This is a genomic window from Candidatus Pelagibacter bacterium nBUS_25 (assembly GCF_051200975.1).
Lineage (GTDB): Bacteria > Pseudomonadota > Alphaproteobacteria > Pelagibacterales > Pelagibacteraceae > Pelagibacter.
Map to the genome: position 1 here is coordinate 1,092,885 of NZ_CP172846.1, position 57,426 is coordinate 1,150,310.

Annotated in this window: 62 protein-coding genes and 1 riboswitch (2 of these 63 running past the window's edge); of the genes, 34 read left to right on the top strand and 28 right to left on the bottom strand. The window is 28.6% G+C overall.

Annotated elements, in window-relative coordinates; translation table 11 throughout:
• The 15 genes in view from ACIJYH_RS05825 to rnhA are tightly spaced (at most 39 nt apart) and all read left to right on the top strand, a layout consistent with a single transcriptional unit that may run on beyond the window.
• Positions 1-93 carry the end of a DUF721 domain-containing protein gene (locus ACIJYH_RS05825; RefSeq protein WP_435162672.1) on the top strand. The gene continues 396 nt to the left of window position 1, outside the view, so the window shows 93 of its 489 coding nt (coding positions 397-489); its start codon lies beyond the left edge, outside the window; its stop codon occupies positions 91-93.
• On the top strand, positions 90-668 hold the full coding sequence (locus ACIJYH_RS05830; protein WP_435162673.1) for a thioredoxin domain-containing protein: 579 nt from the start codon (positions 90-92) through the stop codon (positions 666-668). The genes ACIJYH_RS05825 and ACIJYH_RS05830 overlap by 4 nt, the downstream gene beginning before the upstream one ends.
• A gap of 8 nt (positions 669-676) precedes the next feature.
• Positions 677-3,250, top strand: coding sequence for a chromosome segregation SMC family protein (locus ACIJYH_RS05835; RefSeq protein ID WP_435162674.1), 2,574 nt, complete (start codon positions 677-679; stop codon positions 3,248-3,250).
• 9 nt (positions 3,251-3,259) lie between these two features.
• Positions 3,260-3,535: an AtpZ/AtpI family protein gene (locus tag ACIJYH_RS05840; RefSeq protein WP_435087959.1), complete on the top strand. Its 276-nt coding sequence runs from the start codon at positions 3,260-3,262 to the stop codon at positions 3,533-3,535.
• A gap of 10 nt (positions 3,536-3,545) precedes the next feature.
• A complete protein-coding gene (locus ACIJYH_RS05845; protein WP_435087961.1) occupies positions 3,546-4,277 on the top strand; it encodes a F0F1 ATP synthase subunit A in 732 nt (243 codons plus the stop codon).
• An 18-nt stretch (positions 4,278-4,295) separates the two neighbouring features.
• On the top strand, positions 4,296-4,523 hold the full coding sequence (locus ACIJYH_RS05850; protein WP_006997791.1) for a F0F1 ATP synthase subunit C: 228 nt from the start codon (positions 4,296-4,298) through the stop codon (positions 4,521-4,523).
• 5 nt (positions 4,524-4,528) lie between these two features.
• Positions 4,529-5,119 carry a F0F1 ATP synthase subunit B family protein gene (locus ACIJYH_RS05855; RefSeq protein WP_435162675.1) on the top strand — a complete coding sequence of 197 codons (591 nt, stop codon included), beginning with the start codon at positions 4,529-4,531 and terminating at the stop codon, positions 5,117-5,119.
• The gene (locus ACIJYH_RS05860) at positions 5,076-5,606 is read left to right on the top strand and encodes a F0F1 ATP synthase subunit B family protein (protein ID WP_435162676.1); all 531 of its coding nucleotides are present in this window, start codon (positions 5,076-5,078) and stop codon (positions 5,604-5,606) included. Before ACIJYH_RS05855 ends, ACIJYH_RS05860 begins: the two co-directional genes overlap by 44 nt.
• 39 nt (positions 5,607-5,645) lie before the next feature.
• Positions 5,646-7,106 carry a phytoene desaturase family protein gene (gene crtI / locus ACIJYH_RS05865; RefSeq protein WP_435162677.1) on the top strand — a complete coding sequence of 487 codons (1,461 nt, stop codon included), beginning with the start codon at positions 5,646-5,648 and terminating at the stop codon, positions 7,104-7,106.
• On the top strand, positions 7,106-7,957 hold the full coding sequence (locus tag ACIJYH_RS05870; protein ID WP_435162678.1) for a phytoene/squalene synthase family protein: 852 nt from the start codon (positions 7,106-7,108) through the stop codon (positions 7,955-7,957). Before crtI ends, ACIJYH_RS05870 begins: the two co-directional genes overlap by 1 nt.
• Entirely contained in the window at positions 7,944-9,008 is a 1,065-nt protein-coding gene (locus ACIJYH_RS05875) for a lycopene cyclase family protein (RefSeq protein WP_435162679.1), read from the top strand. The genes ACIJYH_RS05870 and ACIJYH_RS05875 overlap by 14 nt, the downstream gene beginning before the upstream one ends.
• Before the next feature lies 1 nt (position 9,009).
• Positions 9,010-9,945 carry a Brp/Blh family beta-carotene 15,15'-dioxygenase gene (locus tag ACIJYH_RS05880; protein ID WP_435162680.1) on the top strand — a complete coding sequence of 312 codons (936 nt, stop codon included), beginning with the start codon at positions 9,010-9,012 and terminating at the stop codon, positions 9,943-9,945.
• On the top strand, positions 9,935-10,879 hold the full coding sequence (gene ispH, locus ACIJYH_RS05885; RefSeq protein ID WP_435162681.1) for a 4-hydroxy-3-methylbut-2-enyl diphosphate reductase: 945 nt from the start codon (positions 9,935-9,937) through the stop codon (positions 10,877-10,879). The genes ACIJYH_RS05880 and ispH overlap by 11 nt, the downstream gene beginning before the upstream one ends.
• A complete protein-coding gene (locus ACIJYH_RS05890) occupies positions 10,880-11,845 on the top strand; it encodes a homoserine kinase (protein ID WP_435162682.1) in 966 nt (321 codons plus the stop codon).
• A complete protein-coding gene (gene rnhA / locus ACIJYH_RS05895) occupies positions 11,845-12,270 on the top strand; it encodes a ribonuclease HI (protein WP_435162683.1) in 426 nt (141 codons plus the stop codon). The genes ACIJYH_RS05890 and rnhA overlap by 1 nt, the downstream gene beginning before the upstream one ends.
• On the opposite strand, the gene ACIJYH_RS05900 is transcribed toward rnhA, so the two are convergent.
• From ACIJYH_RS05900 to ACIJYH_RS05940, 9 genes are all read right to left on the bottom strand, one after another.
• Positions 12,262-12,747: a peroxiredoxin gene (locus ACIJYH_RS05900; protein ID WP_435087980.1), complete on the bottom strand. Its 486-nt coding sequence runs from the start codon at positions 12,745-12,747 to the stop codon at positions 12,262-12,264. The genes rnhA and ACIJYH_RS05900 overlap by 9 nt on opposite strands.
• Positions 12,747-14,117, bottom strand: a complete 1,371-nt coding sequence (gene thrC, locus ACIJYH_RS05905) for a threonine synthase (protein WP_435162684.1) — start codon at positions 14,115-14,117, stop codon at positions 12,747-12,749. Before thrC ends, ACIJYH_RS05900 begins: the two co-directional genes overlap by 1 nt.
• On the bottom strand, positions 14,118-14,771 hold the full coding sequence (locus ACIJYH_RS05910) for an SURF1 family protein (RefSeq protein ID WP_435162685.1): 654 nt from the start codon (positions 14,769-14,771) through the stop codon (positions 14,118-14,120).
• 10 nt (positions 14,772-14,781) lie between these two features.
• Positions 14,782-15,570, bottom strand: coding sequence for a cytochrome c oxidase subunit 3 (locus ACIJYH_RS05915; protein WP_435162686.1), 789 nt, complete (start codon positions 15,568-15,570; stop codon positions 14,782-14,784).
• Between the two features lie 9 nt (positions 15,571-15,579).
• The gene (locus tag ACIJYH_RS05920) at positions 15,580-16,110 is read right to left on the bottom strand and encodes a cytochrome c oxidase assembly protein (protein ID WP_435164265.1); all 531 of its coding nucleotides are present in this window, start codon (positions 16,108-16,110) and stop codon (positions 15,580-15,582) included.
• 121 nt (positions 16,111-16,231) lie between these two features.
• Positions 16,232-17,143: a heme o synthase gene (gene cyoE / locus ACIJYH_RS05925; RefSeq protein ID WP_435162687.1), complete on the bottom strand. Its 912-nt coding sequence runs from the start codon at positions 17,141-17,143 to the stop codon at positions 16,232-16,234.
• 31 nt (positions 17,144-17,174) lie between these two features.
• Positions 17,175-18,809, bottom strand: a complete 1,635-nt coding sequence (gene ctaD, locus ACIJYH_RS05930; RefSeq protein WP_435085535.1) for a cytochrome c oxidase subunit I — start codon at positions 18,807-18,809, stop codon at positions 17,175-17,177.
• Position 18,810: 1 nt separating this feature from the next.
• Positions 18,811-19,626 carry a cytochrome c oxidase subunit II gene (gene coxB / locus ACIJYH_RS05935; protein WP_435162688.1) on the bottom strand — a complete coding sequence of 272 codons (816 nt, stop codon included), beginning with the start codon at positions 19,624-19,626 and terminating at the stop codon, positions 18,811-18,813.
• Between the two features lie 60 nt (positions 19,627-19,686).
• Positions 19,687-20,388, bottom strand: a complete 702-nt coding sequence (locus ACIJYH_RS05940) for an RsmE family RNA methyltransferase (RefSeq protein ID WP_435162689.1) — start codon at positions 20,386-20,388, stop codon at positions 19,687-19,689.
• Positions 20,389-20,404: 16 nt separating this feature from the next.
• On the opposite strand from ACIJYH_RS05940, the gene ACIJYH_RS05945 reads away from it, so the two are divergent.
• Positions 20,405-21,076, top strand: coding sequence for a haloacid dehalogenase type II (locus tag ACIJYH_RS05945; RefSeq protein WP_435162690.1), 672 nt, complete (start codon positions 20,405-20,407; stop codon positions 21,074-21,076).
• Positions 21,077-21,078: 2 nt separating this feature from the next.
• Here ACIJYH_RS05945 and ACIJYH_RS05950 read toward each other — a convergent pair whose 3' ends face one another.
• The gene (locus ACIJYH_RS05950) at positions 21,079-22,140 is read right to left on the bottom strand and encodes a homocysteine S-methyltransferase family protein (RefSeq protein WP_435162691.1); all 1,062 of its coding nucleotides are present in this window, start codon (positions 22,138-22,140) and stop codon (positions 21,079-21,081) included.
• Positions 22,141-22,271: 131 nt separating this feature from the next.
• A riboswitch (SAM riboswitch) is annotated at positions 22,272-22,337 on the bottom strand.
• Positions 22,338-22,484: 147 nt separating this feature from the next.
• Positions 22,485-22,844: a winged helix-turn-helix transcriptional regulator gene (locus tag ACIJYH_RS05955; protein ID WP_435096232.1), complete on the bottom strand. Its 360-nt coding sequence runs from the start codon at positions 22,842-22,844 to the stop codon at positions 22,485-22,487.
• Positions 22,845-22,972: 128 nt separating this feature from the next.
• Between ACIJYH_RS05955 and ACIJYH_RS05960 the strand changes: the two genes are divergently transcribed.
• Genes ACIJYH_RS05960 through ACIJYH_RS05970 form a run of 3 tightly spaced genes read left to right on the top strand, consistent with a single transcriptional unit; the run spans position 22,973 to position 25,063 of the window.
• Positions 22,973-23,212: a CDGSH iron-sulfur domain-containing protein gene (locus ACIJYH_RS05960; RefSeq protein WP_435162692.1), complete on the top strand. Its 240-nt coding sequence runs from the start codon at positions 22,973-22,975 to the stop codon at positions 23,210-23,212.
• Positions 23,213-23,248: 36 nt separating this feature from the next.
• Positions 23,249-24,085: a pirin family protein gene (locus tag ACIJYH_RS05965; RefSeq protein WP_435162693.1), complete on the top strand. Its 837-nt coding sequence runs from the start codon at positions 23,249-23,251 to the stop codon at positions 24,083-24,085.
• A gap of 3 nt (positions 24,086-24,088) precedes the next feature.
• Positions 24,089-25,063, top strand: a complete 975-nt coding sequence (locus tag ACIJYH_RS05970) for a quinone oxidoreductase family protein (RefSeq protein ID WP_435162694.1) — start codon at positions 24,089-24,091, stop codon at positions 25,061-25,063.
• Here ACIJYH_RS05970 and ACIJYH_RS05975 read toward each other — a convergent pair.
• Positions 25,056-25,460 (bottom strand): DUF2721 domain-containing protein, encoded by a 405-nt coding sequence (locus tag ACIJYH_RS05975; protein ID WP_435096247.1) that lies wholly within the window; start codon positions 25,458-25,460, stop codon positions 25,056-25,058. The genes ACIJYH_RS05970 and ACIJYH_RS05975 overlap by 8 nt on opposite strands.
• A gap of 49 nt (positions 25,461-25,509) precedes the next feature.
• Between ACIJYH_RS05975 and ubiA the strand changes: the two genes are divergently transcribed.
• From ubiA to ACIJYH_RS06000, 5 genes are read left to right on the top strand one after another with little or no spacing between them, the layout of a single operon-like run.
• Positions 25,510-26,376, top strand: a complete 867-nt coding sequence (ubiA, locus tag ACIJYH_RS05980) for a 4-hydroxybenzoate octaprenyltransferase (protein ID WP_435162695.1) — start codon at positions 25,510-25,512, stop codon at positions 26,374-26,376.
• Positions 26,377-26,380: 4 nt separating this feature from the next.
• Positions 26,381-28,123: an ABC transporter ATP-binding protein gene (locus ACIJYH_RS05985; protein ID WP_435162696.1), complete on the top strand. Its 1,743-nt coding sequence runs from the start codon at positions 26,381-26,383 to the stop codon at positions 28,121-28,123.
• The gene (locus tag ACIJYH_RS05990; protein WP_435164268.1) at positions 28,123-29,361 is read left to right on the top strand and encodes a 3-deoxy-D-manno-octulosonic acid transferase; all 1,239 of its coding nucleotides are present in this window, start codon (positions 28,123-28,125) and stop codon (positions 29,359-29,361) included. The genes ACIJYH_RS05985 and ACIJYH_RS05990 overlap by 1 nt, the downstream gene beginning before the upstream one ends.
• On the top strand, positions 29,358-30,281 hold the full coding sequence (lpxK, locus tag ACIJYH_RS05995; protein ID WP_435162697.1) for a tetraacyldisaccharide 4'-kinase: 924 nt from the start codon (positions 29,358-29,360) through the stop codon (positions 30,279-30,281). The genes ACIJYH_RS05990 and lpxK overlap by 4 nt, the downstream gene beginning before the upstream one ends.
• On the top strand, positions 30,278-31,138 hold the full coding sequence (locus ACIJYH_RS06000; protein WP_435162698.1) for a lysophospholipid acyltransferase family protein: 861 nt from the start codon (positions 30,278-30,280) through the stop codon (positions 31,136-31,138). The genes lpxK and ACIJYH_RS06000 overlap by 4 nt, the downstream gene beginning before the upstream one ends.
• Here ACIJYH_RS06000 and ACIJYH_RS06005 read toward each other — a convergent pair.
• Positions 31,135-31,335, bottom strand: a complete 201-nt coding sequence (locus ACIJYH_RS06005; protein WP_435162699.1) for a DUF2093 domain-containing protein — start codon at positions 31,333-31,335, stop codon at positions 31,135-31,137. The genes ACIJYH_RS06000 and ACIJYH_RS06005 overlap by 4 nt on opposite strands.
• Before the next feature lie 23 nt (positions 31,336-31,358).
• Here ACIJYH_RS06005 and purD point away from each other — a divergent pair, with 23 nt between their 5' ends.
• Together purD and rsmD are read left to right on the top strand one after the other, a co-directional pair.
• Entirely contained in the window at positions 31,359-32,624 is a 1,266-nt protein-coding gene (purD, locus tag ACIJYH_RS06010) for a phosphoribosylamine--glycine ligase (protein ID WP_435162700.1), read from the top strand.
• Positions 32,621-33,184, top strand: coding sequence for a 16S rRNA (guanine(966)-N(2))-methyltransferase RsmD (gene rsmD / locus ACIJYH_RS06015; RefSeq protein ID WP_435162701.1), 564 nt, complete (start codon positions 32,621-32,623; stop codon positions 33,182-33,184). The genes purD and rsmD overlap by 4 nt, the downstream gene beginning before the upstream one ends.
• On the opposite strand, the gene ACIJYH_RS06020 is transcribed toward rsmD, so the two are convergent.
• The 6 genes from ACIJYH_RS06020 to ACIJYH_RS06045 are packed head-to-tail and all read right to left on the bottom strand — an operon-like array spanning position 33,181 to position 39,612.
• On the bottom strand, positions 33,181-34,335 hold the full coding sequence (locus tag ACIJYH_RS06020) for a glucose-6-phosphate isomerase (RefSeq protein ID WP_435162702.1): 1,155 nt from the start codon (positions 34,333-34,335) through the stop codon (positions 33,181-33,183). The two genes, rsmD and ACIJYH_RS06020, sit on opposite strands and share 4 nt — an antisense overlap.
• Positions 34,335-34,658: a DUF3035 domain-containing protein gene (locus tag ACIJYH_RS06025; RefSeq protein WP_435162703.1), complete on the bottom strand. Its 324-nt coding sequence runs from the start codon at positions 34,656-34,658 to the stop codon at positions 34,335-34,337. Before ACIJYH_RS06025 ends, ACIJYH_RS06020 begins: the two co-directional genes overlap by 1 nt.
• Positions 34,645-35,151: a signal peptidase II gene (gene lspA / locus ACIJYH_RS06030; protein WP_435162704.1), complete on the bottom strand. Its 507-nt coding sequence runs from the start codon at positions 35,149-35,151 to the stop codon at positions 34,645-34,647. The genes ACIJYH_RS06025 and lspA overlap by 14 nt, the downstream gene beginning before the upstream one ends.
• Complete coding sequence (gene ileS, locus ACIJYH_RS06035; RefSeq protein WP_435162705.1) at positions 35,148-37,880, bottom strand: isoleucine--tRNA ligase; 2,733 nt, start codon at positions 37,878-37,880, stop codon at positions 35,148-35,150. Before ileS ends, lspA begins: the two co-directional genes overlap by 4 nt.
• Entirely contained in the window at positions 37,880-38,800 is a 921-nt protein-coding gene (locus ACIJYH_RS06040; RefSeq protein ID WP_435162706.1) for a bifunctional riboflavin kinase/FAD synthetase, read from the bottom strand. Before ACIJYH_RS06040 ends, ileS begins: the two co-directional genes overlap by 1 nt.
• A complete protein-coding gene (locus tag ACIJYH_RS06045; protein ID WP_435162707.1) occupies positions 38,794-39,612 on the bottom strand; it encodes a TIGR01459 family HAD-type hydrolase in 819 nt (272 codons plus the stop codon). The genes ACIJYH_RS06040 and ACIJYH_RS06045 overlap by 7 nt, the downstream gene beginning before the upstream one ends.
• 122 nt (positions 39,613-39,734) lie before the next feature.
• Between ACIJYH_RS06045 and groES the strand changes: the two genes are divergently transcribed.
• The 3 genes from groES to ACIJYH_RS06060 all read left to right on the top strand — a co-directional run bounded on the left by groES (position 39,735) and on the right by ACIJYH_RS06060 (position 42,471).
• A complete protein-coding gene (groES, locus tag ACIJYH_RS06050) occupies positions 39,735-40,025 on the top strand; it encodes a co-chaperone GroES (RefSeq protein ID WP_435162708.1) in 291 nt (96 codons plus the stop codon).
• Positions 40,026-40,048: 23 nt separating this feature from the next.
• A complete protein-coding gene (gene groL, locus ACIJYH_RS06055; RefSeq protein ID WP_435162709.1) occupies positions 40,049-41,710 on the top strand; it encodes a chaperonin GroEL in 1,662 nt (553 codons plus the stop codon).
• 104 nt (positions 41,711-41,814) lie between these two features.
• Positions 41,815-42,471 (top strand): GNAT family N-acetyltransferase, encoded by a 657-nt coding sequence (locus ACIJYH_RS06060; RefSeq protein WP_435162710.1) that lies wholly within the window; start codon positions 41,815-41,817, stop codon positions 42,469-42,471.
• A 280-nt stretch (positions 42,472-42,751) separates the two neighbouring features.
• Here ACIJYH_RS06060 and ACIJYH_RS06065 read toward each other — a convergent pair whose 3' ends face one another.
• The gene (locus tag ACIJYH_RS06065) at positions 42,752-44,455 is read right to left on the bottom strand and encodes a DEAD/DEAH box helicase (protein ID WP_435162711.1); all 1,704 of its coding nucleotides are present in this window, start codon (positions 44,453-44,455) and stop codon (positions 42,752-42,754) included.
• 176 nt (positions 44,456-44,631) lie between these two features.
• Here ACIJYH_RS06065 and typA point away from each other — a divergent pair, with 176 nt between their 5' ends.
• The gene (typA, locus tag ACIJYH_RS06070; RefSeq protein WP_435162712.1) at positions 44,632-46,458 is read left to right on the top strand and encodes a translational GTPase TypA; all 1,827 of its coding nucleotides are present in this window, start codon (positions 44,632-44,634) and stop codon (positions 46,456-46,458) included.
• Here the strand turns inward: typA and ACIJYH_RS06075 are convergent.
• Positions 46,455-47,102, bottom strand: a complete 648-nt coding sequence (locus tag ACIJYH_RS06075; protein WP_435162713.1) for a YczE/YyaS/YitT family protein — start codon at positions 47,100-47,102, stop codon at positions 46,455-46,457. The two genes, typA and ACIJYH_RS06075, sit on opposite strands and share 4 nt — an antisense overlap.
• Positions 47,103-47,152: 50 nt before the next feature.
• Between ACIJYH_RS06075 and ACIJYH_RS06080 the strand changes: the two genes are divergently transcribed.
• The gene (locus ACIJYH_RS06080; protein ID WP_435096310.1) at positions 47,153-47,833 is read left to right on the top strand and encodes a DUF6134 family protein; all 681 of its coding nucleotides are present in this window, start codon (positions 47,153-47,155) and stop codon (positions 47,831-47,833) included.
• 2 nt (positions 47,834-47,835) lie between these two features.
• On the opposite strand, the gene ACIJYH_RS06085 is transcribed toward ACIJYH_RS06080, so the two are convergent.
• The 3 genes from ACIJYH_RS06085 to tldD are packed head-to-tail and all read right to left on the bottom strand — an operon-like array spanning position 47,836 to position 51,536.
• Positions 47,836-48,807 carry an NAD(P)-binding protein gene (locus ACIJYH_RS06085; RefSeq protein ID WP_435162714.1) on the bottom strand — a complete coding sequence of 324 codons (972 nt, stop codon included), beginning with the start codon at positions 48,805-48,807 and terminating at the stop codon, positions 47,836-47,838.
• Positions 48,804-50,120, bottom strand: a complete 1,317-nt coding sequence (locus tag ACIJYH_RS06090) for a TldD/PmbA family protein (RefSeq protein WP_435162715.1) — start codon at positions 50,118-50,120, stop codon at positions 48,804-48,806. The genes ACIJYH_RS06085 and ACIJYH_RS06090 overlap by 4 nt, the downstream gene beginning before the upstream one ends.
• 3 nt (positions 50,121-50,123) lie before the next feature.
• Positions 50,124-51,536 carry a metalloprotease TldD gene (tldD, locus tag ACIJYH_RS06095; protein WP_435088042.1) on the bottom strand — a complete coding sequence of 471 codons (1,413 nt, stop codon included), beginning with the start codon at positions 51,534-51,536 and terminating at the stop codon, positions 50,124-50,126.
• An 88-nt stretch (positions 51,537-51,624) separates the two neighbouring features.
• Here tldD and ACIJYH_RS06100 point away from each other — a divergent pair, with 88 nt between their 5' ends.
• Positions 51,625-51,972, top strand: a complete 348-nt coding sequence (locus ACIJYH_RS06100; RefSeq protein WP_435162716.1) for a DCC1-like thiol-disulfide oxidoreductase family protein — start codon at positions 51,625-51,627, stop codon at positions 51,970-51,972.
• Here ACIJYH_RS06100 and ACIJYH_RS06105 read toward each other — a convergent pair.
• Genes ACIJYH_RS06105 through ACIJYH_RS06120 form a run of 4 tightly spaced genes read right to left on the bottom strand, consistent with a single transcriptional unit; the run spans position 51,969 to position 55,576 of the window.
• Entirely contained in the window at positions 51,969-52,241 is a 273-nt protein-coding gene (locus ACIJYH_RS06105; RefSeq protein WP_435162717.1) for a hypothetical protein, read from the bottom strand. The genes ACIJYH_RS06100 and ACIJYH_RS06105 overlap by 4 nt on opposite strands.
• Before the next feature lie 51 nt (positions 52,242-52,292).
• On the bottom strand, positions 52,293-53,471 hold the full coding sequence (locus ACIJYH_RS06110) for a hypothetical protein (RefSeq protein WP_435162718.1): 1,179 nt from the start codon (positions 53,469-53,471) through the stop codon (positions 52,293-52,295).
• A 28-nt stretch (positions 53,472-53,499) separates the two neighbouring features.
• The gene (locus ACIJYH_RS06115; protein ID WP_435162719.1) at positions 53,500-54,690 is read right to left on the bottom strand and encodes a class I SAM-dependent methyltransferase; all 1,191 of its coding nucleotides are present in this window, start codon (positions 54,688-54,690) and stop codon (positions 53,500-53,502) included.
• A 1-nt stretch (position 54,691) separates the two neighbouring features.
• On the bottom strand, positions 54,692-55,576 hold the full coding sequence (locus ACIJYH_RS06120) for a dihydrodipicolinate synthase family protein (RefSeq protein ID WP_435162720.1): 885 nt from the start codon (positions 55,574-55,576) through the stop codon (positions 54,692-54,694).
• A gap of 32 nt (positions 55,577-55,608) precedes the next feature.
• Here ACIJYH_RS06120 and ACIJYH_RS06125 point away from each other — a divergent pair, with 32 nt between their 5' ends.
• Together ACIJYH_RS06125 and ACIJYH_RS06130 are read left to right on the top strand one after the other, a co-directional pair.
• Positions 55,609-56,544, top strand: a complete 936-nt coding sequence (locus ACIJYH_RS06125) for a GDP-mannose 4,6-dehydratase (protein ID WP_435162721.1) — start codon at positions 55,609-55,611, stop codon at positions 56,542-56,544.
• Positions 56,541-57,426, top strand: partial view of a glycosyltransferase family 9 protein gene (locus tag ACIJYH_RS06130; protein WP_435162722.1) — the 5' portion only. Its footprint extends 53 nt past the window's final position; the window shows 886 of its 939 coding nt (coding positions 1-886); its start codon is at positions 56,541-56,543; its stop codon lies off the right edge, out of view. Before ACIJYH_RS06125 ends, ACIJYH_RS06130 begins: the two co-directional genes overlap by 4 nt.

A 57,426-nucleotide genomic window follows, 5' to 3' on the forward strand; every position in this document is an offset into this window, starting at 1 on the left:
ATTAATAAATACCAAGATCAGATTAATAATGTTAAGAATGAAAAAATTAAAAAATCACTTATCGAACTAACTAAGGTCTTTAAAAAAAAATGAAAAAATTTTTAACTCTTATAATTATAATTTTTAGCACTACCTCGAGTATTAATGCAGAGGAAATAAAAAGAATATTTGTAGGCAATAAAGATGCAAAAATTACTATAATCGCGTTTGAGTCTTTGACTTGTAGTCATTGTGCAAGTTTTCACAAAGATGTATATCCCCAGCTTAAAAAAGAATATCTTGATACTGGTCTGGCTAAAATTGAATTCAGACACTTTCCATTAGATGTAGCTGCATTTAATGCCTCTAAAGTTTCACAATGTAAAAATGATGGTGATTCGGAAATTTTGAATAGTTTGTTTGCTAACCAGCAAAAATGGGTAAAGGGTAATTCTGTAGAGGAAGCAAATAAAAATCTTCAAAAATTTTTAATTAGCCAAAGTTTTGATATTAATTTTGAAAAATGCATAAATAACAAAGAAATAGAAGATTTTGTTTTAAATGATCGAATTGATGGAGTTAAAAAGTTTAAAGTAAATGCTACTCCTACGATAGTAATTAATAATAAAAAATTCGAAAAAACTCTTAATTATAAAAATTTAAAAAAAGCTCTAGAAAAACTGATATAAGTTAAGGCATGGAGTTTAAAAAAATCCAATTAAATGGATTTAAATCTTTTGCTGATAAAACGAATTTTCTAATTGAAGAGGGTTTAACTGGAATAGTGGGCCCTAATGGATGTGGAAAATCTAATATTGTTGAATCTTTAAGATGGGCTATGGGAGAAACGTCTGCAAAAAGTATGCGTGGCTCTGGCATGGAGGATGTAATATTTAATGGGACGTCGAACAAAGCTTCCAAAAACATTGCTGAAGTTTCTATTGATGTAGAAAATAAAAATAACGAAGGACCAGTTCAATACCGTGAACTTGATCAGATAAGTGTCAGAAGAAAAATAGAAAAAGACAAAGGTTCCAAGTTTTATATTAATGATAAAGAAGTAAGAGCAAGAGATGCTCAAATGTTTTTTGCTGATCTATCAACTGGCGCACACTCACCTTCAATGATTAGCCAAGGTCGTATAGGAGCCTTGGTAACTGCAAAACCAACAGATCGAAGAGCTATCTTAGAAGAAGCTGCGGGAATATCTGGGTTACATGTAAGAAGACACGAAGCTGAACTAAGGTTGGGAGCTGCAGAAAATAATCTTAAAAGAGCTGATGAACTTAGAAGACAACAGGAAAAACAATTAGCTAATCTTCAAAAACAAGCTGAGGAGGCAACAAAATATAAATTAATTACAGATGAAATTAAAAAAATAGAAGCAGGACTTTATTATTTAAAATTAATAGAAATAGACAAAGAAATACAAATAGAAAATGAAATTAATAGTGAGGCTGGAGGTGAAGTTGAGGGTTTTAATAGCAAAATATCTGAGCTGGAAAATTTAATTAAAACGGCAATAGATAAAGTTTCTCCACTTAGAGAAAAAAATATTGAAAATTTATCTAAAATTCAAAGATTAAACTTGGAACTACAAAGTTTAGATGAAGAAAATACGAGAACACAAGATGAAATTGAAGCTATTAAAAAATCTCTTCAAACCCTTGATGAAGATATCACACGAGAAAGAGGTATTATAATAGATGCAAATTCTAATGAAAAAAGACTTAAAGAAGAAAAAAGTGATTTAATAGAAGTAGATTCAAAGTATTTTGAAACTGAAAAACTATCCAATGACGAGTTAGAAGAAGCTAAAAACAAACTTAAAGAGGAACAAAAAGCTGTTGATGAAGTAGTTAACAATATTGCTGAAGGAACACTAAATATAAGCATTGGCCCAATAAAGAATGTTAAAAACTCTATTGATAGAGTTAAACAATTAATAGATAGTAATGAAATAAATCAGGCTGTTACTCTTTTAGATAGATGCAACATGGAACTTGATAACTTCTTAAATGACTTAAAAAATGAAAAATCAAGAGAAGAGTTATTAAGTGTAAATGAAAAATCACAAAATATTAAACAACTTCAAGAAAAGTACGCTGATGCATATAGTAAAAATCAATCAATCAAAAATGAGTCTATTAAACGTAATGAAAGAATTAAAACTATTGAAACTGAAATTGAAAGTTGGATAAATTTATTATCAAATTCAGAAAAAATGGTTGCAGAATTAACAGAGAGAAAAAATAAATTAACAAAACAATTAAAAGAATTAGATAATCAACCAAGTATTCAAGCTGAGAGAAAAGGTCAAATTTCTGAAAATCTAAGAATTTCTGATAAAGAAAAAATAGATAATGACAATATCATAGAAGAAACAGATCAAAAAATTGAAGCTTTAAGACTACAGCTAAATGAAATTCAAGAACAATCAATTCAAATTAGAGAACGTAAAGCAAGTTCTGGTGCAACTATTGAAGGATTACAAAAAAGAAAAAGTGATTTACTAGATAGAATTAATTCCGAACTTAGTTTAACAGAAGAAAATATTTTAGAAAATTCGAATTTAAATGGTGTTGAAGAATTACCAAATGCTGTTGATCAAGAAGATTCTTTAGATAAAAAAAAGCAAGAAAGAGAAAGTTTAGGATCAGTTAATTTAAAAGCTGACGAAGAAACAAGTAAGTATGAAGAAGAAATAAAAAAGATGGAGCAAGATCGTTCTGATCTAGTGACTGCAATCGATAAATTAAAAGATAGTATTAACGAACTTAATCAAAAAGGTAGAGAAAGATTAATAGAGGCCTTTGAAAAAGTTAATAGAAAATTTAATGAAGTGTATACTAAGCTTTTTAATGGTGGAAATGCAAAGCTTGAGTTGGTAAACTCTGACGACCCATTAGAAGCAGGCTTAGAAATGTTAGTAAGTCCTCCTGGAAAAAGACTCCAATCAATAACTTTATTATCTGGTGGAGAACAAGCTTTGACTGCTCTCTCTTTAATTTTTGCAGTTTTTTTAACTAACCCTTCTCCGATCTGCGTGTTAGATGAGGTGGATGCACCACTTGATGATGCTAACGTCACAAGATTTTGTAGCCTTCTAGAGGAGCTAATAAAGATTACAAACACAAAATTTATTATTGTAACGCACCACGCCTTGACAATGTCAAAAATGAACAGACTTTACGGGGTTACAATGCCAGAAAAAGGAATTAGCCAACTAGTAGCTGTTGATTTACAAAAAGCAGAGAGTATGGTTGCCTAAACTATACAAATGCCAAAAGATCCGTTAAAAACTCGCCTAGAGATTGCAAAAAGTAAGATTTTAAGGAAAAACTTATATAATAAAAAAGATAATCCATCATCTATTGGAACAGCCTTTAAATTAAGTACAGAATTAGTATCTGCCGTTGCCGTTGGGACAATTATTGGGTTTATTTTTGACAAGACCTTTGGTACTAAACCCTGGTTTATATTAATATTTTTTTTTGTGGGTGTCGTTGCTGGAATAACTAACGTAATTAGATCTGCAAAAAATATGCAAAAATAGATAAAATTTTATGGCAAATCCAATGACCCAATTCAATGTTCACAGAATTGGACCAGAAATTAAAGTTGGCACATTTGATATCTCATTTACAAATGCAAGTTTGTTTATGATTATTAGTTCAGTTGCTATTCTAGTTATTTTTAATCTTGGATCAAAAAAAAATTCATTGATACCAAATAAAATTCAACTTCTTGCAGAGCTTAGTTATACTTTTGTCTCTAAAATGATTAGCGATACAGCTGGTCTTAAAGCAAAACCATACTTTGCTTTTATATTTTCTCTTTTTATGTTTGTGCTCTTTTGTAACATGTTTGGAATGATACCTTACACTTTTACAGTTACAAGCCACATCATTGTTACGTTTATATTAGCTGCTTTTATATTTATTGGAGTGACAGTTATTGGATTTATGAAACATGGTTTTGGTTATTTAAAATTATTTGTACCTAGTGGAGTTCCTGCAGTACTGCTACCACTGATTGTTGTAATAGAAATAATTTCTTATTTAAGTAGACCAATTAGTTTATCAGTTAGATTGTTTGCCAACATGATGGCAGGTCATACTATGATGAAAGTTTTCGGAGGCTTTGTAATAAGTCTTGGAATAGTTGGTGGATGGCTTCCACTAAGTTTTTCGGTTGCGTTAACAGGTTTGGAGATCTTAGTTGCTTTTCTTCAGGCATATGTTTTTGCAATCTTAACCTGCATCTATTTGAATGATGCATTAAATTTACACCATTAATTAACATAGGAGGATATAATGGAATTAGAAGCAGCAAAAATGATCGGGGCAGGCTTAGCAGCAATAGCGTTGGCTGGTGCCGGTGTTGGTATTGGAATAATTTTTGGAAATTATTTGTCAGGTGCGATGAGAAATCCATCAGCAGCACAAAAACAATTTCCTAATTTGCTTTTAGGTTTTGCACTTGCAGAAGCAACAGGATTATTTGGATTAGTAGTTGCATTAATCATTCTATTTGCATTTTAAATTTGATGATTAAAAAAATATATTTTCAGTCGATATTTTTTAGCTTCCTCTTTTCTATGGAAGCTTTTGCAGCTGAAAGCGGGGGTATGCCTCAATTAAATCCTGAATTTTGGATTTCTCAGATTTTTTGGTTAACACTAACTTTTGGAATTTTGTATATAGTTTTATCAAAATTAATACTTCCTAAAATTAGTGAAAACTTAGAGTCTAGAAAATCCCAAATATTAGAAAATATTGAGGCTGCAGAGAAACAAAGAGAAAATAGTGAAGAAAAGCTGAAAGAATATGAAGAAATTGTTTCAAAAGGTAAATTTGAGGCCAAGAATATATTTAATCAAGCTAGAGAGAAAGCTTTAAAAGACATCAATGCAAAGAAAGAAGTGCTAAATAAACAGATTGATGACGAAATTGTTAAAGCAGAACAAGAAATCAAAGTACTACAAAGTGGTGCGGCTGAGAAGATCAACAAGATAGCAATAGAAACTTCATCAGAATTAATACAAAAACTTATAGGAGCTGAAGTGAACAACAGCAGTATTTCAGCAATTGTAGATGACCTATCTAAAAGAAGTGGAGACAAATATTATGGTAATTGATGCAACTTTTTGGGTAGCAGTTTCATTTGTTATTTTTTTTGGAGCCCTGATTTACCTAAAGATACCTCAAAAAATCACTGAGATGTTAGATAAAATGATATCAGATATTAAAAGTGAAATTGATGAAAGTGAAAAATTAAGAACTGAAGCAAAAACTTTACTTGATAATGCACAAAATAAATTAGATACAGCACCAAAAATTAGCAATGAAATTTTAGAAGAAGCTAAAAAAGATTCAGATAAGTTAATTATTGAATTAAATGATAAATTTCATAAATCATCCGAAATTAAAAAAAATTTAGCCAAAAATAAAATAAGTCAAATGAAGGAAGCAGCCATCAAAGAGATAAAAGATGCATCAATTAAAATTGCGGTAGACTCAGTTAAAAAAATTATTACTACCTCCATTGACAAATCTAAACTAGATACAGTATTTCAAAAAAATTTAGAAGAAACTAAAGAAGAGTTAAAAAAAATTAACTCATAATACCCTTACAATTTTTCAAAAAAACTATAAGTTGTTAAAATGAATTCTATAGTTATTGGTTCCGGATTTGGAGGAATTGCTGCAGCTCTTAGACTTAGAGCTAAAGGTCACGAGGTCACATTGGTAGAGAAACATTCTGACTTAGGAGGCAGAGCAAGGGTATTTAAAAGAAATGGTTTTACATTTGATGGTGGACCGACAGTAATTACAGCACCTTATTTAATTAATGAATTGTTTGAGCTTTTTAAAAAAGACCCTAAAGATTATATTAAAATTTCTCCGCTAAAAATTTGGTATCAATTTATTTTTGAAGACAAAATAAAATTTGATTATTCAGGAAATGAGACTGAAATGAAAAACCAAATTGAAAAGATTAGTAAAGAAGATGTGAAAGGCTATGAAAAATTAGTAAATTTTACAAAAAAAATTTTTGATAAGGGTTTTACTGAACTAGCAGATATTCCTTTTGACAAACCATTTGTAATGATGCGGCAATTACCTGCACTTTTAAAACTTAAAAGCTACAAATCTGTATATTCTTTAGTTTCGTCATATATTAAAAATGAAAGACTGAGAAGAATGCTTAGCATGCACCCTCTTTTAGTAGGAGGAAACCCTTTTACCACAACCTCTATTTATGGGCTTATTTTATATTTAGAAAAAAAATGGGGAATACATTACTCAATGGGTGGGACTGGAAATATCATTAAAGGTTATGAAAAACTAATGAGTGAAGTTGGAATAAATGTGATGAAAAAAAGTGAAGTTACTAAAATAATTTCAAAGAATGGTAAGATCTATGGAGTGCAGATAAATGGTCAATATAATTTAGAGGCTGACAATGTAATTTGTAATGCTGATCCTCCAGCTGTCTATGAAAAATTATTAAATGAAAACACTAACAATTCAATTTTATTTAATTGGAAAAAAAATAGGATGGAATATTCCATGGGATTATTTGTCTATTATTTTGGAACTAGAAAAATATATAATAACGTTGAACATCACACCATAAAGTTTGGTGACAAATATAAAGAACATCTTGACGATATATTTAATAAAAAAAAATTAAATAAGGATATTAGTTATTATTTACACAGACCAACTGCAACGGATAAATCAATGGCTCCTGAAGGTAATGATTGTTTCTATGTATTGGTCCCAGTACCTAACAATCAGTCGGGAATTGATTGGGATATAGAGGGTGAAAAAATGAAAAGTTTAATTATTGATAAGATGGAAAAAGATTTAATGCCAAATCTTCGAGAAAATATTATAGAAGATTTTTACTTAACACCAAATTACTTTGAAAAAGATTTAAATACTAAATTTGGTTCTGGTTTTTCCATTCAACCAAAATTTACTCAATCAGCCTACTTCAGATTTCATAATAAATCAGAGATATATAATGGTCTTTACTTTGTTGGAGCAGGTACACATCCAGGTGCGGGAGTACCAGGTGTCTTGTCTTCCGCAAAGGTATTAGATAAAATCTTATAATGTCTAGCCGAAGTTATTTATCGCTATATGCAAAATCTTTCAATTGGGCAGGTTTTTTTTTACCAAAACAAACTTATTTAAAATGCTCAGCTTTGTATGATTTTTGTAGAGTAGCTGATAATATTGCTGATAACAATGACCCAATTAGAGAGAAAAAAATAAAATTTTTAGAATTTAAAAATAACTTTTATAATAAGAAATTTGATGACCCTATTATAAAGAATATGTGGGGGCTTATAAGTGAATTTAATATACCCTTAAAGGTAGTTCATGATTTATTAGATGGGATTAACTCTGACATCCAAGAAAATATAAAGCTAGATAAAAAAAAAGATTTACTAATCTATTCCTACAGAGTTGCAGGAACAGTGGGTTTGATGATGGCTAAAATTCTAAAAGTAAATGAAAAAAACTCGTTAAAATCAGCTATTGACCTTGGCATAGCTATGCAATTAACAAACATATCCAGAGATGTTGTTGAAGATCTAAATAATGGAAGATCCTATATAAATTTAGATTTTGAAGAAATTAAATCTACAATACAACTTGCTGAAAATTATTATGAAAATTCGTTCTACTCAATTCAAAAAATTCCATTCAGCTTACGTTTTGCTATTTTAGTTGCGAGGAGAGTTTATAGAAAAATTGGATATAAAATTCTAAATAAAAAAAATTTAAATAATTATAAAAGATCAGGTAAAATTTATGTATCCAATCTTGAAAAAATAATTGAAACTCTTTATTCTTTACTGGATCTAATTAAATTATTTTTGATTAATAAAAGTGATGATGATATTCAACATAATCATTTTTTAATTAATGAAGAAATAAATTTAGATGAAAGAATTTGATTATATAATTATTGGGGGTGGTTGCGCAGGCTTATCGCTTGCCTATGAATTAAATTTGCACCAAAAATTAAAGAATAAAACTTTAGCAATTATTGAACCAAGAGATAATTATAAAAAAGACAAAACTTGGTCTTTTTGGAAAATTTTTTCCCATAATTTTGAAGATTGTATTAAAAAAAGTTGGAATAATTTTACTATCAATATTCCTAATCATACAAAATATATTGACTGTAACAATGCGCCCTATCAAACGATTGATAGTGGTTTATTTTATGAAAAAATAGTTAATTCTTTGAGGCAAAATAATAATATTCATTTTTTTAAAAATATGAATGAAATCAATAAAAATAATTCATTTATATTTAATAGTGTTGCGGATGTAACAGAAGATAAGGGTAATTTATGGCAACACTTTTCGGGTTTTGAAATAGAAACAAATAAAGAGTTCTTTGATGAAGAAATCTTTAACCTAATGGATTTTGATTGTGATCAAAAAAATAATGTGCATTTTTTTTATACACTTCCATATTCAAAAAAAAAAGCTCTTGTCGAAACTACCTGGATTTCAGATTTAAAAAATACATCTATTCAAGATTATGATGATCAACTAACCCATTATATTAAGAACAATTTAAAAATAAAAGATTACAAAATTAATTTTAAAGAATTGGGTGCTATACCTTTGTTTAATATGAATAATAATAAAAAAAACAATCAAATCAATATTGGAACTGCAGGAGGAATGACTAGATTAAGCACTGGATACACATTTCTTAATATTCAAGAGCACTCTAAATATATAAGAAATAATTTGGACAATATTCAAAGTGCCAATTTGTTTACGCTCAATAAGAAATATGAATTTTTAGATAATATTTTTCTTAAAGTTTTAAGAAATAACCCACAAGATATGGGTCAAATTTTTTTTAAAATGTTTAACTGCTCTCCTAGAACGGTAATCAATTTTTTATCAAATAAAAGTAGTGTTTTAGAAGATCTTTCAATTATCTCTAAAATGCCAAAATTAAAATTTTTAAAAGAAATGTTTTGATATGATTAATGAAATAAAAAAAATAAATTTAAATCATTCTTTTATTTTTTTTTTATTTTGTAACATTATTTCAATAATAGTTTTTAAAACTAATAATTTTTCTATCTCACCTATAGTATGCCTAATACTTATCTTAATTATTGGTGTTTCTCATGGGTCGCTTGATCACATTAAAGGAAGAAAGCTATTAAAAATTTTTGATATCAACAAAATGTCATTTTTTTATCTAGCATACATTTTATTCGTTATTTTTATAATTATTGCATGGGTATTGGTGCCAACGATTTCTTTATTAGTTTTCTTAATCTTTGCTTCTTATCATTTTGGTAAAGAAGATACCCAATTTCTAATGGAAAAAAATTCTATAAAAAATCAATTTTTGTATTTTCTTAAAGGATCTTTGGTCATTTTAGCTCCAATGTTTTTTCACTTTGACGAAACAGTTGCGATATACAAATTTTTATTTATTGAAAATGAGTCATTTTATTTAACATTGGATTATATAGAAAGTAATAATATATTATTGATTGGAATTATATTAAGCACTTTATCAAGTGTTTTTTTATTTATTAAAAAATTTGAAATAAAAAAATTTGCTATTTTTTTAGATTTCTTTTCAATCATAATAATAAATTATTATTTTTCACCATTAATAGCATTTACAATTTATTTTTGTTTTTTGCACTCAATCAGACATAGTATTTCTTTAATTCATGAAATAGATAATTTTAACTTTAATAATGGTCTAAAGATTTTTTTAAAAAAGGCTCTTCCACTAACAATTTTGACAGCTATTCTGTGCTTAATAAGTGTATTTTTTTTAAACAATAGTCACAGTTTAAACAGTTCAATTTATAAAGTAATATTTATAGGTTTGGCGTCCTTAACCTTTCCTCATATATTGCTTGAATATTTATTAGAAAAAAATGAAAAATAAAGAAATCAAAATATTACTATCAGCACCCCGAGGATTTTGTGCAGGAGTTGAAAGAGCTATTGAAATTGTTGAAAAATCAATTCAAAAATATGGAGCACCTGTTTATGTGCGTCATGAAATAGTTCATAATAAATTTGTTGTCGATGACTTAAAAAAAAGGGGCGCTATATTTGTTGAAGAACTCGAAGAAATTCAAGATAAATCAAGGCCAGTTATTTTTTCAGCCCATGGAGTGCCAAAGAAAATACCTGCGGATGCTAAAAATTATAATATGACTTATATAGATGCAACTTGTCCTTTAGTTTCAAAAGTTCATAGAGAGGCCGAAAATCTTAATAAAGCTGGTTACCATATAATTTTAATTGGTCATGAAAACCATCCAGAAGTCGTAGGAACAATGGGTCAATTACCTAGTGGCTCAATCGAACTTATACAAAATGAAATAGAAGCAAAAAATTATAATAATAAAAGTAATAAAAAGATAGCATTTGTTACTCAAACCACTTTATCTGTAGATGATACAAAAGATATAATTCAAATTTTAAAAAGTAGATTTAAAGATATACAGGAACCTAAAAAGGAAGATATTTGTTATGCCACAACCAATAGGCAAATGGCTGTTAAAAATATTGCAAAACAATGTGATATGTTTTTTATAATAGGCAGTAGAAATTCTTCAAACTCTGTAAGACTTGTGGAGGTTGCCAAAAAATCTGGTTGTGAAAATTCAAGGTTAATTCATTCAGAAAGTAAAATACCTTATAATGAAATACAAAATTCAAATACAATAGGTATTTCATCTGGTGCTTCTGCACCTGAAATATTGGTAAATAACTTTATCGATGATTTAAGAAATAGATTTACTATCAAAATAAATGAAATAGAAATAATTAAAGAAAACGTAGTATTTAAAATTCCAAAAAAATTAAATTAAATGGCTGTTTATACAAAGATTAATAAAAGAGATATTTCTTCAATAAATAATCAGTTTGAAATAGGAAAAATTATCAATTTCAATGGAATTACAAAAGGAATTGAAAATACAAATTACTTATTAAAAACTAAAAAAAATAAATTTATTTTAACAATTTTTGAAAAAAGAGTTTCAAATAAAGAAATACCATTCTTTATGAGATTAATGGAAATTTTGCATAGTTCGAATATTAACTGTCCAAAACCTCTTAAAAACAAAAATGGCTCATATTTGATTAAATTGAGAAATAAAACTGCATGTGTTGTTTCTTTTTTAAATGGTAAAGACAAAATTAAACTTAATTCGAAAAATTGCTTTGCAGTAGGCAAAATGATAGCAAAAATTCATCAAGCTACCAAGAACATTAAAATATCTAGAAAAAATTCTATGGGTATTAAAGAATTGGGACCATTATTAAAAAGTATAAAATTCAAATCAAAGAAATTTTCTAACTTAGAAAAATTTTTAACAAATAATTTGAATGACATTAAAAAAAATTGGCCTTTGGGACTTCCTAAAGGAATAATACATGGAGATTTATTTATAGATAATATTTTTTTTAAAAAAAATAAATTGTCTGGAGTAATTGATTTCTATTTTGCTGCAAATGATATTTTTATGTATGAAATTGCTATTTGCATCAACGCTTTATGCTTCGATCAAAAAAATTCAAAATTTAAGTTAAATAAAAAAAAAATTAGTGAATTAATAAAAGGTTATGAGAGTGTGAAAAAAATTTCATATAAAGAAAAAAAATCATTAAACATATTATGTAGAGGTGCTGCAATTAGATATCTTTTAACCCGGCTATTTGACTATTCTAATACTCCTAAAACAGCATTGATAAAAATTAAAGATCCTAACGAATATTATCAAAAACTTATTACACATAACAATTTAAATTCATACAAAGATTATTTAATTTAATGATTGAAATCTATACAGACGGTTCTTGCTTAACAAATCCTGGAAATGGTGGATGGGCTGCAATCATAATTGAAGATGGTAAAATTAAAAAAATTAGTGGTAATGAAAAAAAAACAACAAATAACAGAATGGAATTATTAGCTCCTATTAATGCATTAAAAGAAATGAATTCTGAGTCACAAATCTCTATTTATACAGACTCTCAGTATGTAAAGCTTGGGATAACTCAATGGATTAATAAATGGATAATTAATAATTGGCAAACATCTAAAAAAGAGGATGTAAAAAATAAAGATTTGTGGGTCGAATTATTTAATTTAAATAAATCTTTAAATGTTAAATGGAACTGGGTTAAAGCTCATGCTGGAAATACCATGAATGAAGAGGTTGACCTATTAGCCAAAAAAGCTGCAAATTTAGACTAGTTGAATAAAATTTTCAGCAGCAGAGACTTCGCAAGAACCAGCATCATCTTCTTCCTTTAATTTAACTACCTTTAAATTGTCTACTAACATCGTGTACCTATTAGATCTAATACCTAGCCCTCTTGCACTTTTATCAACATCTGCTCCAATTGCTTTGGTAAAATTCAAAAAAGGATCACCAATCATTAAGATTTTATCACCAACACTGTGCTCTTTACCCCATGCATTCATTACAAATGGGTCATTAACTGAAATACAAATTATATGGTCAATTCCTTTTTCTTTATATTTCTCAAACATCTTAACGTAACCTGGCAAATGTTTTGCCGAGCATACTGAAGTGTAAGCACCTGGTAGACCAAAAATAACCACTTTTTTATCTTTTAAAAATTCTTGTGTATTTTTCTTAACAGGATTTCCATTCTCCATAATAAAAATTTCAGAATTTGGAACTTGATCATTTTCTTTTATATTCATTAAATTCTTTCTTTTATGTGTTGTTTTACATATTCAACGTTATTTTCAATAATATCATAATTTTCTTTTTCATCCATAACAAACATTAATTCTTTAGGAAGCTCTGCTTTTAAATTTATAGCTTTTTTAATTGCATCTGGAAATTTACTGGGATGCGCTGTTGCTAAAACTATATTATTTCCATTTAAGTTTATTTTATCAAAAGCACCGTAGCCTATTGCAGTATGTGGATCTAATACAATATTGTATTTTTCATAAACTTCTTCAATAGTTTTTAGAACTTCTTCCTCACTCATTCGTGAAGATAAAAAATTAATACTAATTTTATCTAATTTATTTTGATCAATTATATATTTTCCTTTTTCTCTAATATTTTTCATAACGTCTATTGTTTGTGAATCATCACAATCATTTAAATCGTAGAGCAATCTCTCAAAATTACTTGCAACTTGTATATCCATACTAGGAGACAGTGTTTCAGAAACATTTTCCACTTCATAACTACCTTTTGAAATAGCTCTGTGTAAAATGTCATTTTGATTAGTTGCTACTATCAATTTATTAATTGGAAGTCCCATTTTTTTAGCAAGATATCCAGCATAAACATCACCAAAATTTCCTGTTGGAACTGAAAAATTTATTGGTTGTTTGTTATCTTCAATTAAAAAATAACTATAAAAGTAATATACACTTTGAGCTATTATACGTGCCCAGTTAATTGAATTTACACCTGACATTTTAATATCACTTGAAAAATTTTTATCAGCGAACATTGTTTTAACTAAATTTTGACAGTCATCAAAATTTCCTTTGATGGCGATGTTGAAAACATTTTTATCTTTTCCTGTAGTCATCAATTTTCTTTGAACGGGTGACACTTTATTATGTGGGTGAAGTACAAAAATATTCACGTTTTTTTTGCCTTTAATGGCATCTATAGCTGCAGCCCCTGTATCTCCTGAGGTTGCCACAACAATATTAAGTTTCTCGTTTTGATTATTTAAATAATATTCATAGAAATTACCTAAAAGTTGCATTGCAATATCTTTAAAGGCTAATGTAGGGCCATGAAATAATTCAAGAACAGATCGATCTCCAACTTTTACAAAATTAACAACATTTTTTTTTCTAAAAACTGAATAAGATTGATCTACAATTTTACCCAAATCATTTTCAGTCATAAAACTTCCAATAAATGGATAAATAAGTTTCTTTGCTAATTCATTGTACTCAAGGTTTTTAAGTTCATTAACATCAACTTTATGGAGAGATCTAGGCACAAATAAACCCCCATCATCAGCAAGCCCTTTTACAAAAACATCCCTGAATTCAAAGACTTTTTTACTGTTTCTTGTGCTTATATATTCCATCTAATAATTTTTTTTTCTAAAATATAGATATATTAAAAGAATTGAAATCGCCATTGAAAACCAGGTAATCGCATACTTTTTATGATTGTTCGAAATATTAGCTGTAATCACTTTCGGTTTCGGTAGCTGATAGTCACCATTTAAATAGATAATATATTTTGAAAATTTTTTACCTGTATATTTAAAAATATCATCTCTATCTAATGTGAACCAATAATTTTTTCCAATATCATTTTTAGGTTTAAAAAAATTTGCTTTAGTTTGGTTCTTTAATGTTCCAATAATGTTGTTTTGATTAATTAAATTAATCTCAGGTTTTTCTTTTTTATCAAAAGGTATCCAGCCTCTATTAATTAAATAATCTTTATTATCAATTATAATGGGATTAATTACTTCAAACCCAGGTTTACCACTTTCATTTAAATTATATAAATAAATTTGTTTTTCAAAATTTATATTCCCAGATGTTTTTATTCTTAGATAATTTTTTTTCTCACCACTTGATAGTTTAACTGGTTTATTTTTTAATGAGCCTTCAATTTGTTTTATTAAATCTAATTTCCAAGTTAATCTATATAGCTGCCATGACCCTAGTGACAAAAGAACCAGGATTATAAAATAAACAAATACTGAAAATAATAACTTATTCTTCAAGGACTAAATATTAACTTCCCCAAATATATATAGCTGCAAATAAAAATAACCAAACCACGTCAACAAAATGCCAGTACCAAGCTGCTGCCTCAAATCCAAAATGATGATCTTTATTAAAATGGCCAAGTTTACCTCTCCACAAACATACTGCTAAAAATATTGTGCCTATTACAACATGAAAACCATGAAAACCTGTTGCCATATAGAAAACTGCTCCATAAATATGCCCTGAATAATCAAAGGTAGCATGATGATATTCGTATGCCTGAAGTAAAGTAAAACAGAAACCTAAAATGACTGTCAATGTAAGACCTTGAATAAAACTTTTTCTATCATCTTCCAATAATGCGTGATGAGACCAAGTAACTGTTGTTCCTGATAATAGTAAAATAAGTGTGTTGATTAAAGGAATATCCCATGGATCAAAAGTTTCTATATCCTTTGGTGGCCAAACATTCCCAACAAACTCATTTGGAAATAAACTGATATCAAAATATGCCCAAAACCAGGCAACAAAAAACATAACCTCTGATGCAATGAACAATGTCATTCCATATCTATGGTGAATTTGAACAACAGGAGTATGATGTCCTTGATGTTCTGCCTCTATCACAACATCTCTAAACCACATGTAAGCACCATAAAGCACAAGAGCAAAACCTAGGTACATTCCCCATGAAACATCATTATGCATATAATAAATTGTTCCAATTGCTAATACCAAGCAAGAAAATGATACGTAGATAGGCCAAGGACTTGGGTCTACTAAATGATAATCATGTTTTTTTTCAGCTGACATTTTTCGTGATTATGATTGTTTATAGTAATCTGTCGAGAAAAAAGTGTACGACATAGTTACATCCTCTAAATTTTTAGTAGTTGGGTCATTAACTAGCTCAGGATCTAAATAAAAAGTCATTACGTAAGTGGCTTTCTCTCCTGCTTTTAGTTCTTGTTTCTCAAAGCAAAAACAACCCAGTTTGCTATAATATTTTCCAAAACTTGATGGTGAAACATTAAAGCTTGCCACTCCATAAGTTGTTTCATTACCATAGTTTTCGACTTCAAACTCTATTCTGTTCACTTCGCCTACCTTAACATCAATAACATTTGATTTAGCTTTAAAATCCCAAGTAAGATTGTTTACATTAGTATCAAACCTAACACTGACAACTTTGTCTAGTACTATATTTGGGGATTCTTTGGATACCTGAGTAGTTCCTCCAAAACCAGTTATTCGACAGAACATGTCATAAAGAGGTACGGCCGCAAATGAAAGACCAAGCATAAGGAAAAAAATTCCACCAAGCAAAATTGGAGTTAAAGTTTTTTTTCTCATCATAGTTGTCTATCAAAAACTCCTACATTGTATAAAGTAAACACAAAAAGAAAAACCATAAATGCCAGAATTACTACCGCAGTTAAAATATTTTTTTTCTTAGTTTTTTTATCTGGAGTTATCATAAAATTTTATCAATTAAAAAAAGAACAAAAATCAAAAATAAATATAAAATTGAATACCCAAATATAGATTTTGCTTTTTTTGCACTAAATTTATTTTTCTTAAAATTATATAGTTCAAAACATAAAAAATTATAGTAAAAAGTTAAAATTAAAGATGGAATTAAAAAAATTAATCCCACAAAATCAATTGCATAAGGCATCACAATCACAGGCACCATTATCAAAGAATAAATAAAAATATTTAATTTAGTGCTTTCAATTCCATTTGTTAATGGAAGCATTGGAATTTTTGCTTTTTTATAGTCATCAGATTTATAGAGGCTTAATGCCCAAAAATGAGATGGTGTCCAAAAGAAAATTATCAAAAAGAATGTTAAGGGTTCTAATGAAAGAGTATTTGTAGCAATGGTCCAGCCAATAACTGGTGGCAAAGCTCCTGCGGCCCCCCCAATAACTATGTTCTGTGGAGTTTTTCTTTTTAACCAAATTGTGTAAACCAACACATAAAACAAGATAGTAAATAATAATAAACTAGCTGATATTCTGTTAGCAAAAAAATCAAGAGCAATTACTGAAAACACTGAAAGAGCAATACCAAAAACCAAAGCCTGGTTTTTATTAACTTTTCCAGTTGGTATTGGTCTAAGACAGGTTCTTGACATTAACGCATCAAGATCAAATTCATACCACATGTTTAATGCTCCAGCTGCTCCAGCACCAATAGATACCAAAATGATTCCAATAATTGCATCTTTGGTTGGAATAATGTTTGGTGCCATTAACAAACCAACAGCACATGTAAAGATTACTAGTGACATCACTCTTGGCTTCATTAGCTTAAAGAGTTCTGAAAAATTAAAAACGTCTTCTTGACTTAAGTTTCTATTTTTTAATTTAGACTTGATCATTTTTTTTAGTGTGAAAAATCTAAATTATTTTTTAACTGCTAGATTTTTCAAGACTTTCTTCATCTTCAAACTTTGGTAATTCATCAAAAGTGTGAAAATTAGGTGGTGATGGTACTGTCCACTCTAAAGTCGTAGCACCCTCTCCATAAGGATTTTGGGCTGCAGCTTTTTTTTTTGAGAATGAATAAATTAAATTTACAAAAAATACTAATAAACCTATTACTGATATGTAAGATCCAATAGATGAAACATAGTTCCATCCAGCAAATGCATCAGGGTAATCAGCATATCTTCTTGGCATACCAGCTAAACCTAAGAAGTGTTGTGGAAAGAACACTAAATTAACTCCGATAAAAGTAAGCCAGAAATGTAATTGTCCTAAAAATTCCGAATATTCATATCCAGACATTTTTCCAAACCAATAATAAAAACCTGCAAAGATCGCAAATACTGCTCCTAAAGATAATACATAATGAAAATGTGCAACAACATAGTAAGTGTCATGCATTGCGGTATCAACACCTGCATTTGCAAGAACAACGCCTGTTACACCACCAACAGTAAATAAAAATATAAATCCTAAAGCCCAAACCATTGGAGTTTTAAATGAAATAGATCCTCCCCACATTGTAGCTATCCAAGAAAATATTTTGATACCCGTTGGAACAGCAATGATCATAGTAGCTGCCAAGAAATAAGCTTTAGTGTCTGTACTTAAACCAACTGTGTACATGTGGTGAGCCCAAACTACAAAACCTACAATTCCAATTGCAACCATTGCATAAGCCATTCCTAAGTAGCCAAAGACAGGTTTTTTTGAAAATGTAGAAACAATATGACTAATCATTCCAAAGCCTGGTAAAATCAAAATATAAACTTCGGGGTGACCAAAGAACCAAAATAAATGTTGGAATAAAACTGGATCCCCTCCTGTTTGTGCATCAAAAAAGGCAGTACCAAAATTTCTATCCGTTAAAAGCATTGTAATTGCACCAGCTAAAACTGGTAATGACAATAATAGTAAGAAAGCTGTAACTAAAATAGACCAAGCAAATAAAGGCATTTTGTGAAGCGTCATGCCTGGTGTTCTCATATTTAAAATTGTAGTAATAAAGTTTACTGCGCCTAAAATTGAAGATGCTCCAGCCAAGTGTAAACTTAAAATAGCAAAGTCCATTGCAGGCCCTGGTTGCCCAGCTTTAGATGATAAAGGTGGATATATAGTCCAACCCCCACCAACTCCTGTTTGACCTGGAGGGCCATCCATAAAAATTGAAAGTATTAATAAAATAAATGAAGTTGGTAATAACCAAAATGAAATATTGTTCATTCTTGGAAAAGCCATATCAGGTGCACCAATCATTATTGGAACAAACCAGTTGCCAAATCCACCTATCATTGCAGGCATCACCATAAAGAAAATCATGATCAATCCATGACCTGTAACTAAAACATTATATAAATGATAATTACCACCTAAAATACCATCACCAGGATGCATCAATTCCATTCTCATTAAAACTGAAAACGCAGTACCAATTACACCTGCAACAATTGCAAATATTAAGTACATTGTTCCAATGTCTTTATGATTAGTTGAATAAGCCCAACGCTTCCAACCAGTTGGTGTGTGATGATCGTCGTGTGATGCTGTTTGTGTATACATATTAGTTACTCGCTAGTTTTATATTTTCGTTTTCTAATAACGGTTCTTTTGCAAATTTAATTTTTGCACCTGTTAGCCATTCAGCATAATCTGCCTCTGACACAACTCTTACAGTAATTGGCATAAAAGCATGTTTAATTCCACAAAGCTCAGAACATTGTCCGTAGTAAGTTCCAACTTTTTCAGCTTTAAACCATGTTTCATTAATTCTTCCTGGAACTGCATCTCTCTTAACACCAAATGATGGTAATGCCCAAGCATGTAAAACATCATTTGCTGTAATTAAAACCTTAACTACTTTATTAACCGGAACAACAACTTCATGATCTACTGACAAAAGTCTTGGTTGATTTTCTTTTAAGTCTTTTGTCTCAATCATATATGAGTCAAAAATAATATTTTCATCTGGATACTCATAACCCCAATACCACTGGTAACCTATAGCCTTAACCGTAACATCTGCTTTTGGAATAGTATCTTGTTTGTATAAAATTTTGAAGGATGGTACTGCTATAACAATTAGAATTAAGCATGGAATTAAAGTCCACAACACTTCGATTGCAACATTATGTGTTGTCTTTGATGGATTTGGATTTCTTGAAGCTCTAAATCTAATAGACACGTAAATCATCAAAAATAATACAAAGACACTGATTGCAATTATAATAGGTAGTAACAAATTATCATGAAAATTAACTATATCCCTCATTGACTGGGATGCAGCATTTTGAAAACCTAGTTGCCAATCTTTTGGTTGATTAGCAATCGCGTTTGATGAATAAAAAATAGCTAGAAATATGTATAAAAATTTTTTCATTTGTAGACACTATATAGTTCGTCTTTTGCAAAATTACACTTTACTTTTCGCGACAAAATATCAATTTATTGCGTAATTTATGATCGATATAGCTGAAATTACAGCTGTTTCCGATCTCAGTATATTTACATTGATTTTAATTGGCTGAACATATTCAAATTTAAGAATCTGTTCTCTTTCCAATTCAGAAAAGTCTCCCTCCGGTCCAATTATTACACAAGTTGGCTTAGACGTTATTTGATCTGTATCAATTTTATTATTTTTTGAGTTTAAATCCGTAAATATTAAATCCATGTTTTTATTTTTCAAAAAAGATTCCAAAGATTGAGGGTCTTCGATTAAAGGAACGTTAATCCGATTAGATTGTTCAGTTGCTTCAATAATGACTTTTTCAACTCTCTCTTTATTGATCTTACGAACAATAGTTCGATCAAATATTATGGGTAAAAACTTTGTAACACCTAACTCTGTAGCTTTTTGAATCATAAAATTAAAATAGTTTGATTTAATGGGTGAAAAAGCAAGCCATAATTCTTTGGGGTTTTCTTTTTGTCTCAATTGATTGGTAATACTAAATTCAACAATACTTTTTGAAATACTTAAAATTTTTGCTTCCCACTCTCCACTACTATTAAATAAAGAAAAAACTTCGTTTTCTTTAACTCTCATTACTTTACTCACATAATGAGATTGTGATTTATCAAGTGTAGCTGTTAAATTAAGTGATAAACTTTCACTATAAAATAATCTAATATTACTCATTAAGATAAGTTTAATTATGAAAAATATTAAAGCAATAATTTTTGATGCATACGGCACATTATTTGATGTCAATTCAGCAGCAGAAAAATGTAAAGAAAAAATTGGTAATAAGTGGGAAGGTTTTGCAAATTATTGGAGAACAACTCAACTAGAATATACTTGGCTTAGAAGTTTGATGAAAAGACATAAAGATTTTTGGCAAGTGACTGAGGATAGTTTGGATAAGTCAATGCAAGCTTATAAAATTGACCTCTCGATGAGAAATGAGTTGTTAGATCTTTATAAAATCCTTTCTCCATTTTCTGAAGTTACAGAAGTTTTAAAATCACTTAAAGAAAAGAAATATAAACTAGCTATTCTCTCAAACGGCACACCCACCCTTCTCAATCAATTAGTTAAAAGTAATAATTTAGAAAATATTTTTGATGATATTTTTTCAATCGAAGAAGTAGGGATTTATAAACCAGACACAAAAGTTTACGATATGCCAATTAACAAATATCAAATTAAAAAAAATGAAGTTGCTTTTTTGAGTGCAAACACTTGGGATGTATCAGGTGGAGGAAATTATGGTTATAATTCTATTTGGGTAAACAGAAATAATAATATTTTTGATAAACTTGACTACCAACCAAAGTTAGAGATCAAAAACTTAAAAGATCTATTACCCAATATAAAATCTAATTAAAATTAAGCCTTATCTCCATAATCAGTCATATGTTTTGGAATTCTTTTATTTTTTCCATACATAAAATGATTTTCCATATTTTCTCTATATTTACTTGCTGGAACAGTTAATCCAACTGACTCTGCAACTTCCCTAATCAGCATTGAATTAGCTCCACAGCAAACACCAAGATAATTTATCCCTAAATCATTTGCCTCTTTTGCGAATTGACCTATTTCATATCTATTACAAAAATGTGGATCTAAAGCTGTTGGGAATGTTCTTCCATGTGGAGAAGGACAGCCACAATCGGCTCTGTCAGGCAAATTAAAAAAAGTTGGAAATTTTTCATTGGTTCTATATGGAATTGGTAAAGCACCTACATGACATTTGACTGCTTTTCTAATCTCCTTTAAGAATGGCAACATTGTTGCTGGTCCTCTAAAACAATTTAAGCCCACAACATCAGCGCCTTTTTGTTCCAGCTCTTTACATGTATCAACTACAGACTTTCCATCTCTCATTTTATTTTCACCCATTGGTGAAATTGTTAACACAGTTGGTAAATTGGCTTTCTTCATTACTTCAAGAGCTTTAAAAGCTTCTTCAGCATAATAAAAAGTTTCACCAATTAACATATCCGCACCTTCATCAACTGCCCAACCAATCATTTCAGAAAACATGCCTTCAACTACTTTTTGAGCTTGCTTATCATCTTCCTTCCAAATATTTGAGTTAGAAATATTTCCAGCCATTAAATTTGGCTGAGATCCTTTAGGTGTATCCAAAGCAACCTTTTTTGCAATTTTTAAAGCAGAACGATTTAGCGGTTCAAGTAATTCTTCTTTACCTATAACTCGCATCTTTTCTCTATGTCCATTGTAAGTAAAGGCTTCAACAATATCAGATCCTGCATGTTGAAATTCTCTATGCAAATTTTCAAGAACTTCTGGATGATCTAAAGATACCATTGGCACAAATTCTCCAGATGCCATATATCCACGTTTCTCTATTTCAAATAAAAAACCTTCAGCACAAATCACAGGTCCTTTATCTAATCTTTCTTTTAGTATATTTGTTTTCATTTTTTCTCCAATACAGAGTTAAGAGGCTTAAACTTTGATACAAATCAAATCAATTTATTTTGAAATAGCTCTTCCCTCCATTAATTTGGAGAAAAGAAACTAATTAACCAAAGAGGGTAAAAATTAGCTCTTCTCTCCTTTTTAGTGCTTTAGCAAAATGCTGGGCGCACAATACAGTTCAAATACCCGATTTTAATTTGAGATAATTTCAAAAAAAAACCACCGGCTAAAGCGGTGGTTAAAGTGTCGCTTTAGCAGGATTTTTTAAAGCGCTCTGCAATTTAACTTAAATCAGCGCTAATCAATTGAACCACAAATAAAGAATGTTGTCAAAAGAATAAGCTTTATCTTATTCTGTTTTCTTCAAAGTTTTTATTAAGTTTTAATGAGATAGTTCTAGTATTTCTTTTATTCCAATCAGAAAAAGATTTCAAAATAGGAATTACTGATAAGCCGAATTCTGTAAGTGAATACTCAACTTTTGGAGGTACTACTTGATGAACTTTTCTATTAACAATGCCATCAGTTTCCAACTCTTTAAGTTGCTTAGATAACATTTGTTGAGTGATAGTTTTTAATACTTTTTTTAACTCATTAAATCTTACTGTCTTATTGTGAAACAGTGTAAATAGAATTCTTATTTTCCACTTACCACCAAGAAAATATATAGCTCTTTCAGCTGGGCAATTAATTAATTCTTTCATGTCACTTAAATAACTATTTTATTATAAGTATCAAGGTATGTTTTTTAATACTAGTATGATTATTTTGCGTACTTGCATAATTTGTAACAAATCATTAGTTATGTCTCAAATTAATCGAAAGGGTAAATATGACTAAAGGACAGAGTGCTGGCAATGGACCAATTGCAGTAGAAGTTGAAAAAGATAAATCTTATTATTGGTGTTCATGTGGACAATCAAAAAAACAACCATTTTGTAATGGATCACATAAAGGAACTGAGTTTACACCATTGGCATACAAGGCAAAAGAAACAAAAAAAATGTTTTTCTGTGCATGTAAACAAACTAACAATGCACCATTCTGTGATGGTTCACACAACAAAAAGTAACATTGAAATTAAAATTTTATTAACTACTTTCATGATATGAATAATATTGAAGTAAGCAAAATTATTGAACCTATTTCAGCATCTGATGGGGCTGGAGTAAAATTAAAAAGAAGTATTGGTGTTGAGCCAAATTACTTTGATCCATTCTTAATGCTAGATGAATTTGGATCTGAAAATAGTGAAGATTATATTGCAGGTTTTCCACCACACCCTCATAGAGGAATTGAAACAGTTACTTATATGTTAGCCGGAGATTTTGAACATAAAGATAGCACTGGTGGCGAAGGTAGAATGACTGCGGGAGATGTTCAGTGGATGAAAACAGGAAGTGGAATAATTCATTCTGAAATGCCAGCAATGAAAGAAGGTAAGCTTCATGGTTTTCAATTATGGGTAAACATGCCTGCTAAATTAAAGATGAGTAAGCCTGAATATATTTATATTGATGCAGATAAAATGAGTGTTCATAAAGATGAAGACAAACAAGTTAAAGTCATAGCTGGTAAATTTGAAACTGCTGAAGGCCCTGTTAAAGGTCATAACGTTGAGCCATTTTATTTTGATGTTGAATTAAATAAAGATAAAGAATTTAATTTTAAATTACCGTCAACTCATAATACTTTTATTTATTTAATTAATGGTGAAATTGAAATTGGTAAAAATAAACATGACAATGTTAAAGATAGTACCTTAATACTATTAACTAGAGGTGAGGATTTAACTGTGAAAGCTAAATCAGATGCTAAGTTTTTAGTGATTTCAGGCAAACCAATTAATGAAGAAATTGCAAGAGGCGGACCCTTTGTAATGAATACTAAAGCTGAAATCTTGCAAGCAGTACAAGATTATCATAATGATACATTTGTAAAATAAATTATGAAAGCTATAGAAATTAAAAAAAATGGTGGGCCTGAAGTTTTAGAGCTTAAAGATATTACTTTAGATAAGCCAGGTACAGACCAGGTAACAATAGAACAAAAAGCTATTGGTCTTAATTATATAGATACTTACCACAGATCAGGTTTATATCCTTTAAAAATGCCAAGCGGTTTGGGTTTGGAAGGTGCAGGTGTTATTACTGAAGTTGGAGACAATGTAAAAGATTATAAAATTGGTGATAAAGTTTCTTACGCTGGTATTCCATTAGGATCTTATTCAACACACAGAAATTACCCAACAAAAAATCTTGTAAAAGTACCAGAGGGTATTGATCTTGAGGTTGCGGCAACTTTGATGACAAAAGGTTTAACTACATTTTATTTATTACATAAAACATTTCCTGTAAATTCAGGACAAACAATTCTTTATCATGCAGCAGCTGGAGGAGTTGGTCAAATATTTGGTCAATGGGCAAAAAGTTTAGGTTGCACAGTTATAGGTACTGTTGGTTCAGATGAAAAAATAAATATAGCAAAAGAAAATGGCTACGATCATGTAATTAACTATAATAAAGAAGATTTTGCTAAAAAAGTTTTAGAGATTACAGATGGTAAAGGTGTTCCAGTGGTTTATGACGGTGTAGGTAAAGACACTTTAGATGGATCCATTGAATGTTTGGCAACAAGAGGAATGATGGTTTCATTTGGAAATGCATCAGGACCATTATCGGATATAAATGTTCCTAAAATGCTTCAGCCAAAGGGTTTATATCTTGTAAGACCTGCTATGCAGCAATACCTATCTACTAAAGAAGAGCTAGATGAAGCATCAAAAGTAATGTTTGAAAAAATTAGTTCTGGGAAAGTAAAAATAAAAATATTTAAAAAATATAAATTAGATGAAGCAGTTCGAGCTCACCAGGATTTAGAGGGAAGAAAAATTTTAGGGCCTGCAGTTATAATTCCTAATTAACATCAACATCCATATCAGCCATATGCAGCTTAAGTGCATTAGTCGAGATATGAATTTCTCTAATAAAAAAAAGAATTGAAATGATCATGGATAAACAACATGAGCCAAAAATTAATCTTGCAATAAATATTTCATTTAAATAGAGACCAAGTACAGTCATCATGTTGAACAAAAATCCAAAAGCAGCAAACATAATAGTCCATCTCAAAAGAGTGATTCTTCCACTTAAGTTAATAAATTGTTTTTTCCACTCATGAGGAATATGATTTTCATAAACGTGCTCATCATGAAGTTCTCTAATAAGCTTACTAAGTGAATGGAATCTATTACTATAGATGCTCATTAGCAAAGGAATAGCTGGAAACATTAGTGCTGTGACTGTGTAATCTATATTCATACGAATCAATTTGATTATGAAACTAGCCTTTGTTATTTACAAGTAAATTATGAACCAAATAAAGCTATTTATTGAGCTCACAAGATTAGGAAGGCCTATTGGTTTTATGCTTTTGTTTTGGCCATGTCTTTGGGGGCTTACAATAGTTTATGATTTTAATTCAGATCTATTAAATTATTTTTTTTATTCTGTGCTTTTTCTTTCAGGCTCAATATTAATGCGCTCAGCAGGATGTATAGTAAACGATATAGCAGATAAAAATTTTGATAAAAAAGTTGAAAGAACTAAAAATAGACCCATTGCATCTGATAAAGTTTCTATAAAGCTTGCATCAGTATATGCTTTGTTTTTATGTGGCATTGCTTTTTTAGTTCTAATTAATTTTAACTATTTTACGATCTTGATGGCTTTAATCTCGATGCCATTAGCTTTTACGTATCCATTAATGAAAAGAATTACTTATTGGCCACAATTATTTCTAGGAATTACATTTAATTATGGGTTAATTTTAGCCTGGATTTCTATTTCAAACGAAATTTCCATAGTTCCAGTTATATTTTATCTTGGAGCCATATTTTGGACACTAGGCTACGACACAATTTATGGGTTTCAAGATATTAAAGATGATGAGATAATAGGAGTGAAATCAACTTCAATAAAGTTTAAAAATGATCCGAAAAAATTTTTGTATATTTCATACTCTTTATTTATCATATCCTTGTTTTTAGTTGGGATATTAATGCAATTTAAGATCTATTATTTTTTATTCATGATAATTCCAATTATACACCTATTAGTATTTCAGATTAAAAAATTAGATACAAATTTATCTAATGATTGTTTAACTAAATTTAAAAGTAATAATTTGTTAGGGCTAATAATTTTTATCAATATTATTATTGGAAAAATAATATAAACAAATGATAAAATCAAAAATATTCAAAAGACTTTATCAAGACTATACAAAAAAATTTATTAGTAAAATTTTATTAGCTGCTCTTTTTTCAATAATAGTTGCTTTAAGTACTTCGGCAACAGCATGGCTTTTGGATCCAGCTATAGAAAAAATATTCATTAACAAAGATCAAACTTTAATTATCTTAATTCCACTTGCAATTATTATTGCCTTTGGTGCAAAAGGTATTTCTCTTTATTTTGCAAAACTACTAATGATTAATGTATCTGAGGAAATTAAAAAAATTTTACAAACAGATATGTTAAAATCTTTTATTAAGGCTGATACTGAAATTATTGAAAGTAAACACTCAGGTAAATATATTTCAAATTTAAATTTCGATGTAAATCAAATCACAAGAATGTTAGCGGAAGCATTTCTAACTATTTTCAAAGATGGTCTTACATTAATAGGATTACTTTGTGTAATGTTTTTGCAAAACTGGAAGCTTTCCTTAATTGCAATTATCATGATTCCACTTGCCTCTATCACTGCAAAAATCTTAGGAAAAAGAATGAGTAAAATTTCAACTCAGGCACAAGAAAAATCTGGAGATTTGAACAGATATTTGATTGACCTTTTTAAAAATCATAAAATTATTAAGATTTTTCAAAGAGAAAATTATGAAGAAAATAGATCTGAGTCATTTGTTAATGATTTGAAAGAAAAATCTGTAAAAATTTCAGCTGTATATATTAGATCAGCACCAGTGATGGAAATATTAACAGGTATAATGATTGCAATTTTGATATTTTATTCGGGAAAATTGATCATTAGTGGTGAGCTAGCAATTAACAATTTTTTTTCATTTCTTGCAGCAATGATGCTGGCATATCAGCCTGTAAAATCACTTACAAAAGTTAATATTGCTATTGCACAAGGTTTTGCCGCTGCAGAAAGAATTCTTCCAATTATAGATATTAAAAATGAAATCAATTTAAATGAGGACAAAGATAAATTAAATGTTTCAGAGGGAGGTATAGTTTTTGAAAACGTTAACTTTACCTACAAATCTAATTTAGCAAATAAGGTTCTACAAAATATTTCTACAAACTTTGCTGGTGGTAAAATGACAGCTCTAGTGGGCCATAGTGGATCAGGTAAATCAACATTATTAAATATGATACCAAGAATTTATGCTCCAACTTCAGGAAGTATACGTTTAGATGATCAAGATATATCAAAATTTAATTTAGGATCTTTAAGAAGCCAAATATCAATAGTAGATCAAAACACTACATTATTTGACGACTCAGTTTTGAACAACATTAAATATGCTAGACCAGAGGCTAGCAATGAAGAGGTTTTGGAGGCTGCAAAACAATCCATGTGTAAAGAGTTTATTGATAATTTAGAGAATGGTTTTGAAACCATGATTGGTGAAAATGGAGTAAAATTATCTGGTGGAGAAAAACAAAGACTATCCATAGCGAGGGCTTTCTTAAAGAAAAGTAAAATAATATTATTAGACGAGGCGACCTCATCATTAGACTCTGAAACTGAAGAAAAAATTCAAAAAGCCTTAAGTCAGTTAATTTTAAATAAAACTACTATTGTAATTGCACACAGGTTATCAACAATTCTTGATTCAGATAATATATATGTAATCGATAATGGTAAAATTATTGACTCGGGAAAGCATGAGGAACTTTTAGTTCAATCAAAAGTTTATAAAAATTTTTATGAACGACAAATTAAAAAACATTGATGTATTTTTTTTACAACATAGTTGCAAACTTAATAATTATAATATCACCTGTAATCATTTTTTTTCGAGTAATAAAAGGTAAAGAAGATCTAAAAAGAGTTCAAGAAAAATTTTGTATATATTCTCAAAAAGAAAATAAAAAAAAAATTTGGGTACATGCGGCTAGTGTTGGTGAACTAATGAGTATAGTTCCAGTTATTAGAAAATTAGAAAAAAATAAAAAAATAAATAATATTTTATTAACAACATCAACAACTAGCTCTGCAAAAATTTTTAAAAAACTTGGATTAAAAAAAACAACACATGTATATTTCCCATTAGATAATAATTATATTGTAAAAAAGTTCATTAAATACTGGCAACCAGAATTGGCAATTTTCATAGATTTAGAAATATGGCCTAATATAATCAAAAATTTACATTTGAAGAATATTCCAATCATAATTATGAATGCCAGAATTACAGAGCGTAGTTTTAACAGGTGGCAAATTTTTCCAAATTTTGCAAAACAAGTATTTAGCAAAATATCATTAGCATTGCCTCAAAATTTAGAGACCCTGAAGTATCTCAAATTATTAAAAGTTAAGAATGTTAAGGTTGCTGGTAATTTAAAATATTTTGGTGAGATAAATAGTCAAGATCGTGCTAACAAACTATTAAAAGATAAGTTCAAAAACGTTAAAGTATGGTGTGCTGCCAGCACACACAATACTGAAGAGATATTGGTTGGTAAATTACATAAAAATTTAAAAAAAAAAGAAAAAAAATTAATCACTATTATAATTCCAAGACATATTAGTAGAGCTGGTAAAATAATAGATGAATTAAATATTCTTGGTCTTAAAACTATCGCTCATTCTTCTAAGAAAGAAATACAAAAAGACACAGATATATATTTAGTTGATAGTTACGGTGAGTCATCTAAGTTTTATGACTTAACTAATGTAGCTTTTATTGGTGGTTCAATAATCAAACATGGCGGTCAAAACCCTCTTGAACCTGCAAGATTAGGGAATTACATTATAAATGGACCCAATGTAAGAAACTTCAAAGAAATATATGCTTTTTTGAATAAACTTAAAATGTCATCGCAAACCTCTAATATTGTAACAATGGAAAAGATAATATTTAAAAAATTAAACACTAAAAATACCAATCAAAATATAGAAAAAATTATAAAAATAGGAAATGCTGTACTTGAAAAAAATTTATTTTATGTAAATAAATATTTAATATGAAATTAATCAAACCAAAATTTTGGCAAACAAAAAATTTTATTTCATTTATACTTTACCCTCTATCTCTAGCTACATATTTAATTAATATTTCAAAATTACTTTTAATTAAGAAAAGATTTGCAATTAAAACTATATGTATTGGTAATATTTTTGTAGGTGGTACAGGCAAAACATCTTTAGCAATTGAAATAAATGAATTACTAAATAATAAATTTAAAACAATATTTATTAAAAAAAAATATAAAAATCAGGTAGACGAAATAAATTTGTTAAGAAATAAAGGAGAGATTATATTGTCCAATAATAGAGAAAATGCTCTATTAACAGCTTCAAAAAAAAATTTCGAAGTAGCAATACTAGATGATGGATTACAACAAAAAAACATTTGTTATGATCTAAAAATTGTATGCTTTAATTCTGAAGATGCACTTGGAAATGAATTTATGCTTCCAGCTGGGCCATTAAGAGAGAATGTAAATGCGATTAATAAATATGATTTAATCTTTATAAATGGAGAAAGAAAAAATTATAAACTTTTAACTAAGTTAAAATCTATCAATAAAAAATTGAGAATATTTGAAGGAAAATACAAGCCATTAAATTTAAAAAAATTTAATTTAAATAAAAAATATTTAATGTTTTGTGGTATTGGAAATCCACATGAATTTGAAAAAACTTTAGTTAAATATAAATTCGATATTTGTGAAAAAATAATTTTTCCTGATCATCATAAACTTACAAAAATTGAACTAAAAGAGTTAAAAGACAAAGCCAAAAAGGGAAATTTTACAATAGTAACAACGGAAAAAGATTTTTTCCGATTAAGTAAAATTGAAAGAAAAAATATAAAATTTTTGAAAATAAAGTTAGAAATTAATGATAAAAAAAATTTTCAAAAAACTTTGATATCAAAATTATGAAAAAATTAGCTTATCTTATAGAATTTATTTTAATTAAAATTTTGTTTATTTTATTTAAATTAATTGGTTATCGATTTTCATCAAATTTGGGTTTTTTTATTGGAAAAACAATAGGTCCAATATTTAGATCAAAAAAATTAATCATTCAGAATTTAAGTAAGGCAAATATTAAAAGCCACGACAGTCCCAATAAAATTGCCTCAAATGTTCTAGGTAATTATGGGAGAATTTTTGCTGAATACGTCTATTTAGAAAAATTTAGAAATAATGAGTTAAAAAAATATATCTCAATAGAAGGACTCGAATATCTAGAAAATTTAAAAACGAACAATAAAAAAGCTGTTTTTATATCTGGTCATTTTAATAATTTTGAACTGATGGCAATGGAAATTGAAAAGGCTGGTATTGAACTTGCTACAATCTATAGGCCATTAAATAATATCTTTTTAAATAAGACTATGGAAAAAATTAGAAAAGAAAATATTTGCAGAAACCAAATTAAAAAAGGAAGAGCTGGAAGTCGTGAGATAATTAAGAATTTGATTAAAGGTAAATCAATAGCCTTAATGATTGACCAAAGGGTTAGAGAGGGTGAAAAAGTAAAATTTTTTGATAATCTTGCAACAACTACAACCATACCTGCTCAACTAATAAAAAAATATAATTGCGAATTAGTTCCTATTTATATTGAACGAAATAAGAAAAATTATTTTAAAATTTACGTTTCAAAACCAATCAAGGTAAATAAAACAAAATCTATCTTGGAAATTACTGAATTTCTTAATAAAATTCTTGAAAAAATGATTTTAAAAAATGTAGAACAGTGGATATGGACCCACGATAGATGGAAAAGTTAATTATTTTTTTCATCTTTTTCTCTTTTAATTGAAGACTCAACATAGGAAAAATAAGCCTCTTGTTTCTCTACATTCCAATAATTTAAATTTTCTAAAGGTATTATCTTTTGTGAAATAGCACAAATTACGTGGTCACCTTCTTCAATAATTTGGAAATTATTTGGCATATATTTTAATTTAGCTAATTTATTTTTCATCTATAAGATATATAAATAATATTATGAAAATTGCAATTATAGGTAGTGGTGGTAGAGAGCATGCTTTTGCAGCAACAATATCTAAATCCTCTAATGTAAGAGAAATTTTTTGCATTCCTGGAAATGCTGGAACTTCACAAATTGCAACTAACGTTAAGCTGGATATTAATGAATTTGATAAAATATATAAATTTATTACTGATAACTCAGTAGATTTAGTTGTTGTAGGTCCTGAACAACCTTTGGTAAATGGAATCGTTGATTATTTAGAACAGTTAAATATAAAAGTTTTTGGGCCAAATAAAATTGCTTCTCAACTAGAGGGTTCTAAAATTTTCACGAAAAAACTCTGTCAGGAATATAATATTCCAACCGCCAACTTTGGTATTTTTGAAAATAGAATTGATGCAAAAAAATTTTTAGAAAATACAAAATATCCAAATGTAATTAAGGCCGATAACCTTGCAGCAGGTAAAGGTGTTTATATTTGCAATAATGAAGAAGAAAGTTTCATGGCCGTTGAAGAAATATTTGATGGAAAATTTGGCAAAGCTAAAAATGTACTTATAGAAGAATTTCTTAAAGGGGAAGAAATGAGTTATTTTATAATTAGCGACGGAAGCACTATCAAATCCTTCGAAACTGCCCAAGATCATAAAAGAGTTCTTGAGGGTGACAATGGAAAAAATACTGGTGGGATGGGAGCATATTCACCTTCCAGGCTGATAAGTAATGATTTAGAAGATAAGATTTTAAATAAAATTATCAAACCAACACTTAAAGGGCTTTCAAATCTCGGGACTGAATATAAGGGCTTTTTATATGCTGGCTTAATGATTGTTGAAAATGAACCCTATCTAATCGAATATAATGTTAGAATGGGTGATCCTGAATGCCAAACTATTCTTCCAAAACTAAAAACTGATTTAGTAGAAATACTTGAAGCTTGTTGTAATAAAAAACTTGCCAATATAAATATTGAGTGGATTAATAAAAAAAGCTTATGTGTTGTTTTATGCTCCAATGGATATCCAGATGCCTTCAAAAAAAATGTTTTAATAGATAATCTTGAAAATTTTACTTCAGATAAAAATAATTTCATATTTCATGCTGGGACTAAAAAAGAAGATGATAAAATATATGCTACTGGTGGTCGTGTGCTAAATTTTATCTCACTCTCAGATGATTTTTTAGAAGCAAGAAATGAGATACATCACAGTCTAAAAAAATTAGATTGGAGTGGTGGATTTTATAGAAATGATATTGGCTTTAAAGTTATTAATCAATGAGAGTCATTAGTGGTAAATTTAAGGGGAAAAAACTACTTGAACCTAAAGATAAAGAAACAAGACCTTTAAAAGATCTCACAAAAGAATCTATATTTAACATAATTAATCATTCAAATAAGTTTTCAATCGATATAAAAAAAGCATACGTTTTAGATTTGTTTTCTGGAGTAGGTTCTTTTGGTATAGAATGTATTTCTCAAGGTGCAAATCATGTTACATTTATAGAAAAGTATGAAGGTGTTTTACCTATTCTCAAAAAGAATTTGAATAATTTGAAGTCAGAAATTGGTTATGAAATTATCAAAACAGATATTTTAAATAAATTTGAATTTAAAAGTTTAAAACTAAGATATGATGTTATCTTTTTAGATCCTCCATATAAAGAACAGGCATTAGAAAATATTCTAAATAAAATAATTGAAAACAATACTCTTAAAGATAATGGTATAATTATTATACATAGACATAAAAAAGAAATTGATACATTTCCAAAAAATTTTCATCTAATTGATCAAAAACAATATGGAATTTCCAAAATTATATTTGGATCTTACTTTTAAAATAAAATTTTTTTAGTTTCTTTTTTTATAAATTCTACTGCTGGTTGATCATATGGGTTAATCTTTAAAGCTTTGCCAATCAATATAGTTTCGAGAATAAAAAAACAAAAAAGTTCTCCAAGTGTTTTTTCATCTCTTTTTTTAATTTCAAAACTTCTAAAAGGAATATTTTTCTTTTTGAAAACAACTTCTGTAGCTTTTTTTTGAGCAAACATAATTTGGTTGATATTCTTATTTTTTAAAAACTTTTGTTGTGACAAAACTGAATTATTGTTTATTTTTGCAGAATTATTTTCATATGAATAAAAAAAAGTAAAAAAATTATTCTTAAAACCATCAAGATATAATTGCATCACACTATGATTGTCTTTTGGCATAACTGAAACAATTGGAAGTATGCCATTATTTTTTTTTCCAAGGCTTTCAGCTATTAATTGTTGATACCAATTAAATAAATTAGTTGATTGTTCATCGTAATTAATGACAACAGAATTAAATTTTTTTGCTTTCAGAAAATAAATTGTAGCTTCTACGTTTGAGACTAACGCTCTCATAAAATATTTATTTTTAACTAAATTATTTAATTGTCTGAAGTTTTTATAATTTAATCCCATTAATTCTGCTGGTATCATTCCGACTTCAGATAAAACAGAATATCTTCCTCCTATATAATTATTATGATCAACAACATCTGCTTTTAATTTTTGCGCGAGTAAACTTAAATAACTTTCTTTTTTTTCTGTTATAAATAAATTTTTATCTTTTTTCTTAACTAAAATATTTGCATTTACTATAGTTTCAATTGTGTTTCCTGATTTTGATATAATCAAATTATTAAAATTTTTTTTTGCTTTTTTATTTTTAAAAGCATTTAAATTATCCACAAATATAAAATTTTTTTTTATTTTTTTCTTTAAAAAATCATAAATTGCTTGAGATCCAAGGGTGGATCCTCCCATTCCTATAATTCTATAATCTAATTTTTTATTAAAATGTTTAATATTTTTTTTATTAAAACTATCCTTATAAGATTTTGAAAGTGAATGAATTACTTGATCTCTTTCATTTAAAATTAAGTTTAAGTTTTTTTTTACAGCTAAATGTTTTTTTTTAATCAAAAAATTTTTAAAACTTATATTTTTGGTAAACATTAATTATTTTTAATTTTATCCAGTATTGACTGTTCAAAGTTTTTTTCTGAATCAATATTTTCTAATTTTTCAATATCATTATTCTTTTCGGTAATTAAAGACTCAACATTATTGATTTGATTTTCTTTATCAATTTTTTGATCTGATGGCATTGGCAATTCTTCAAAACTTGGTGGCATGGATAGGGGGGATTTTTTTTCAACTAGAAATTCATCAGATGAATTTTTATTCTGTGGGTCAAATGCTTTTTGAACTGAGCTACAATTTGAAAGTAAAATAGTGCTTAAAATTAGTAAAATAGAAAACTTATTATTTTTTATCATTATTTTTTTTAGTTTTATTATCTGCTAGCTCTAAAACAATCATGCTAATTACACCTAAAGATATAAATATATCTGATACATTAAAAATAAACCAATGAAAATTTCCAACATGAAAGTCAATAAAATCTGGTACGGCATTAAAAAAAACTCTATCATGTAAATTGCCCAATGCACCACCAACAATCATTAATAAAGAATATCGAGCAAAACCCTGACTTTTTATAGACATTACAACTAGTATGATAACTATTATCAAAATTATTAAACTTAAAATATTGTATAGATACGCCTCATTAAAAGAGAATAAGCCAAACGCAATCCCTCTATTCCAAATCAATACAATGTCTAAATAAGAAGAATTAAAAATATCAGATCCAAAATTATTTTTATCTAATTGAATGACAAATATTTTTGTTAGTCTGTCTAAAAAATAAATTAAAGTTACTATTGAAAGACTAATGTAAAAATTTTTACTAAAAAATTTAAATATCATTCAGGGTGTTTCGGGCAAGATTTTCTTGAACATGCTTCTTTGGTAATTTTCCAGCAAACTTGACACTTTGAGCCCTCAGCTTTAGTTGTTTCAACTTTTATTTCAGAATTTTCTAAATATGATATCTCGGCACTTGAAGTAATACATAGTTCTGAAAAATCTACATCTTTTGAAATATCAGTTAGTTTTTTATCTAAATTAATTATTAAACTTGCTTCTAAACTTGATCCAATTTCTTTACTAGCTCTTTTTTCCTCAATACTAATATTGCAGGCATTCCTAATTTTAATAAGTTCTAACCATTTTTGATTTAAATTTTCATTTTTGAAACTTATTGGAAACTTTAAAAATTTTGTTAAATGAATGCTTTTATTATCATTCATTATTAATCTATGTATTTCTTCTGTAGTAAAGGATAGAATTGGTGCAAACCATTTTAGTAATGAGTTAAGAATAATATTGAGTAAAATAATTGTAGATTGTCTTTTTTTAGAGTCTTTAGAATCACAGTATAAAGAGTCTTTTCGAATATCAAAATAAAATGCTGATAGATCTACAGTACAAAAGTTTAATAGCTCTTTATAAAGATTGTGAAAATCATAATTATTAAAATAATTTTTAAATTTTTCATTCAATGAATAAACTTTATGAAGCATAAATTGTTCCAATTCTGGTAGTTCAGATAAATTTATTTTTTCAAAGTCAATTTCTTCAAGATTATCATTAAGATTTCCAAGCAAATATCTAAATGTATTTCTAATTTTTCTATAAGAGTCAGCATGCTGATCTAAAATTGAGTGATCAATTCTTAAATCCTCTGCATAGTTAGATGAAGCCACCCAAATTCTCAAAATATCAGCACCATATTTTTTTAAAATATCTTCAGGAGCAATTACATTTCCAAGTGATTTTGACATTTTTAATCCTTTTCCATCAACAACAAAACCATGTGATAAAATTGACTCGAATGGAGCTTTCCCTCTTGTTCCACAAGACTCGAGAAGCGATGAATGAAACCATCCTCTGTGCTGGTCTGAACCTTCAAGGTACATTGATGCTGGCCATTTTAGATCTTCTCTTTTTTCTAGAACAAATGAATGAGTAGATCCGCTATCAAACCACACTTCAACAATATCACTCAATTTTTCATAATCTTCTGACCTATATTTTTCACCTAAAAATCTTTGTGGGTTGTCTGAAAACCAACAATCAGAACCTTCTCTTTCATAAATGTTTGCTATATTTTCGTTTACTTCATCATCTACTAAGATCTCTTTAGTTTTTTTATTAACAAAAATTGGAAGAGGAACCCCCCAAACTCTTTGTCTTGAAACACACCAGTCAGGTCTAGTTTCAATCATAGATCTCAATCTTTCTTTTCCTTTACTTGGATAAAACGTAGTTTCATCAAGAGCTTTTAAAGCTGTTTCTCTCAATTTATGACTTTCCATTGATATGAACCATTGTGGTGTTGCTCTATGTACCAATGGAGCCTTAGATCTCCATGAATGAGGATAAGAATGCGTAAGCTCACCATTTGCTAGTAATTTTTTTTGTTCTTTGAGTTTTTCAATTATAATTGGATTGGCCTTAAAAATATGATTACCCTCAAATAAATGAACGTTCTTTGTGTATTTTCCATCACCATCAACTGTTTCAATAGCTTTAATTCCATGGTTCAAACACAAATTAAAATCATCAGGTCCATGACTTGGTGCACAATGAACAATACCTGTGCCTTGCTCTGTTGTTACAAATCTTGCTTCTAACAATGGGATATCAAATTCATATCCCAAATCGAAAAAAGGATGATTGCAGATTGTATTTTTTAATTCTTTCCCTTTAAATTTTTTAATTTCTTTAAAATCTTTTATTTCACAATCTTTAATGACAGAGTCCAATAAAGCTTCTGCTACAACTATCTTTCGATTTTTAAAATCACCATCATCATTTAATTGTATCAACACATAATCAAGAGCTTCATTGTACGCTAAGGCTTTGTTGGCTGGTATTGTCCATGGAGTTGTTGTCCAAATAACAATCTCACTTTCATCAAGTTCTTTGATGTTAGATGATTTAACAGGGAAAGATGTATAGATAGTATCAGATTTATGATCTTGGTATTCAACTTCTGCATCTGCAAGTGCAGTTTTTTCAACTGTAGACCACAAAACAGGTTTAAATCCTCTGTATAAACTTCCCTCTTTTAGAAATTTTCCTAATTCTCTTACAATTTGAGCTTCCGCATCATAGCTCATTGTAGAGTAATAATTTTCCCAGTCACCTATAACACCTAGTCGTTTAAATTGTCCTTTGTGAACTTCAATCCACTTTTCTGCAAATGATCTACATTCCTTTCTAAACTCAACTATTGGAACTTCATTTTTATTTTTTTTATTTTTTTTATACTGCTCTTCTATTTTCCACTCAATTGGTAAACCATGACAATCCCATCCAGGAACATATATCGAGTCTTTTCCATCCATTTGATGAAATTTCACTATAATGTCTTTTAAAATTTTATTTAAAGCAGTACCCATGTGTATATTGCCATTTGCATACGGAGGGCCATCATGTAAAACAAACTTTTCTTTCCCTTTGCTAGATTGTCTAAGCTCCTGATAAAGGTTAATTTTTTTCCAATATTCTAGGATTTCTGGCTCTCTTACTGGTAAATTAGCCTTCATAGAAAAAGCTGTCTTTGGAAGATTAATTTGCGAATTACTCATTATGCTTTCTTTGCTATTTTTAAATCTAATTTAATTTGAGATCTCAACTTATTAATATTTTTAAATTTTTTCTCTTTTCTTATAAATTTTAAAAACTCAACTGATAAGTACTTATTATAAAGATTTCCAGAAAAATTAAACAAATGAACCTCTAGTAAGATTTTTTTTTGATTAAATGTTGGTCTATAACCAAGATTTGCTATTCCTTTAAGAGTTTTGGAATTATTTCTCCTAAAAACACTCACCGCATACACCCCTGGTTTAGCTAGGACGTAATCTTTGATGTCTATGTTGCATGTTGGAAAACCAATTTTTTTTCCAACTTGTCTACCTTTTTGCACCATCCCATCAATAGACCATTTTCTATTTAATAATTTATTAGCTCTGTCTAAAAAACCTTTTTCCAAATAGCTTCTGATTAAAGAAGATGAAACTATTTTTTTATCAACTAAAAAAGGTTTTGGTTTAATAACTTGGTAATTATACTTCTGTTCATTTTGAACTAAAAATTTTACATCCCCTTCCCTTTTATTTCCAAACCTAAAGTTATTACTAACAAATATAAATCTCGCTTTTAATTTTTTTGATAAAATATTTTTTATAAAATTGATTGATTTTGTTTTTGAAAAAGTTTTATCAAATTTTTTAGTCACTATAAAATCAACGCCGAGATTATTTAATAAATTCACTTTTTGAGTTACACTTGATAGTCTAAAATTTTTTAAAGTTTTATTAAAAAACATTTTTGGCATTGGGTCAAAATTAATCACACCAATTTTTAAATTATATTCTTTCTTATATGTTTGGGCTAATTTAAATAATTTTAGATGGCCCAAATGTACACCGTCGAAGTTACCAATTAAAATTATTGATCCTTTATGATTTTTATTAATATCAAAATTTTTATATAATTTTACCATGTTAAATCTGACTGCATAAAGTTTACTATTGATTCATATTGTTTTGATATTTTTTCTATTCCGCTATCTTTTATTTCATCCTTATGTACTCCATTAGAAATTAATAATGAGTCATAATTTAAAAGGTTTGCCCCTTTAATATCAGTATTAAGGTTATCTCCAATTGATAAAATTTTTTTATCTTTATTGTCTATTGATTGATTATAAACTTCTGGATAAGGCTTACCAAAATAAACAACCTCTCCTCCCAATTTTTCAAATACCATTGCAACAGATCCAGCACATAATTCTCTTCTATTTCCTTTATCAACTATTAAATCAGGATTTGTACAAATCATCTTTTTATCAATGTGGTTTTCTAATAAATTTTTATAATAATTTAAATCTTGATCATAATCATCAAACAAACCTGTACATAAAAAATATTGGCATTTATCAATTTCTTTGGATTTATTGCTTCTAAAGTCATTAAATAAATCAAAGTCTCTAGGTGGACCAATATGATAAAATCTTTTTAAAGAATAAAATTTCTTTAGGTAATTTAGTGCTGCTTCACCTGAAGTAAAAACTTTATCTCTAAATTTCTCATCCAATCCCATTTTTTTTAAAAACTCTTTAACTGGCTGGATGGGTCTTGGTGCGTTCGTTAATAAAACAAAATTTTTATTAATCTCTAATAATTTTTTAAGGGTAAAAATTGCACCTTCATGAAGTTTAATGCCATTATGAATTACTCCCCATAGATCTATATAAAAGAGATCATAATTTTCAGCAATTGACTGCAAGCCTTCAGAATCTAAATTTTTAGTCATATTTTAAGGTATAAACCATAAAATCCCTAATTTCCTAGGATTTTTCACAACTTATTTTTCATATTATCTTGAAAAAGTTTAGTCAGTATCTATATGAAGTTCATATTTAATAAGGAGAATTTATGAAGTTTAAACCGTTACATGACAGAGTATTAATCGAAGTTTTAGATAGCAGTGAAAAAACTGCTGGTGGAATAATCATCCCAGATACAGCTCAAGAAAAACCTCAGGAAGGTAAAGTTGTTGCTGTTGGTGGTGGAGCTAAAAAAGAAGATGGAAAATTAATTCCAATGGATGTTAAAGTTGGGGACAAAGTTTTATTTGGCAAGTGGTCAGGAACTGAAGTCAAAATTGATGGCAAAGAATACAGCATAATGAAAGAGTCAGACATTATGGGTATTTCAGGAAAATAATTTAATTTAAAGGAGAAAGTATAATGGCAAAAATAATTAAATTTGACGCTGAAGCAAGAGCGGCAATGATGAGAGGTGTCAATATTTTAGCTGATACCGTTAAAGTTACTTTGGGTCCAAAAGGCAGAAATGTTGTAATGGATAAATCTTATGGTGCACCAAGAATTACTAAAGATGGTGTTTCTGTTGCTAAAGAAATAGATCTTGAAGATAAATTTGAGAACATGGGTGCGCAGATGGTTAAAGAAGTTGCTAGCAAAACTAATGAAGAAGCTGGTGATGGTACAACTACTGCTACTATTTTAGCTCAAGCAATTGTTAAAGAGGGAATTAAATACGTCACTGCAGGCATGAATCCAATGGATGTTAAAAGAGGAATTGATGCAGCTGTTGAAAATGTAAAAGAAAACTTAATCTCTTCAGCAAAAAAAGTAAAAGATAGTGATGAAATAGCCCAAGTGGGAACAATTTCTGCAAATGGCGATAAAGAAATTGGAACAATGATTGCTAAGGCAATGCAAAAAGTTGGTAACGAAGGTGTTATTACTGTTGAAGAAGCTAAAGGAATTGAAACTGAATTAGATGTTGTTGAGGGTATGCAATTTGATAGAGGATATCTATCTCCATACTTCATCACTAATAGTGATAAAATGACTACTGAGTTAGACAATCCTTACATCTTATTACATGAGAGTAAATTAACTAACTTACAACCAATGGTTCCATTATTAGAAGCTGTTGTACAATCAGGTAGACCGTTAATGATTATCTCTGAAGATGTTGAGGGAGAAGCGTTAGCTACTTTAGTTGTAAACAAACTTAGAGGTGGACTAAAAGTTGTAGCTGTTAAAGCTCCAGGATTTGGTGATAGAAGAAAAGCTATGCTTGAAGATATCGCTATACTAACTGGTGGCCAAGTAATTTCTCAAGACTTAGGAATTAAACTTGAAAATGTTAAACTTGAAGACCTTGGATCTTGTAAAAAGATTAAAGTTGATAAAGATAACAGTACAATCGTTAGTGGTAGTGGTAAAAAATCAGATATCGCTGCTAGATGTGACTCAATTAAAAAACAAGTTGATGAAACAACATCAGATTACGATAGAGAAAAACTTCAAGAAAGACTTGCTAAATTAGCAGGTGGTGTTGCCGTTATCAAAGTTGGTGGTGCAACAGAAGTTGAGGTTAAAGAAAGAAAAGATAGAGTTGAAGATGCTTTAAATGCAACTAGAGCCGCTGTTGAAGAAGGTATTGTAACAGGTGGTGGTTGTGCTCTTCTATATGCTGCGCAAGATCTTGAAAAACTTAAAGTAAAAGGTGATGATCAAAAAGCAGGTGTGGAACTTGTGAGAAAAGCACTTGAAGCACCTATAAGACAAATTACTAAAAATGCTGGTGTAGATGGTTCAGTAGTAGTTGGTAAATTGTTAGAGCAAAAAAAAACATCATATGGTTATGATGCTCAAAGTGAAGAATACTGCGATATGTTTGCAAAAGGTATCATTGACCCAGTTAAGGTTGTGAGAACTGCTCTTCAAGATGCTGCTTCTATCTCTGGATTATTAGTTACTACAGAAGCTATGATTGCTGACAAACCTGAGGAAAAAGATGCTGCTGGCGGAATGCCTGCTGGTATGCCTGGTGGAATGGGCGGCATGGGTGGTATGGGTGGAATGGGAATGTAATACGGTTCCCCGACCAGAACGCTCTAAGTACAAGAGTTAAACAAATTAGAAACCCTCAGAAAAAATTTTCTGGGGGTTTTTTGTTTTTGAGATATAAATTCAAAATGTTAGGAAAAAAAATAAAATTTATAATTCCAAATGTACCTGGTAAAGAATTTCTAAAAGGTAAATTTGTAATCCTAGAACCAGTCAACCCATCGAAACACGGTAAAGATTTATTTGAAACATTTAGTTTAGATAAAAAAGGTTTGTTATGGAAATATATGCCAGATGGACCCTTTAAAAATTTAAAACAATTAAATCACTATTTAAAAAGTACAGATTGTTTTTTTTACGCCATTTACTCAAAAAGACATAAAAAATATTGTGGATTAGCATCTTATCTAAGAATACAACCAAAAGTAGGTTCAATAGAAGTTGGTTATATAACTTATTCTCCAATTTTAAAAAAAACAGTTGAAGCAACTGAGACGATGTATTTAATGATGAAGAATGTGTTTGAGACACTTAAATACAGAAGATATGAATGGAAATGTAATAATGGGAATGCAAAATCCAAAAATGCTGCTTTAAGATTAGGATTTAAATTTGAAGGTGTGTTTAGACAAGCAGCAGTAATTAAAGGAAGAAATAGAGATACTGCTTGGTTTTCTGTTATTGACAAAGAATGGAAAAAATTGAAAAAAGGTTATTTAAGATATTTTGCAAATAAAAACTTAGATAAAAATTTTAAGCAAAAGAGAAGTTTAAAATTTAGTTAGTTACTTTTGAGTTCATTACTAAAAGTGATGCACAATTTTAAGAAAACATAAGTAAATCAATAATTATAGAATTGCTTAAATAGAATGTAATCCCGCTCTTTTCTAAAAAGAAATTTAAAGGCCATCTTTTTAGATAGCCTTTTTTTTTAATAAAATGCTATAATTTTAGGATGTCAAAAAGATACAGTGGAAAATCATTCAAAGACTCTAGCGTTAGTAAAAAACCAAAATTAAGTCTGAAGGAAAAGAGAAAACAAAAAAAAGAAAAGACTAAAAAATCTTAAGATTTAGCTCTTTTTTTACTATGTTTTTTAAAGCTAAAGTTTTTAGGTCTGCTATTTCTACTCTTAAATTTTTTCTTTCCCTTAAAACCAAAACTTTTTTTCTCTGAGTCTGAAGATGTGTTTTCCGAAGGTTTTCTTCCAAAATATTTTGGATTATTTGTAAAGCCAGATGGTTTTGAGTTATTTTTTTTTATAAAACTTGATTTCCCTTTAAAACCAAAACTTTTTTTCTCTCCATCTCTTGATGGTTTGTCTCTCAAACTTGATTTCCCTTTAAAACCAAAACTTTTTTTCTCTCCATCTCTTGATGGTTTGTCTCTCAAACTTGATTTCCCTTTAAAACCAAAACTTTTTTTCTCTCCATCTCTTGATGGTTTGTCTCTCAAACTTGATTTCCCTTTAAAACCAAAACTTTTTTTCTCTCCATCTCTTGATGGTTTGTCTGATCTGCCTTTACTATAAGATCTTGATTTGCTTTTAAAATTTGACGATCGATCTTTTCTATCTTTTCCAAAAGATCTTTTTTCATCTCTAGTTTTTCTTTTTTTATTATTTGGTCCTTTGCCTCTTCTTTTGTTTTTTGAATCTCTTCTTAAGCCACTAGGTGCTGGTTTGAAATTTGGATCAATTAATTTATTTATTGAATTCCACATTATTCTATCATCAGGTGTTAAAAATGTTAATGCAGATCCTTCAGATCCTGCTCTTGCAGTTCTTCCAATTCTATGGATGTAATCTTCTGGAACTTGTGGTAGATCATAATTGATTACATGTTGAATTAGAGGAATATCTAAACCTCTAGCTGCGACATCTGTTGCAATTAAAATTCTCTTTAGTCCTTTTCTAAAAGAATTAATAACACGATCTCTTTTACTTTGACGAAGGTCACCATGAATTGCATCAGCTGAATGTCCTTCTTCTTTTAGTTTTTTAACCATCTTGTCAGCACCTCTTTTAGTTTTAACAAAAACTAAAATAGAACCCTTTCTGGCTAAAAATTGATCAATTAATTCATCGTATTTATTTTCTTTAAAAACTTGAAGAGTTTCTTGTTTAATCTTTGCAATTGGAATCGATGTAGCTCCTGTAGAAATTCTTTCAGGTTTGTTTAAATATCTGTCTGAAATTCTTAAAATATTTTGAGGTAAAGTTGCTGAAAATAATAATGTTTGGTGATCTTTTGGAACAAATTTTAAAATCATTTCAATTTGTGGGGTAAATCCCATATCGAGCATTCTGTCAGTCTCATCTAAAACCAAATACTTTGTCGCTGATAAATTTAAGCTTTTTCTTTTTAAATGATCATTAATTCTCCCTGGAGTTCCAACTATTATTCTAGATCTGTTACCTAGTTGTCTCAGTTGTTTTTGCATTGATTCTCCACCAATAAGCAAAGCTGATTTAATACTTATTTTGTCACTTATAATACTTTTGATTGCTTCCATTACTTGTGTTGCTAATTCTCTAGTTGGACACATAACTAATGCAAAAGCATTCTTGTCTAAAATCAACTTATTAATTAGAGGTATACTAAAGGCTAAAGTTTTTCCTGTTCCTGTTTGTGCTGTTCCTAAAATATCTTTTCCCTCTAAGGCAGCAGGTATTGCCATTCCTTGAATAGGAGTAGGTTTTGTAAAATTCATTCGTTGCAATGAATTTTTTAGTGAATCTTCTATTTTAAATAATTTAAAATTTTCCATTTAATGATTTAGATGTATAGACTTTGATTCTATGTCCATCTAATTTTACTGCGATATCTATATGTTTTTAAAACAATCACAAGAAATGAATTTTTTGTAAAAGACTTTTAATCAAGTAAATACTGTCTTTTTTTAAGTTTTCAAATGAAGGATTTGATGTATAAGAGCCACAATTTATGAGCAATAATATCAGAAACATCACCATCATTGCACACGTTGACCATGGAAAGACAACCATGATTGATAACTTGATGAAACAAAGTGGTTCATTTAGAGATAATGAAGTTGTTGATGAAAGATTAATGGACTCAGGGGAATTAGAAAAAGAGAGAGGCATAACAATTCTTGCTAAACCTGCATCAATTAATTGGCAAAACTCAAGAGTAAATATAATAGACACACCAGGTCACAGAGACTTTGCAGCTGAAGTTGAGCGTGTGCTAAGTATGGCTGATGGTGCATTATTACTAATAGACTCTGCAGAAGGTGTAATGCCTCAAACAAAATTTGTATTAGCAAAGGCACTTAAACAAGGATTAAAACCAATCGTTGTAATTAACAAATTGGATAAAGCAGATCAAAGAGCAAATGAAGTATTAGACGAAACTTTTGATTTGTTTGTAAGTTTAGATGCTAATGAAGAACAATTAGATTTTCCTGTTTTATATGCAAGTGGAAGATCTGGATGGGCGAGTAAAGAAGTTGATGGCCCAAGAGAAAATCTCCACCCACTATTAGATCTAATAATTGAACACGTACAACCAGCAGAATTAGATAAAACTAAACCCTTTGCTATGCTTTCTACTTTGCTTTATGCGGATAGTTTTTTAGGAAGAAGTCTTGTTGGAAGAATATCTCAAGGAACTGCAAAAGCCAACCAACCTATTAAAGCAATTAATCTTAAAGGTGAAAAAGTAGATGAAGGTAAACTTACAAAGATTTTTAGATATGAAGGAACTAAAAAAGTACCAATTGAAATAGGCGAAGCTGGAGATATTGTTGTAATTGCAGGTTTAGAAAAAGCGAATGTCGCAGATACAATTTGTGATCCAGAATTAAATGACCCAATTCCTGCAACCCCAATAGATCCTCCTACAATGTCTATTACGATTAGTGTTAATAGTTCACCTTTAGCTGGAACTGAGGGCAAAAAATTAACAAGCACACAAATTCGAGACAGATTAGTTTCTGAGGCACAAAATAATGTTGGTATTACTTTCTCTCAAAATGCAAATGTAGATTCATTTGTAATAAGTGGTCGAGGCGAATTAATGCTTGAAATTTTACTTACCCAAATGAGACGTGAAGGATTTGAGATGACAGTAAGTCCTCCAAAAGTATTATATCAAAAAGATGAAGATGGTAATAAACTTGAGCCTATTGAAGAAATTACTGTTGATCTTGATGAAGAGTATTCTTCAAAAATAATTGACTCGATGAATAGAAGAAAAGGTAAACTTTTAGATTTAAAAGATACTGGAAAAGATAAAAAAAGATTAGTATTTCACGCACCAACTAGAGGCTTAATGGGTTACACAAGTAGATTCTTAACCTTAACAAAAGGAACAGGTGTAATTAATAGAATTTTTCATGGATACGGAAAGTTTGAAGGTGAAATGGATGGTAGAAAAAACGGTGCTTTAATTTCAATGTCCACAGGAAAAGCTGTAGCATTTGCAATATTTAACTTACAGGCAAGAGGTGAAATGTTTGTTACTCATAATGACCCTGTATATGAGGGAATGATTGTTGGATTAACTCCAAAACCTGGTGATATGATTATAAATGTCATGAAAGGTAAGCAATTAACTAACATGAGAACTCAAGGTACAGATGAAAATGTTGTGTTAACCCCTGTAAGACAAATGTCAATCGCGGAACAATTAAGTATGTTAAATACTGATGAAGCTCTAGAAATTACGCCAAAATCCCTAAGATTAAGAAAAGCTATTCTTGACCCCCATGATAGAAAAAGAAGTGAAAAGTCTGGGACTGCTGCTTAGTTAAAAAATTTATTTACTAAAAATAACCCCAAAGCTACACAAGGTCCTATCCCAAAAGCAAACAATAAAGTTCCAATTCCAACAGTACCTCCCAAGTACCAACCAATAGACATTACTGAAATTTCAAGCAAACCTCTTACAGTAGCAATAGGTAAATTTGTTATTTTTTGAAGACCAATCATCAAACCATCTCTTGGGCCTGCCCCTAAATTTGCAACTAAATAAATTCCTCCTCCTATTCCTACAGTCAACACTGCAAATGCTCCAAGTAATATTTGGGATATATAATTTTCTGGAGTTGGAACATATCTAATGCACACATCTATCATTACTCCAATAATTAAGGCATTTAAAATAGTGCCAATTCCTGGTTTTTGTTTTAATGGAAGCCAAAGTAATAAAACTGCAATACTAATAAAAATAGTTATAAGACCGATTGAAAAACCAATATTTAAAAATATACCTTGTGCTAGCACACTCCATGGTGATGCCCCAGATGCTGAGACAATTAACATCCCTTCTCCCAAACCAAATAAAATCAAACCAAACCAAAGAAAAAAAAAGGTAGAGATTTTTGGTTTTAAATTTAATGGTTTGTCAGAACTCCAGGAAACTCTTGGTATATTTTTAATTTGTAAAAACATATTTAATAAAATACTTCTTTTATTATCAAAGTCTATTAAACTAATATCAAATGAAAAAGTTTTTGTTACTTATATTTCTTTTTGTATTCCCATTCAACAGCATGGCACATATGGCTCACTATAATAAGTTTAACAAAATAGAAATGGAAATTTTAAAAGATGGTGAAGTGATAGGTTATAATTTTTATTTTTTTAAAAGAAATAAGAATGAAACAATAGTCACCAATCAAATAAAATTTACAGTAAAATTATTTGGTGCAACCGTTTTTGAAATTGAGGGTTTTGGTGAAGAAAAATATATAAAAGATAAATTAATTTCATTTGAGTCAAAAACACGCCAGAATAAAAAAGAAAAGTTTGTAAATCTTAAACTTAATGATCAAACAAATGAATTTGAAATTCAAGGGTCATCGTATACAGGAAAAGCATCAACAGATAATGTAGTTGGAAATTGGTGGAGCCATAAAATACTGCAGGCAAATAGCCAAATTAGCCCTGTTTCAGGCAGTATTAAGGAGCAGGTTGTGACTTTTATTGGTAAAGAAAAATTAGACCTATATGGAAAAACTTATGATGTAGAGCACTTTAAATTGACCTCAAAAGATATGTCTATTCCAAAAGATAAAAGACTTAATTTTGATGTCTGGTTTAATAAGAAAAATGCATTAATTTTAAAAGTTGCCTACTCAAGATTAGGTAATTGGGAATATAAAGTTAAAAAATTTGAATAACTTTACTTTACTATCTTTTTATAAAGATCATTGGCGCTTATCCATCCAGCTTCCAATCTTGGACCTACAAACCAATCTGCACAAACACCTAGATTAGTTGACGAGTCCCAAAAACTTTTTATTTTCAGAGGCTTTGAATTAGATGAATATTTCCAACCATGATTAAGATAAAATAAAACTTTAGTTTTTTTAATTCCTGTCAACTTAAAGAACTGTTCAATTAAAATTTTAGAATTTAAATCTTTATTTTTTCTATTTTTATTAATTTTTTTATTTGCCCAATTATAAGTACTTTGTAGAGTCCATAAATCCTTGCTACTTTTAAATCTTTTTTTTGTATTTTCTTTAGCAACCCACCCTAAAATCTTATCATCAAATAAGTAACTACTAATATTTGTTTTTATTTTTTTTGTAACTATCATCACTGTAATATTTGCATCCATTTTTATTTTTTTTTTAATGAATGAGTTTTTTATAAATTTTTTTGATAGTTTAGATAATTGAACAAATGGACAAGTAAGAATTAATTTCTCATAAATTTTTTTAGTTCCATCAGAAAAAGTTAGGACCCATTTTTTTTCTTTATAATCAATTCTTTTTAACTCTGCTTTAAAATTACAATTGATATCTTTGAGAAGATACTTGCTGATATCGTTATTGCCAAGTTTGCCTATTATTTTTAAATGATTTTTATTTTCTCTCTTAATCTTATTTAAAAATAAATGTTTTCCACCCCAAGTTTTTAAAACTTTTTTTTTTATTAAGTTTTGAATAAAATTTTTAAAGGATGAGCTTTTTGGAGAGATATATTGTGTTCCATGATCAAAACCCTTCAACTTATCTAATCTTTTAAATGAAGCTCTACCTCCTGGACCTCTTGCTTTGTCAAATAAATCAACTGAATATTTCTTGCTTAAAAGATTGGCAATTGTTGCTCCCGAGATACCAGAGCCAATCACACAATAAGTGCTCATTTTCCCGCAACGGTCATTTCATCAATCATCATGGTAGGTGAGTTTACTGAATATTTAAATTCTAAATCATTTGCCAAAGTAATTTTTTTAAACATTTCATTAAAATTTCCAGCAATGGTTATCTCATTTACTGGATATTTAAATTCTCCACCCTCAATTAGAAAGCCAGTAGCTCCTACAGAGAAATCTCCTGTCACTAAATTAGTTCCATGTCCTATTGTCTCAGTCACGTATAAAATCTTAGAATGACTTTTTAGTAAATCATCATAATTAATTTTCCCGTTTTCAAAATAAAGATTAGTACATCCGCTACTTCGACCATTAGATTTTAGATTTAATTTTTTTCCATTATATGTATCAATTAAATAATCATTAAGAATTCCGCTCTTAACTAATTCTAAGTTTTTTGTCGTTACCCCTTCAGAGTCAAAACACTGTGAACCCATACCCTTAATTAAATCTGGTTTATCAATAATATTAATCGAATTAGAAAATACCTGTTGTTTTATTTTGTCTTTTAAAAATGATGTGCCTCTTGCAATTGATGAAGCTGAAATAGCACCCGCAAAGGAGCTTAAAAAACCTTTGGATATTCTTTTATCAAAAATAATACTCATTTTATCACTACCAATTTTTTTTGGACTTAATTTTTTTAAAGTTTGTTCAGCTGTTGTTTTTCCAAGCTCCAAAGGATTGGCAATATCATTTAAATGACATTTGCTTGTGAATTCATAGTCTCTTTCCATGCTATTTTCATCTTTTGCGACAGTTACGCAAGATGCTGAGAATGAAGATGATTTGTACCCATTGCAAAAACCATCACTATTTGCTAAAATAAAATTTGACTTATTTTCTGTAAAGCCTGACTCGGTATTAATAATCTTTTCATCAATTGAAGCTGTTTCTTCTAATTCTCTTAAATAATCTATTTTTTTATCATTCTCTATATGTGACTGATCATACAAATCTAAATCTTTAATGTTTTTTGCCAATAAGTCTTTTTCAGGCAAGGAATTGAATTCATCTTCTGGTGTCATCTTTGTAGTTTCATAACATTTTTCAATTAAAGTTTTTAAATTATCATCCAATAAATTTGATGATGATATTGATGATTTTTTTTTACCAATATATGTTTCAATACTTATTGCTAAACTATCTGATCTATTAGACTCATCTAAAACTTTATTTCTAAAACTAACAGTTTCTGAAATTGAGTTTCCAACAGTCACACTTGCATCTGTTGCTCCAAGTTTTTTTGCTAAGTCTAAGCAAAATGAAGCTTTGGTTTTTAAATATTCTTGATTTTTAACCATGATTTATAATTTGGTTCCACCAACAGTCATTTTATCTATCAAAATTGAAGGTTGCGCTACTCCAACTGGCACACCTTGGCCTGCTTTACCACATGTTCCAATTCCTGGATCCATCATCATATCATTTCCCACCATTGATACTTCTTTCAAAATTGATGGACCATCTCCTATCAAGGTTGCTCCTTTAATTGGTGACCCAATTTTACCATTATTTATTTCATAGGCTTCTGTGCAATTAAAAACAAACTTTCCAGATGTAATATCTACTTGTCCACCTCCAAAACTGACAGCAAAAATTCCTCTATCAACTGACTTTATCATTTCATCTTGAGTTTGGGTTCCACTTAACATCATCGTATTTCTCATTCTTGGTAAAACAATGTGCTTGTAATTCTCTCTTCTCCCGCTACCTGTAGACCTGGTATTCATTAACCTTGCATTTAATCTATCTTGCATAAAATTTTTTAAAATTCCATTTTCTATTAAAACTGTTCTTTCTGTTGGAGTTCCCTCATCATCGATAGTAAGGCTTCCTCTTCTTTTATCTATTGTTCCATCATCAACAATTGTAACCCCTTCACTAGCAACTTTTTGGCCCATCAAATTATGAAATGCTGATGTTTTTTTTCTGTTAAAATCTCCTTCTAAACCATGACCAATAGCTTCATGAATTAATATTGCTGGCCAACCAGGGCCTAACACTACCTTCATTTCACCTGCTGGTGCTGGTTTACTATCAAGGTTTACAGAAGCAATTCTTAAAGCTTCCTCACAAACATTTTTCCAATTATCATCTTTTAAATAATCATCATAAGATTGTCTTCCACCAATTCCGTAAACTCCCGTTTCTTTTCTGCCATTTTTCTCAAGCATTACTGAAACATTAAACCTAATTAGAGGACGAATGTCTGTTAAAGCTTCTCCACCAGAACGAATAATTTCAATAGATTTTTGTTCTCCACTAAAGCTTGCTGTTACCTGTTTAACTTTAGAGTCTTTTTTTCTTAAATAATCATTTACATTATTTAGAACTTCTAATTTAGAATCGAGTGTCTTTTGTTCAATGGGGTTTATGTCATCATAAAATTTGTTATTAGTTTTTGGAATTTCATGATTATAAATTCCTTTACTAGATTTAAGTGTAGATTTTAAATTTTCAGCAGAACTTTTTAATGAATCTTTTGAAATTTCATTAGAATGGGAATAAGCAACTACCTCATTTGAAACAGCTCTAAAACCAAAACCTAAATCTGAACTATAATTTGAGCTTTTAATCTTATTATCATCTAATAAAATAGACTCTGATTTTGAATTTTCAAAATATAACTCACCATCATCACAATTCTTTAAAGTGTCAGATACAATTTCATCCACATCTTTTCTAGTAAGATCTGATTTGTCAAAAAAATTTGCCATGGACATTACATAGCTATTTATACTCAATTTTCAATGGATGAATTAACACATGTACATATATTAATTACATAGATACAAACTTTAATTTATGAAAGTATATTTTAATAATTCCTGTAAAATTTGCAGATCTGAAATTAATTTGTACAAAAAAGAAAAAATTCAAGATATCGATTGGGTTGATATAACAGATAATTCTGTCGCTGAAAAAGAAACATCAAAAAAAGATAAAGATCTTTTAAGAAGACTTCATGTTAAAGATGGGGATAACATAATTGAAGGTGCAGAGGCATTTTTATATGTTTGGAAAAAAATTCCAAAATATAAGTTTCTATATTATTTTTTTAAACTTCCTGTAATTTTTACGTTTTTTAGATTTGGATATGAAATTATTGCTTATTTTTTATATTTAAAAAATAAAAAACAACTAAAAAACTAATTTAGAAAAAATATTAAAAACTTGCTCAATAAAGACATAGAAGCAATAAACATAATCATTACAACTGAGTACATTAAAGTAACAATCTTATTTTTTTTTCTTCTCAACCTCACAAAATCTTTATCATCTAAATCTGAAATGTCTCTTTCACCAACTACCTGATAATCATAACTCCAACGCCATGTAGAGTTTCCAAGCCTTGAGTCTAAGTTATTATAATAGGTTATCCAAGCAAGAGTATATCTTAGGATTAGGTATAGAATTGCCATTGTAATTGTTCCAAAAAACATTCTAAATATTACTTAATTAAATAAGATAGTTTAATTGTTATTTTTTGCCCTTTTTCTAGCAATAAGCTGTGTAAGAGAGTCAACCATCGTATCTGATGCTTTAAATATTTCATTATTTTTAAATTCATGAGATACATTTTTTTCTGGGTTAGTTTTATCTTCGATGACTATTCCTTCATCTGGTGAGTTATTTTTGATATATATTAATAATAACCATTCTTCATCAGAAGACTCATCCCATTTAACAAAGATCTCACCAGTCTCAAATCTTTTATCAATACATCTAAAGATAGACATGTGTCTTGTAATATGTCTTTTGTTTAACTGAAACACTAAACTGCTTGCACTACGGTAAAAACTTTCAAGTGCAAATTCTATTTTTTGCCTTGCTATTGTGTATTCTTTTTCTTTTCTAAGTAACGTTTCTCTATCTTCATCACCTTGAATTTTTACTCCAAGGGCCTCCACTCTTTCTCTTATCTTCTGATCTCTAATTATTCGATATTTTTCTTTTAGTTTTTCTATTCGTTCTTGAAGGCCTGCATAATCATCTCTTTTTTCTCTAAGTGATATTTTTTCTAACTTTTCTAACTCTTTAACTTCTCTAATTCTGAATTTTTCAATTTGTTTTTCTAATCTTAATTGCTTTAAGAATTGCTTTTGTTTTTCAGCTTGTTCTATTCTTAATAAAGCTTGCTCTTTTCGAAGAAAGATTTTTATATCTTTGGCTCTTTGTTTATCTAGCTTAATTTCATCTTTTAAAGCTTGTTCCTGTAACTTAATCTTTAGTTCTTCTTGTTTTTGCTTTTCATTTTCAAGATTAATTTTTTCTAGTCTTTCTTTTTCTAATTTTTCTAATTTTAGTCTTCTAGCTTCATCTTTTTTAGTCTCTTTATATTCAAAAATTGTATCAGCTATTTTATCAAAGAAAGCTTGAATATATTTTTCAATACTAAAACTAATTTTAAAGTTTATTTGAGGTATTAAAGAATTTTGAAAATTTATTAATCTTAAAATAAAATTTTGTTTTTTTGGTATTTTTTTATTTACAATTTTTTTTTTGGCTTTATCTAATTTTTTTGGTCTAATTTTTGATTTTATCTTTTTTATTTTTTTTCTGATAACTTTTGATTTTTTTTTTGCTTTTTTATGAACTTTTTTATTAACTTTTTTTTTAGTTTTTTTTGATTGTTTTTTTATTTTTTTCATGTTTGAGAGAATTATACCTATCAATAAATCATTGATAAATATAGTCTCTTGTTACCGGGGTTGAAGTATAATTTTTTGTAAGTTGAAATTGATATACAACCTGATCACCCCACTTAAATGACATTTCACAACCTGTTAAATAAAATTCCCACATTCTAAAAAATTTTTTATCAAACATTTGAATAATTTTTTCTTTATTTTTAATACAGTTTTCTTTCCAATGTCTCAATGTATGGGAGTAATGTAGTTTTAAAACCTCTACATCAGAGATGATTAATCCAGCTTTTTCGATAGGTGTAGTCACTTCACTTAAGCTTGGTGTATAACCCCCTGGAAAAATATATTTTGTTATCCAAGGATGTGGGTCTCTTGGTGGATTTACTGAGCCTATTGTGTGAATTAAAGATATACCATCATCACTAAGTAATTTATCAATTTGCTTGAAAAATTTCTTATAAAATTTCCTACCAACATGCTCAAACATTCCTACGCTTACAATTCTATCAAATTTTTCATTAAGCTGTCGGTAATCTATCAACTTAAATTTTAGCTGATTTTCTAAATTGAGTTCTTTTGCTTTTTTATTGCAATAATTAAGTTGATTTTTAGACAATGTTATTCCTGTAACCTCACAATTAGCAGTTTGAGCAATATCGATAGCTAAAGATCCCCAGCCACATCCAATATCTAAAACTTTCTGATTAGGTTTTATATTTAATTTTTTTATTATATGTTGAATTTTATTATTTTGAGCATCTGCAAGTGTATCATTTTCATTTTTAAAATACGCACATGAATATTGTTTCTTGGGATCTAAAAATAAATCATAAAGATCATCTGAAATATCATAATGATGCGATACATTCATTTTAGATTTTTTGATGAAATTAAAGTTAGTTAAGTATCTATAAGATCCTCGGAGTCTATTTATTAAATAACTAAATAAATTTAGATCATTTCTTCCAAAATTCATTAATGCCAAATCTAAAAAATCACTCAAACTTCCATTTTTAATTATTAATTCTCCATTGGTATAAGCTTCTCCAAAATATAAATCTGGCTGGAATAGTAATTTATAATGAAGTTTTTTGTCTAAAATTTTAACTTTAATTGGCTTTTCACTTTTGGGTGATCCAATGATATAATTTTTGGAATAGGCATTTTCTAAAATAAAACCATCTTTCTTAAATACATTGTTAAGAAATCTAGCTAATTGCATTTCAGGCTGCCCTTATTGGTTTGATAAAAAAATTTAATTTTTCTAAATTATCAATTAATTCCTTTTCTTCATTAGAATTTAAAATTGATAATGGTGGTAAAACGTTTTTGTATATTGGATCAACTTTTGAGTAGTAAGCATGAAGTCCAGATATTAAATTATATTTTTCAAATGCATTTCTAACATCACAAAGTTTCTGATTAACTGTTTGATCTTTTTTATCAAAAAAATCATCATAAACTTTTCTTGCCAAAGTCGATGTAACATTACAAGTTGCTGTAATTATTCCAGAGCATCCAAGTTCTAAACCTTTTAATAATTTTGTCTCTGATCCTGGGAAAATTGAAAAATTATCTAATTTTAGATTTTCAAAAAGATTATAAGAGCTATCTTTAATGCCAACAATTTGTTTAGGAAATTTTTTTACTAATTCTTGCACACATTTTATGCTAAATTTATACCCACATAGCTTTTCAAAGTTATAAAGTATTATTTCACTTTCTGGTGTGGCTTCTACAATTTTAGAATAAAAATTTATTACGTCTTCATCCTTAAATTTGTAAAAAGCAGGAGGCATAATCAAAAATTTTGAAAAATTTAATGATCTAGCAACTCTCATTAAGCTTATTGTTTCGCCCAATGAATTTAATCCTGTTCCAATTATAAACCTTTCTTTATGCTTACTTTTTGTCAAATGATTTAAAAGTTCAATTTTTTCTGAAATTGGTATTAGCTGAGCTTGTCCAGTGCTTCCGAAAATTGCTGCACCATGACATCCTTCATCGATTACCCTTTCAGCATGTTTAATTGTTTTTATTACATTTAGTGTTAAATTGTCATTTAACACCGACATTGATGCAGAATATATACCTTTCAATAAACTCATAAATTTTTATAAATATAATAATTCAAAAGGAAATGAATAAAAACATTAATTTAATAATTGGTTCTGGTGTATTAGGGGCTTACTTAGCATCAGAACTTTTAAGAAAAAGAGAAGAAGTAATCGTTTCAACAAGATCAATTAAAAAAATAATGAAAAATTATCATTATTTAAAAATTCAAAAAAAAGTTAAATTTGTAAAACTTGATATTAACAAAAAAATTGAAATTAAAAAAACTATTAAAGAATTTACTCCTAATAAAATTTTTTACTTTGCGGGTCAAAGCTCTTTAAGTAAAAGTCCTAGAAAAAAAAAGGAAACTTTTCTTTCTCATCTCAATGGAACAAAAAATTTTCTCCATGTAATAAAAGAAGAGAATTTAAAAATAAAATTTTTTAAAGCAAACTCTGGGTATATTTTTTCTCCACAAAAAGGTCTTATTGATTTAAATTGTAAATTTTCATCTAACAATAATCCATATATCAAGGCTCAACAAAGAACGTTTAAATTAATAAAAAAATTTAGAAAGTTTGGATTAAACTTGTTTAATTTAGTATTTATGCAGATAGAATCACCACTTAGACCAAAAGAATTTTTTATCAAAAAAGTTTGTTTAGGTGCAAAATATAAAAAAAAAATTGCAGTTGGAAATATTGATACCTATAGAGATTATTCTTGGGTAACAGAAATTGTAAAAGCAATAATATTAACGTCTGAATTAAATGCAAAAGATTTCATAATATCGGCAGGAAAGAAAGTTTCGGGTAAAGAGATTTTGTCATTATCATATAAGTTAAACAAATTAGACTATAAAAAATATTTTTCTGTCAAAGAAAAATTTTACAGAAAAAGTGAAGATAAATTTTTAATAGGTTCTAGTAAAAACTCTTTATATCTTAAAAAAAATTTTAATTTTGAGTTTAAAATTTTTGGAAATCGTTTGATAAATAAAATGTATAAATTTTTATGAAAACAGGTATTTATTTAAGCTATGTAGGACTAGGTGCTAATTTGCTTCACCTTTCATATTGCCACCAAATTGCAAAAAAAAATGGTCCTGTAACTATCATTACTCTGTGCAAAAATCTTGAAGCAGCTCTTTTGGATGACCCTCTAATTGAAAAGGTTTTATATATTAATAAATATCATAAAAAATTAATTGATATTTTTAAGCTTGGCAAAATTCTAAAAAAATTAGATTTTGAAAATTTACTAATCTTTTATCCAAGTATGCGATTATATTTGGCTGCAAAACTAGCGGGAATAAAGAATGTTTTTATCTATAATTTTTTTAAAAAAAAAAGGTTGCATTTAGTCAGTGCTGCAAAAAAATTGACCGAAAGTTTTCTTAATCTAGATAATTGTCCCACAGAAACTAAGTTTTTTGTTAATCAAGAAAGAATTAATAAAATATATAATGAATTTGATCATAATAAATTTAAAATTGTGATTGGTGCTGGATCTTCAGGCCCAACAACAAGATGGGGATCAAAAAATTTTTCTGATCTAATTAATCAATTGAATGTATTGGATGAGTATCTTTTTTTTATACTTTGCGGGCCAAATGAAAAAGAAATTGAGAGTGAAATAGTATCAAATTTAAAAAAAAAAAATTATATCACCTTGAGTAACAAGAGTATTTACGATGTGATACCCTATCTCTACTTATCAGATATGTATGTAGGCAATGATTCCTTTGGATCACACATAATGTGTCAATTTGGGAAAAAAAGTATTGTTATGCTTTTAGATGCACCTAAAGCTTATACTGACTATAGTCAAAATTATCATCGAGTAATTCCGAATGGATATAAAATTGACGAAATCACTCATGGTACTAATGCAGACCCAA

Coding starts and splice junctions, on each gene's coding strand:
- groES (WP_435162708.1), top strand. CDS start 39,735: ATGAAGTTTAAACCGTTACATGACAGAGTATTAATCGAAGTTTTAGAT.
- groL (WP_435162709.1), top strand. CDS start 40,049: ATGGCAAAAATAATTAAATTTGACGCTGAAGCAAGAGCGGCAATGATG.
- ACIJYH_RS05850 (WP_006997791.1), top strand. CDS start 4,296: ATGGAATTAGAAGCAGCAAAAATGATCGGGGCAGGCTTAGCAGCAATA.
- purD (WP_435162700.1), top strand. CDS start 31,359: ATGAAAATTGCAATTATAGGTAGTGGTGGTAGAGAGCATGCTTTTGCA.
- ACIJYH_RS05890 (WP_435162682.1), top strand. CDS start 10,880: ATGGCTGTTTATACAAAGATTAATAAAAGAGATATTTCTTCAATAAAT.
- ACIJYH_RS05845 (WP_435087961.1), top strand. CDS start 3,546: ATGGCAAATCCAATGACCCAATTCAATGTTCACAGAATTGGACCAGAA.
- ACIJYH_RS05945 (WP_435162690.1), top strand. CDS start 20,405: ATGAAAAATATTAAAGCAATAATTTTTGATGCATACGGCACATTATTT.
- rnhA (WP_435162683.1), top strand. CDS start 11,845: ATGATTGAAATCTATACAGACGGTTCTTGCTTAACAAATCCTGGAAAT.
- ACIJYH_RS05940 (WP_435162689.1), bottom strand. CDS start 20,388: ATGAGTAATATTAGATTATTTTATAGTGAAAGTTTATCACTTAATTTA.
- ACIJYH_RS05875 (WP_435162679.1), top strand. CDS start 7,944: ATGAAAGAATTTGATTATATAATTATTGGGGGTGGTTGCGCAGGCTTA.
- ACIJYH_RS05985 (WP_435162696.1), top strand. CDS start 26,381: ATGATAAAATCAAAAATATTCAAAAGACTTTATCAAGACTATACAAAA.
- ACIJYH_RS06075 (WP_435162713.1), bottom strand. CDS start 47,102: ATGTTTTTACAAATTAAAAATATACCAAGAGTTTCCTGGAGTTCTGAC.
- ACIJYH_RS05900 (WP_435087980.1), bottom strand. CDS start 12,747: ATGAATATAAAAGAAAATGATCAAGTTCCAAATTCTGAAATTTTTATT.
- ispH (WP_435162681.1), top strand. CDS start 9,935: ATGAAAAATAAAGAAATCAAAATATTACTATCAGCACCCCGAGGATTT.
- ACIJYH_RS05870 (WP_435162678.1), top strand. CDS start 7,106: ATGTCTAGCCGAAGTTATTTATCGCTATATGCAAAATCTTTCAATTGG.
- ACIJYH_RS05965 (WP_435162693.1), top strand. CDS start 23,249: ATGAATAATATTGAAGTAAGCAAAATTATTGAACCTATTTCAGCATCT.
- ACIJYH_RS06060 (WP_435162710.1), top strand. CDS start 41,815: ATGTTAGGAAAAAAAATAAAATTTATAATTCCAAATGTACCTGGTAAA.
- ACIJYH_RS05855 (WP_435162675.1), top strand. CDS start 4,529: ATGATTAAAAAAATATATTTTCAGTCGATATTTTTTAGCTTCCTCTTT.
- ACIJYH_RS06100 (WP_435162716.1), top strand. CDS start 51,625: ATGAAAGTATATTTTAATAATTCCTGTAAAATTTGCAGATCTGAAATT.
- ACIJYH_RS06040 (WP_435162706.1), bottom strand. CDS start 38,800: ATGGTAAAATTATATAAAAATTTTGATATTAATAAAAATCATAAAGGA.
- ACIJYH_RS06025 (WP_435162703.1), bottom strand. CDS start 34,658: ATGATAAAAAATAATAAGTTTTCTATTTTACTAATTTTAAGCACTATT.
- ACIJYH_RS05830 (WP_435162673.1), top strand. CDS start 90: ATGAAAAAATTTTTAACTCTTATAATTATAATTTTTAGCACTACCTCG.
- ACIJYH_RS05975 (WP_435096247.1), bottom strand. CDS start 25,460: ATGAATATAGATTACACAGTCACAGCACTAATGTTTCCAGCTATTCCT.
- ACIJYH_RS06020 (WP_435162702.1), bottom strand. CDS start 34,335: ATGTTTACCAAAAATATAAGTTTTAAAAATTTTTTGATTAAAAAAAAA.
- crtI (WP_435162677.1), top strand. CDS start 5,646: ATGAATTCTATAGTTATTGGTTCCGGATTTGGAGGAATTGCTGCAGCT.
- ACIJYH_RS06110 (WP_435162718.1), bottom strand. CDS start 53,471: ATGAAAAAAATAAAAAAACAATCAAAAAAAACTAAAAAAAAAGTTAAT.
- ACIJYH_RS06000 (WP_435162698.1), top strand. CDS start 30,278: ATGAAAAAATTAGCTTATCTTATAGAATTTATTTTAATTAAAATTTTG.
- ACIJYH_RS05990 (WP_435164268.1), top strand. CDS start 28,123: ATGTATTTTTTTTACAACATAGTTGCAAACTTAATAATTATAATATCA.
- ACIJYH_RS05955 (WP_435096232.1), bottom strand. CDS start 22,844: ATGAAAGAATTAATTAATTGCCCAGCTGAAAGAGCTATATATTTTCTT.
- ACIJYH_RS06090 (WP_435162715.1), bottom strand. CDS start 50,120: ATGGTTAAAAATCAAGAATATTTAAAAACCAAAGCTTCATTTTGCTTA.
- cyoE (WP_435162687.1), bottom strand. CDS start 17,143: ATGATCAAGTCTAAATTAAAAAATAGAAACTTAAGTCAAGAAGACGTT.
- ubiA (WP_435162695.1), top strand. CDS start 25,510: ATGAACCAAATAAAGCTATTTATTGAGCTCACAAGATTAGGAAGGCCT.
- lpxK (WP_435162697.1), top strand. CDS start 29,358: ATGAAATTAATCAAACCAAAATTTTGGCAAACAAAAAATTTTATTTCA.
- ACIJYH_RS06080 (WP_435096310.1), top strand. CDS start 47,153: ATGAAAAAGTTTTTGTTACTTATATTTCTTTTTGTATTCCCATTCAAC.
- ACIJYH_RS05970 (WP_435162694.1), top strand. CDS start 24,089: ATGAAAGCTATAGAAATTAAAAAAAATGGTGGGCCTGAAGTTTTAGAG.
- ACIJYH_RS05880 (WP_435162680.1), top strand. CDS start 9,010: ATGATTAATGAAATAAAAAAAATAAATTTAAATCATTCTTTTATTTTT.
- ACIJYH_RS05960 (WP_435162692.1), top strand. CDS start 22,973: ATGACTAAAGGACAGAGTGCTGGCAATGGACCAATTGCAGTAGAAGTT.
- ACIJYH_RS06105 (WP_435162717.1), bottom strand. CDS start 52,241: ATGGCAATTCTATACCTAATCCTAAGATATACTCTTGCTTGGATAACC.
- tldD (WP_435088042.1), bottom strand. CDS start 51,536: ATGGCAAATTTTTTTGACAAATCAGATCTTACTAGAAAAGATGTGGAT.
- ACIJYH_RS05950 (WP_435162691.1), bottom strand. CDS start 22,140: ATGAAAACAAATATACTAAAAGAAAGATTAGATAAAGGACCTGTGATT.
- ACIJYH_RS06005 (WP_435162699.1), bottom strand. CDS start 31,335: ATGAAAAATAAATTAGCTAAATTAAAATATATGCCAAATAATTTCCAA.
- ACIJYH_RS06045 (WP_435162707.1), bottom strand. CDS start 39,612: ATGACTAAAAATTTAGATTCTGAAGGCTTGCAGTCAATTGCTGAAAAT.
- ctaD (WP_435085535.1), bottom strand. CDS start 18,809: ATGTATACACAAACAGCATCACACGACGATCATCACACACCAACTGGT.
- ACIJYH_RS05915 (WP_435162686.1), bottom strand. CDS start 15,570: ATGTCAGCTGAAAAAAAACATGATTATCATTTAGTAGACCCAAGTCCT.
- ACIJYH_RS06085 (WP_435162714.1), bottom strand. CDS start 48,807: ATGAGCACTTATTGTGTGATTGGCTCTGGTATCTCGGGAGCAACAATT.
- ACIJYH_RS05840 (WP_435087959.1), top strand. CDS start 3,260: ATGCCAAAAGATCCGTTAAAAACTCGCCTAGAGATTGCAAAAAGTAAG.
- coxB (WP_435162688.1), bottom strand. CDS start 19,626: ATGAAAAAATTTTTATACATATTTCTAGCTATTTTTTATTCATCAAAC.
- ACIJYH_RS05920 (WP_435164265.1), bottom strand. CDS start 16,110: ATGAGAAAAAAAACTTTAACTCCAATTTTGCTTGGTGGAATTTTTTTC.
- rsmD (WP_435162701.1), top strand. CDS start 32,621: ATGAGAGTCATTAGTGGTAAATTTAAGGGGAAAAAACTACTTGAACCT.
- ileS (WP_435162705.1), bottom strand. CDS start 37,880: ATGAGTAATTCGCAAATTAATCTTCCAAAGACAGCTTTTTCTATGAAG.
- thrC (WP_435162684.1), bottom strand. CDS start 14,117: ATGGAATATATAAGCACAAGAAACAGTAAAAAAGTCTTTGAATTCAGG.
- ACIJYH_RS06115 (WP_435162719.1), bottom strand. CDS start 54,690: ATGCAATTAGCTAGATTTCTTAACAATGTATTTAAGAAAGATGGTTTT.
- lspA (WP_435162704.1), bottom strand. CDS start 35,151: ATGATATTTAAATTTTTTAGTAAAAATTTTTACATTAGTCTTTCAATA.
- ACIJYH_RS05860 (WP_435162676.1), top strand. CDS start 5,076: ATGACCTATCTAAAAGAAGTGGAGACAAATATTATGGTAATTGATGCA.
- ACIJYH_RS06065 (WP_435162711.1), bottom strand. CDS start 44,455: ATGGAAAATTTTAAATTATTTAAAATAGAAGATTCACTAAAAAATTCA.
- ACIJYH_RS06120 (WP_435162720.1), bottom strand. CDS start 55,576: ATGAGTTTATTGAAAGGTATATATTCTGCATCAATGTCGGTGTTAAAT.
- typA (WP_435162712.1), top strand. CDS start 44,632: ATGAGCAATAATATCAGAAACATCACCATCATTGCACACGTTGACCAT.
- ACIJYH_RS05835 (WP_435162674.1), top strand. CDS start 677: ATGGAGTTTAAAAAAATCCAATTAAATGGATTTAAATCTTTTGCTGAT.
- ACIJYH_RS06125 (WP_435162721.1), top strand. CDS start 55,609: ATGAATAAAAACATTAATTTAATAATTGGTTCTGGTGTATTAGGGGCT.